The organism is Verrucomicrobiia bacterium (assembly GCA_026414565.1).
GTDB lineage: Bacteria > Verrucomicrobiota > Verrucomicrobiia > Limisphaerales > Fontisphaeraceae > Fontisphaera.
Window position 1 is genome coordinate 286,862 of the sequence record JAOAIT010000009.1, and the last position, 57,671, is coordinate 344,532.

Genomic DNA, 57,671 nt, shown 5'->3' on the forward strand with positions numbered 1-57,671 from the left:
TGGGGAATGCAATAGATTTCCACATCCTGGTGCAGGTGACGGCCAACAGCGACGGCATCACCAAGAATTTTTTGCTGGCGCGGGACGGACAGGAGAGCGGCCCCCAGACCAACAAGTTCTTTTTCGTCCCGTGGGATTACGACGGCACCTTTGGCCGCAATTGGAACGCCACGCCCTACCCGCACAATGTCTGGCTGAGTAATCCGTTGTTTGACCGCCTGATGCAAAAGGCCGAGTATCGGCAGCGTTTCATCGCGCGATGGAAGCAACTGCGCGCCGGGCCGCTGGCCGAGGCCACGCTCGTGGCGATGATGGACGCCAACGTAAAAACATTGGGCGAGGCGGTGCAGCGCAACCTGCAACGCTGGCCGACGGACCGCGGCGGCTACCCGGATCGCCTGACCTTTGAACAGGACATCGAGCAAATGAAGACGTGGCTGGCGCGGCGGTTGCAGTGGCTGGATCAGGAAATAGCCCGACGCGAGCGCCAATAGGCGCGGCCTAGTAGCGCTCGGAAAACAACGAAGACCAGAACTCCCGCAGGTGCGCGCACGGACCCCGGCGGCGGACTTCTTCCAGGGTGATCTCGCGAGATTGTTCCATGTCTTTGGCCAGCGCCCGCTCCAGTTCCTCCGCAAATTTGTAGTCGTAGATCATCACGTTGGCCTCGGCGTTTTTCTTGAAGGAGCGGGCGTTGAGATTGATGCTGCCAATGGTGGACCAAATGCTGTCCACCACCATGGCCTTGCTGTGCATCATGGTGGGTTGATATTCGTAAATCTTGATGCCGTGTTTGATGAGGTCCGCCTGATAGAAACGCGAGGCGTTGCGTAACATGGCAAAGTCGGTATTGGCGCCAGGGGTGATGATGCGCACATCCACCCCGCGATGCGCGGCATTTTTGAGGGCGGTGCGGATTTGGGCATCGGGCACGAAATAGGCATTGGCGATCCAGATCCGGCGGCGGGCGGCTTGGATGGCCATATAGACCATCAGCTTGCTTACGGAGGCCTGGTCGTGGCGGGTGCTGCTGATGGCCTGGGCCAGTTGTTCCCCCGCCAGCGGCAGGGCAGGGAAATGCGCATCGCCGTGCAACACCTCGCCGGTCGTGTGCAGCCAGTCCTCCAGGAAGATGCTCTGCATCTGGGCCACCACCGGGCCTTCCATGCGGACGGTCAGCTCCCGCCACTCCTTGGGGTTGCGGGCGTCCCCCAGCCAGCGGTCATCAAAACAAAAACCGCCGCAGTAGCCGATGCGCCCATCCACAATGACCAGTTTGCGATGCGTCCGGTCCTCGATGTGGTACAGCGCATAGAGCCGGATGGGCTTGTAAATGCGGTAGCGCACTCCCGCTGCCTGCAATTGGGCTTCCAACAAGGGCGCGCGCGCGCCCCAGGCGTCCACCAGCATGTGCACCGCCACGCCGGCCCGGGCGCGCTCGCAGAGGATCTCGGTCAATTCGCGCGAGAGTTTGCCGTCGCTGAAAATGTACGTCTCAATGTTGATGCTGTGGCGGGCAGCGCGCAGCGCGTCAAACATGTCCGCCCACAGCGCGTCTCCATTTTCCAGCAACCGGGCCTGGTTGCCGGGCCGAATGCCGGTGCGCAGGGCCTGCAACGAGCGCAGGAATTGGGGATCCTCCGCCCCGTAGTCCGGATTGTATGTGTAACGCGTGCGTTTGGCGGTGGGGCTGAGACAACCGCCTCCCACGCTTAGCAACAGCAGGAGCCAGGCGGCCGTGATGACCCAGCGCAGGCGCATGGTTAAAAAAATGGCGGCGGTCAGGTTGTAACCCCGGCCGCCGCCCGAAGAATCAACGGTTAATCCAGCCGCTTGACTCGGATGTTTCTGAAGCGCACCACGCTCTTGGGATCATGGGCCTGCAGGGCGAACGTTCCCTCGTCCAGCTTCCGCGTGAAATCCGTGCCGGGTTTCTTGTCCGGGGGCTCGGTGTAGTCCACCACCACCTTGTCGTTGATTTTCACAATGACCCGGTTGCCCTGCACGATAATGGTTTGCGTCCACCACTCGTTGTCCTTGGCGGCGGATTCCCGGACATTGACCACGTCATACAAACTGCCGGTGCGTTTCCAGTCGCTGTGGCTGTTGTTGACCTGGCATTCGAAACCATACTTGGGCCAGCCGGTGGGCTGGTAGCGGGTGTGAAAATAAATGCCGCCGTTGGCGCCTGGCTCGGTCATCACTTCCACGCGCAGCTCAAAGTTTTTGAACGGCTTGGGATCGCCCACATAGAACAAATGGCAACGATCCCCGCGCGTCACCAGCGCACCCTCCTCAATTTTCCAGGTGTTCGTGTTTTCGGTGGCCATGCGCCAGCCGTTGAAGGTCTTGCCATCGAACAACGAAACAAAGCCCGGTTCCACTCCCGCGGCGGAGGCGAGCACCGCCGAGGCCAAAAGACTCAACAAACAATTTTTCATGCCCCTGAGCCTGCAACAAACGCCTCCGCCTCGCAAGCCTGAAGAAAGCGGCCACCGGCGCGGCCCAAGGAAGCGGACGCCGGCGCGGCCCCCCCAACTTCAGCCCGCTGGCATGGCAAAGTCTGCCAAACAGTCCGGCGCGGCTGGTTTTCGGATTGAGGCCAAGCAGGGCCATGTGACAAGATGCGGAGGCCATGAATGATGCGATTGAACGGCATCGGGCCAGGGTGGCCCAGTTTCCCGACCACGAGCTGCCCCGGTTCAGTCTGGGCAAGGCCCTGTTTGACGCGGGGCAGTATGTAGAGGCCAAAGAACATTTCTTGGTGGCGTTGCAACTCAAGCCCGACTGGATGGTGGTGCAGATTCTATTGGCCCGCTGTGAACTGGCGTTGGGAAACCGTCAGGCGGCACGCCAGGCGCTGGAGCGCGCGCGGGTTTTAGCCGAGCAACAGAATCACGCCGGTCCCAAAGCCGAAGTGGAACAGCTCTTGGAGGATTTGGCGCGGCAGGAATGAGCCGCTTTGGCGCGGAGGCTGCCTGCCGCTGGCAGCAAGGGCGCAGGAGGGGAGAAGTTTGCTGTTCTAGGCCGGCTCCTCTTTTTCCAGGGTGGCGTGAAGGCTGTAGCTTTGCAACTGGTGGACGTAATGCTCGGCCTTTTCCAGGGTGTCCCGCACCAGGACGCTCTTTCCCTGGGTGTGCACCTGCAGCATGTGCTGCTCGGCTTTTTGCCGGGGCCAGCCAAAAACCCGCATAAATACATGCGTTACATAGCTCATGAGGTTGACCGGGTCATTCCAACAGACCACCAGATATCCAGGCTCCAGCGCATCTTTTGACTGGCTGTCAGTTTCCTCTCCCACTTCGGGGAGGGTCACAGGATCCAACGTTTCTGGCATAAGCAGTCCCTGACTATTAAATAATGCCTGCGGCGGGAAAATACAAGGGGAGAAGGCCGCGCCCCGGGCTGGTCCACTGCTTTGCCCGATAACCGGTAGGGGCCGAAGATACGAGGTAAAGATTGCTGAAATTTCTCAAAACGTTAAAATAGCCATGTAGCGCTCACCCGGCTATGAACCGTGAAGCTACCGCTGAGATGTTTCCGGCCACCCGGTGGTCACTGATCGCCTTGGTGCAACAAGGTAACGCTGCGGCGGCCAAGGAGGCTCTGGATCATTTGCTTACGGTTTATTACCCGGTCTTGCTGGAGTTTCTTCAGTCGAGGTTTCGCGTGGATAAAAGCCAGGCCGAGGAGTGGCTGCATAGTTTTGTGTGGAAAAAAGAGCTTCTCCGTGGGCTGATGCATAACGCCCGGCCGGCGCGGGGTAGATTCCGCGGTTTGCTCGCCGTCTCGCTGGTCAATTTTGTGCGGGATGAGCTGAAACGCAAGCGGCCCCAGGAAGTGGGACTGCACCTGGTTAAGGAGGAGGTTTGTTTGGCCGGGCAGGCCCATGAGGTGGATGGAGCGCTGGATTGGGCCTGGAGCTGCCGCGTCTTGGAAGAGACGGTGGAACGCATGCGGGATTATTGCCAGGCCAATGGCCGGCAACGGGTGTGGCTGGTATTCGAGCGGCGGTTGTTGGAACCAGTACTGCACGGGGGTGAACCGGTACCCTACCAGGAGCTTTATAAACAGGCGGGTTTTAATAATGCCGTGGAGGCCGGCAACGCCTTATTAACGGCCAAACGGATGTTTGCCCGCACCTTGCGGGAAGTGATTCGAGAATATGCTGGTGACGAGGCGGAAGTGGAGGTGGAAGTTCAAGAATTGTTGATGGCGCTGCGCAAAAGCAGCTAGAGCGAAAAAATCCACTTGTGACGCAAAAAACGTGGGGGAAAGTCGTATAATAGAGGAGAGAGTCATAGGAAGTGGCATTATGGAAAGTGACCACATCAAACTGAAGTGGGCGTTGCCGGAGCGTCTGTTTGAACTTATGAATCTGGGGGCCGACGCAGGTTATCCTTGGCGGGATGAAGAATTGGCGGCGATTTTGCAATATCAGCTTAATCGGGCGTTGGAAGAGGACCTGGGGCCCCTGCCCGAAAATGCGCGGGAGTCAATGCGGCAGGCCGAACCGGGCTTGGGCGGTGGGGGACAGACTTTTGGTTTTTGGTTGCACCATGCGCACCCGCCGGTGGAATTGCTGCGCTCAATCAAACAATTCGCGAAGGCTTCCCACGGCAATCCCTTATCCGGTCTCCCCCCCAAGGTATCGCTGGTTTTGTATTATCTCAGTCTGGCGGTGGCGTTGGTACGTTGTAAGACCCGCATTACTTCCTTGAGCAATGAGGAGTTGAAAGTGGGCTTTGACCAGTTGGCCAACGCCTCTTGGGTGGACCCGGCCAGCCGGGCGATATTTGAGCAAGCCTGGCTTTACTTGACAGGCAAAGGGGATATCGGACAGAATCCGTTATTGTGGCCCGAGAGTTACCGTCCCTAACCACGGCGCTGCAGTCCTCGCTGCCGGCAGGTATCCCAATTTCCCGTCTAACAGCCACTCTTACTCTGCTATCCCAACTGGAGGGGGTGGAGCAGGCCAACAAGGAGTTTATTGGGCACTTTGGGCCATTCCAAGTGCTGCGCGCTTTGGGGGAGGGCGGCATGGGAATCGTGCTGCTGGCCAAAGATACCCGCAATGATGTGGTGGTGGCGGTCAAAGTCCTGAAGCCCGGTTTGAGAGAGCATCCCCTTGCGGTGCAGCGGTTTCTAAACGAGGCCCACCACATGAGCCGATTGCGGCATCCCCGCATTTTGCCGGTGCTGGACAGTGGGCAATCCTCGTTGGGTCCTTATTACACCATGCCCTACTGCGAAAAAGGCAGTCTGGCCCATGAACTGGTCGAAGGGCGGCCTGTGCCCGCAGGGCGGATATTGGAGGTGCTCATTCCCATGGCCGAGGCCCTGGCCCATGCGCACAGCCGGGGGTTGATCCACCGGGACCTGAAGCCGGGAAACATTCTGCTTACCGAGCGAGGAGACATTTATCTTTCCGACTTCGGCCTGGCCCGCACCTTGTTCAACGAGCTTACGCTGGACGTGGAGGGCAGTCACTGCGAAGGCACAGCGCCTTATCTATCCCCGGCGGTGGCTGAAGGGCAGGCCGAAGATACGCGGTGTGATGTGTATTCTCTGGGGGCTATCCTCTACCAGATGCTCACGGGGCACCTGCCTTATCAAGGGAAAACGACGGAGGAGGTGATTACCAAAATCAAGGCGGAGTCACCGCCGCCCATCCTGGAGCTTAATCCCCAGGCTTCTCCGGAACTGGTGCTGGTGTGCGAGGCGGCTATGGCGCGGGATCAGCGCGATCGTTACGCCAACATGGCCGATTTATTGGAGGATTTGCGACGCATTCAACGAGGGGAAACCCCCTTGGGGGCCCATGCCAGCGCGGCGTGGGTGAACCGGGCTCGCGTGGTGTGGCGGCGACATTGGCCAAAACTGGTGGCCGGCACGGGTGCGGGTCTGGCCATGTTGGGGATTTGGCAGACTGGCTGGTTGCATCCGCCCGTGCTCAAGCCGGTGCACACCGTTTACCTGGGTGAAGCTTTTAATTATGACCAGGCCATCCTGTGCAATTGGGACCGGGACCGCATGATGGATTTCTTGGTCCCAAACACGCAGGAGCAGACGATCCAGGTGGTGGACGTTTTGAACCACCCCCTCCAGCACTTCGCTCGGAATAAATTGATCCAGGAGGGTGTCAGAAGTGAAGACTTCTATCTTCAGGCCGTGGATATTACCGGCGATGGCCTGGATGAAATTGTGGTCAAGTACAGTCACGAAGGGACCGCCTTCGCCCGGGTGTATAATGCCAGTTGTTTTTTGGTGGCTGAATTTAAATATGCCGGTGAATTTACGCCGGCCACCCGCGAACGCCGGGCCTCAGGCACGGGGTTCAACAGGGGGTGGTGGGACGACTTGGACCAGGATAACAAACGGGAATTATTATTCTCCTACGGCACGGCTTACGGCCAAAAACGCCCGCGGGGCCTGGCATTGTTTGATGGGGAGACGGGCGCGCTGCGGTGGGATTTTCCCACCGCGCCTTATGTCGAGGAGGCGATATCGGAAGACGTGGACGGTGACGGGCGCAAGGAGATCGTTGCCGGCACGTATGCCGCTGCTAATGGCAAGACCCTGGGGGACGGCAGCGATGATGAACACTCGCACTGGTTGGTTCTGGATGCCGCGGGGCGCTTGCGTTGGCGCCGGACCCTGGGGCATTACTACACGGCCGTGGTGCCATTTTCGCTGAAGGGCGGCCCGCCGGCGAAAGAACGACTATTTGCCTGGCTTCGCCCCGCTTACTTTGCCCGGCACAGCCTTGCGCCTGAGCAGCGGGGTGAGGGCATTGCCAGCCGGATATTTTGGGTATCGCCCCAAGGGGAAGGGTTGCGGGAGTACACGCCCCCCTGGGAGTTGGTGAGTGTTAATGCTGCGGATATCACGGGGGACGGGCGTGACGAGATTGTGATGACTGATACCAATGGATGGTTGCGGGTGCTCAACCAGGATTTGCAGGTCTTGCAGCAAACGCGGCTGGTGGCGCCGCGCCATCTGGCGGCAAATATTTCTGTCCTGGGCAATATCCGCGTCCCCCGCCTTGGCCGGGGCCCGCATCTGGCCCTGCTCTGCTCTGACCAGGATTCCACCTCGGTGGGCCTGGTGGGGCAAACGCAAAAAGAAGTTTTTTCAAATTTCTATCACCACCTCACCGTGGTGATTGTGAACGCCCAATTGCGGCCGGTCTGCCGGGCTTTGGTGCAGAGTACAACAAAAAAGCACGGCCTCAGTCCGCGGGGCGAAGTCAGGGATGTGGATAGTGACGGGGAGGACGAGGTGGTGGTGTATTCCGATCGCATCACCCTCTGCAGGGTGGTCAAAGAATAAGGCCGGGCCGGACGGAAGCCCCGTCCGGCACCTCAAGGTTTGCCTGCAGGGATGACGTGTGAGTGACCGGGTTTTGACCTCAGGCACCCGGGCGCAGACGGTACAATACAAGCAAAGCGAGAAACAGCCCCACGACCAAGGCGAGGCCACCCGTGGCGGTTTGCGGATCGGAGGCTTTGGCTTGCAGCCCAATCTTCAACGTGGCCCATTCGTCCACCACCAGGGCGCCGGTGAACTGGTAGGGACGCCCCTGCAAAGGCAGCGCGGCGCGTATGCTTTCCGGCTTGGTTACGCCGGCGATTTGCTGCCGCAACAGGCGCTCCGCCAGGCGTTGTAGCGCGGCATTTTCATCCGGGCTGTTGCGCTCCAGCACCTGTTGTGCCTGTTGCTGGGTATATTGCGGCGCCTGGCCCGGCTCGACGCGGCCTAGGATGTTGCGGGCGCGTCCTTCTTTGCGCTCGGCAATGTCGAGGGTGTTGAGCCGGCGCTCGTTCAAACCGAGCAGGGTTTGTTGGAGGCGCACATTATTCCATTGCACTCGTGCATCCTCGTTGAACGCGGCGTCTTGGGGCGAGATATTCCAGGCGGCCTGAAAGGCGCGCTGGGCTTGCTGCGGCGCGCCTTGCTGCAGCATCGTGTTGGCCAGATTGAAGAGCTGCTCGGCGGTTTTCACCTTTTCATCGCGGCGGGCCATTTCCGCTTTAAGGTAATCGTCCACATTGATGCCGGTGGGCCAGAGCGGCGCCCCGGCGCTGCGCAGTTGCAGAGCGGTCTGCCATTGTCGGATGTCCCAGGTGGCGGGGGCATAAACATTCCAGGTGATGTTTTCCAGCGGCAGGTCAAAGGAGGGCCCCAGCATTTCGCGCCGGGCCAGGTTGCCGTCCGCCCTGGTTGTGGCCGTGTAGAAAAACTCCACGGTGGTGGGCTGATTGGGTTCGCTGTGTTTCTCCAGCAGGAAAAGTATCTGCCCGCCCTCGCGCCAGGGCCAGACACTTTGCCCGTTGATGAAGGCGTACCAGAACCGGCTCTCCGGGGGCAGTTTCATGCGCAGGAGGCGTTTGTCACCGGGGCGGAGCACCAGCCGGCCCTCGGTCAGCATCTGGCCGGAAGGGGCAATGACCGACGTTAGGGTAAGACTTTCCACCTGAGCGGGCAGCACGTCCGCCACTTCATGGCGCGAGAGGGTGATCGGCAGTTCAAAACTGTTGTCCAGCACCATGAAGCAATCTTTGCTTTCCGTCATGCTCTGGCTGCGTCGCAGATTGGTGGGGATGGCCTGCCATTCCACCGGTTGCAGGCCGTTGGGCTGGGTGGGAAGGCGGAGCTGCAGACGGCCGCTGCCCTGGACGGCAAGGTACCCGCGCTCCAGGTTGGCGGAGCGCGCCCGGATACCAGACAAACGCACCACGCTGGCCTGGTTGGTGAAAGGCATCTGATAACTCAAACGCAGGGTGTAGTTACCAATGACTCGCCGTTGCAATTTGACCTCCCATTCCTGCCAGCGGGCATTGCCAGCGACGGGGAGGCGGACGGCATCGGAAAACAACTCGCCTTCAAAACGCACGCTGTCCGCCGGTTGGGGGACCAGTACGAGCAGGCTTTTCACGCCGGCGTTGTCAATGCGGTATTCGATGGCCCCCGTGACTTGCGCCAGGCCTTCACGCAAGGCGCAATGCTGCAGAATCGCCGCCTCCACCCAGGGCTCCACCGCCTCCACGTCGAACACCAGTCGCCACTGGCTTTGCAGCAGGGCGAAAGCCAGCACACCCTTCTGGGTGAGTCCGGCCCGGCGTGGGTCCACCGGGTTGACCCCGTCGCGTTCGCGGGCATGCAATCGCATGCCCTGCTCGGGCACGACTACCAACTGGCCCGCCTGCCGGGTGGCTTCCCGCACCAGCACGCGGGGGGCGCTCCATTCCTTGCGCCGTGCCAGGCCGGGGCCGCCCAAGGTGAGGTTGAAATTTTGCCGCCCTTCAGTTTTGCCGCGCAGGTGCAGGGTGATGATGCGTTCCCCGCCGGCGCGCAGTTCGGTCCAGTGGCTCAACACCGGGCTGGAGACGTTTTCGAGGTCAAAATCGGCCGGCAGGGCGAAGCTCAGGCGGAAGATGCCGGCACGGGTGATATCCACGCTCCATTGCAGGGCGAGCACGGCACGGTCCTCGCCGAGTGAATGGGTTTCTTGAGACGTGACCCGGATGTCCGGTTGCACGGGCGCAGCGGCGAGCGTGATCTGGGCGTCGCCGGCGGAGTAACGGTAGGCACGGCGGAGCGTCAATCCCGGAAGGAATTGCCCGGCTTCCTGCAGCAAGGCGGGAGGGAAGTCTTCCAGGTTGATAGGGGTCAGTCCCTGAACCTTGACGGTTTCCTGCAACTGCACTTCTTGTCCGCTGGCCACGCCCACCGTGCCCAACTGGCCGGCGGCATTTTGCAACACCGGCAGGCCGGCGGCGGCCTCGTAGGGCAGGGCGCCGGCGGGGATTTGCGAGAACATCCACATTGGGAATGCCTGGGTTTGCGGAATTTGAAACACCGCTCGCAGTTGGCGGCTGTCGGGATCGAAGCGCCAATGGGCCAGATTGGTGGCCCGGACGTCCGTGATCGTTTGATTGGTGGGCACCAGGAGGGTGACTTCGGTGATGATCCCTTGCGCGGGTTTAAGCTGGAGCAAATGGATTCCTTCCACCAGCCCCGGGGTGGGAAGGTATAGGTGATGCAATTCAGCATAGAGCACGGCTGTTTCCCGGCGTGGATCCCGTGAGCGTGGCGCCCAATGGATTTTCGCGTTGGCGCGCGGAGCCAGCACCAATTCCGCTCGCGTGAATTCCTTTCCCTCTTGTTTGATTACGGAAACCTCCACAGACACCGCCTCTGCGGAACTCACCTGCAAATCGGCGCGGTCCAAGTCCAGCGTCACCCGGTTGACCAGCGCCGGGAGGGTGGGGACGTCGCAGTGGCCCCCAGCCGCCTCGCGCCCGACCCGCAACTGGTATTCAAAGGTGACTTCAAACCTGCCGGCGGTCCTGGCCGTGAGCCGATACCCTCCTCCCGGCGTGCTCTGGCTTAGCACCAACCCTTCCGTGGGAAGTTGAATTTTCGTCAACACCGCCGGTGCGGCCAAAAAATCCAGACGCTCGCCGGCTTCCGTTTGCCAGACCAGGACGGCCCGGGCGCGGAGAAATTCCTCCTGAACTTGCATTTGCTGGAGGACACTTTGCACCACGCTTCGAGTCGGCTCGGCGGGGGCGCCGGCCGCGCTGTAAGTGAAGGCCAGCAGTGCGCTACCCAGCAGCAAGGCCGTCGCGGCGCCGGTGGCGCTGTCCGGGCTTGCGGGCGAAGGGGTGGGGGGCTCAGGTTTGGGAGCGGGCGGAAGCCGTTTGATGGCCTGCCAGGCCGGGTACCATAGCTGGGTGAGCGCAAACAGCGCCAACACTCCAAAAAACCACGGCGCGCCTCCCGGCAGCCGTAAGGCGCCCCATGCCAACAACGTCCAGCCGGCCATGCGCACGGCGCTGCCCTTCCAGTCCGTCCATTTTTTAACGGCGGCGAAAATCCAGAGCGCCAGGGCCAGGGCGGCGGGCCAGGCGTTGCGCAACCAGAACATCACATCACCCGCCGCCCATTGCTCCACTTGCAGGGCAAGAGTTTGACCGGGGTCCTGGATGGGCGCAATCAGCACCATTTCCTGCAGATTGCCGGGGGTGTGGTGAAGGGAAACGAAAACCAGCATTCCCAGCAGCACCAGCGTGCAGACCGCGCCCAGCAGACCGCCCAGCGTGGCGAGAACCTGGGCCGTGCTGCCGCGGGTCATGCCAGGACGCGCGGCCCGACGGAAAACCAGCACACTTCCCACCAATAACACGGGCAACAGCCCAAGGGCGAGCTTGCGAGGCTGCCCTAATCCCTCCCCGCTCAAAGCCTGAGTGAGCCAGTTCCAACCGGACGGTTCCTGCCACGCGCCGACCGGGACCACCCGTCCTGATTTGAAGCGCAACCGGGTTCCGGGATCAGCCTGCAATCGCCATTCGGTTTGCAGAATGGGCGCTTCCAGCGTGGGGGCCTCCAGCGGAAGACGGTGGCGGTCCGGCGCCTTGGCCGCCAGTTTGAGCTCCACGGTCAAGACGGCCAGCGGGTCCGTTTTGGCGGGCAGGGGGACGAGGGTCAAGGGGCCATCGGTGACCGGGGCGGTCATGTTTTGATTCACCCGGGCTTCCCACAATTTATAGCCGGCCGGGATTTTAACGCGCAGATGGTTGTGGCCCTGGTTTTTGATAAAGTAACGGGCGGTCGTGGCCAGTTCGCCTTCGCGGGTGATGCGGGTGTGCAGCAGCGCGCGGTCAGCCACCTGCCGCATGGTTTCCCCCGGCGGCAGCGCCAGCAATTCCATGCGCAAATTGAAGGGCCGCGCCGTGTATTGATACGCCGCGAGCAGGGGGGCATCAAAGAGCAGGCGGTGATCGGGCGGAATTTCCCGGGGATCCAGTTTCAGCAATTGCGGCGAGACCTCGACAGGCCGGGCCTCAAAGGCGTGCTCGCTGATAACCAGCACGCTGCCCTGTTCGGTTTGGGCATCCAGGGGGCGCGCGCCTTCAAAATCCACCTGATTATTGGTGCGGGTGTGGAACTGGCGATCGCAGGTGACCAGCAGCGTGTAGGCGCCAAAGGCCGGCGTGTTGAGATAAACCTCGTAACCGCCAGGCACGGGTTTCCAGTTGCGAACATCGCGGCCGGCGAATTCCACATTGCCATAATTGGTGGGGACGGCGACGCGGAATTGATTGATGGGGGCGCCTCCCACCCAGTAGTTGATGACGGAGCTGCAGTACGCCATGCCCTCCTTGAGGGTGAACAGATGCACGACATCGGCCAGCACGGTCTGCGCCAGGCGCTCCACCTGCACGATGGCCTGCCAGCTCTCATCCCGCAAGCGCCAGGCCAGTTGCAGGCCGGCAATCTTCCGCGGAAACAGGCCGGGCGGCAGCTCGGTCAAACCGGAGACTTCGCCTGCCGTCAGCCGGAAGCCGGTGTCAGCGGAGACCCCCACGTGGAGGCGGAGGGACTTGACGCCCACCGGCTGGACTTGGGGCAGCGTCCATGCCCCCGCCGCCGCATTGGTGTTTTTACTCAGGCGGAGCTGCACCACCTGGCGGCCCATCAGCGGTTGCGAGAACACCAGCCGCAGGCGCGCCAGCGGAGAGTTTGGCTCGGTAGTTAAAAAGTAGTCACTCAGATGCTGGGCGTTGAGGCGCGGATTGGTGTAATCGGCCGGCACGCGCACGGTGAACTCCCGCAACGGCGCATCGCGGATGTCCAATTCCAGCTCGGCGTCAATCAGGGTTTCGGTCTCGCCCAGATGGAAAGCCAGGAGCTGGGAAGCATTCACTTCGGGCTGCATTTGCTCGGCCTGCAAGCTCAGGGCGTAGTCCGGCCCGCTGAAGCGGTAGGCAAACGTCTGGGTGCCGCGTCCCAGGCCGGCCTGCACGAGGGCCTCGCGTTGCGGGGCCATTTCGGGGGAAATTTGGGACAACCCGCGCGTCTCAAAGGTTTCCAGGCGCACGGCCCCGTCGTTCATGGCCACCAGATAGCCGGAGTAACGAATGGCCTCGGCAGGGGCGAGGCGGGGCGGAGTGAAGTTGACAGGAAAGGCTCCCAGGGGCGTTTGCAGAAGCACCTGAGCGCTGTAGGTATCTTTGCGGGGTTGGTTGAGCTGCACCACCAGCCGGCGCAAACCATTGGAGGCCGGTTCCAACCGCCAAGCCAGAATATCTTCCCCCCGGACGTGGGTGACTTCGCCCTCGCCCTGGAGCAGCAGCACAAGCTGGTTCAGTTCGCCCTGCATGACCTTGTAGTTCAGCAGGCAGACTTGCCGCAGCAGGCCCGGCCCCACGCTCAATCCCACATGCCCTTCCACGGCATAAAAGAGCCGGCCGCGCTCTTCCTTGCGGGCGGTTCGCCAGAGCCATTGCACGGGGCCGCTGGAAGGCAGGAAGGTCAGGTAATCCTCTCCCTGGCGCTCCGGCCGGGCGGCGCTGCCCAGATTGAAAAGGGTTTCCGCAGGCAGCCCTTTGAGAACGACCGGCCGCAGGGCGCTGGGTGCCACCTCAAACGCCAGCGCATTCCATTCGTTTTGCGTGCTGATGCGGGCATCAAAAGTCAGCGTTAGCGGATAAGTCCCGGGACGTCGGAAACGCAGCCAGTAGCGGCCTTCGGCAAAATACGCCTCGGCATTGGTGGGGAAGCTGGTGAGCGCCGCATCCCCGGCGAGGATGGGGAGAGTACCGCCTTCGGCATGGCGGACGATGGCCTCGGCCTGCAGGGTGAAGGAGGCCCGCTGGTCCTTGAAGAGGCCGGTGAGCTGAAACTGGCTCAAGGTGATTTGGCGCCCTTCTGCGTCTTTCTCCGCGGCCCGGAGGCGCAGGGCGTACTCGCCCCCCGTCCAACGGAGCATCAAGGGTTGGGTGGTCGCCAGAGCCGGGGGAGTGCCGGCGCCCGCCGCAGCGGGTTTTTGCACCAGCAAAAGCCCGGACAAATTGGTCAAGGAAAGTTCCAGGGCGGGATCGGGCTGGATTTCGAGCGTGCCCTCGGCGAAGGCGGCCTCGTGCGGTTGCAGCAACAGAGGCGTGAACTCCACCGGGAGGGCGGCGAAAGCATGCCGGGCCGTGACGCTGGCGGTGATCTCCCGCGGTGAGGCGATGTTGGTCGGGGCATCGGCAGGACGGATGACGAGGTAAAGCTGGCCCTGGGCATCCCGCCGCAAGGCCCAATCCTTGATGCCGGCGCCGGTGACCTGTTCAATATTGCCCTCGCCGCGGCATCGCAGCACCCATTCCTTGAACTGTCCCTGCAGCACGCGGGCGCGCAGTTCAAAATGTTGGAGGATGTTGCTCCTTTCAAACTGCAGCGCGGCCTGCCAGGTGGCAGAGTAAATGAGGGGCGCCTCGTTTTCCGCAGGGCCTCCCCCCTTGAGTCGGCCGGTCAACACGAAACTGGCCTGGTTGGTATCCACCTCGCCGCTAAACTTGAGGCTTTCGACGGGGGTGGCGGTGAAGGCCATCCACGTGCTGCCGACAAGGGCAAGGATGGCGCCGAGGTTGAAGCCGCGAAGATTCCCTTTCATACAATTCAATATTTCAATTTATTCAAAGTCGGAGGCCATGGCGGGGGATGTGTTCATTGCATCCCTTCCAGTCGCAGGGCTTGCTGAAGCATGGTGAGAAGCTGTTGCGGGCGCGGGTCGGGTTCAAACGCCTTCACCGTGCTGCCGGCCAGGGCGGCCAGGCGCTTGAGCTGAATCTCGCCGGCGTAAGGGTTGCGCGACAGGTACTCACCGAACAACGCAGCGGCGGCGGCCAGGCGCATTGCCGGCGAGGCCTGCTCGAGGGACGGCGGTTGCGGTTGATAGGGCAGCACCCATTCCCGCTCTTCATATTCGCCGGTTTGCGGAACGCGATAGCGCACCCGCACCACCCCCAGCGGTCCGCTCCCCTGGGGATTGACCTGCACGACGTACATCGCGTTACCGGCCTCGGCCGCGGCCAGCTCGGCGGCGTCCACGGTGTTGTCACGGAACTGTTCTTTGGTCAGTTGATGCCGGGCGTAGCCGATCTGGCGGTAGGCCGTGACGCGGTAGGGATTGAACTCCACCTGCGTTTTGACATCGGCGGCGGCCACGTTCAAGGCACCGGCCAGTTTTTCCGCAAACTCGGTGGCCGCCTGATCCACCTCATTGAGGAGTGCGTAGCGCCCGTCGCCATTCCGCGAGAGCAATTCCAAAAGGTCATCGTCCAGCCCCTCCCAGCCCACGCCGAAGCAGTCCAGCGCCACACCTTTCTGGCGATGGCTGACCACCTTGCGTTTGAGCACTTCAGGATCCACATCGCCCAGGTTGGCAGCACCATCGGTGAGCAACAGCACTCGATTATTGGCCCGGGCATGAAAATGTTTGAGCGCAGTCTGATAAGCCAGATCCAGACCGGCGCCCAAATCCGTGCCCCCTTCCGGATTGAGTTGCAGCACGCGCTGGAGGGCTTCTCTGGCCTGATGGCCCGGCTGGCCGTCCACGCACAATTGGGGGCGGCGGGCGAAGGCCACGACACTAAGTTTGTCCTGCGGTTGCAATTTGTCCGCCAGCACCCGCAAAGCCTGGCCAACGATGGCCACGCGATCCGGGCGACCCATGGAGCCGGAATTGTCCAGCAGAACCACCAGGTGCAGCGGTTGGGCAGCCTGACGGCCCAGGGCTGCGGTTTGAATGGAAAAGCGCAGTAAATCGCGCTGGTGGGCAAAGGGATGGCGGGCCATTTCCCAGTTGAAAGCCAGCCGGGCCCCGGGGGCGGGCGCGGGGTCGCGGTAATGGAAGGCATTGATGAATTCCTCAACGCGGATGGAGTGGGGATCGGGCCATTGGCCGGCCTGCAAGCTGGCCGCAGCAGTCTTGAACGAAACATCACTGACGTTGAGTGAAAAGGTGCTGAAATTAACCCCGCTATTCGGGGCCGTCTGCACTTCCAACTGATGAATCAGGGGAGGCAGGGAGGCCCCGGGTTTGCCCTTGGCCAGGGTTTCTTCAGCGTCTGGTTTGCCGGGCGGGACCGCGGGGGAGGGAGGCGGGGCAAATATTCTTCCAAGCTGGGGAGTGTCTCCGGCAGTGGGCATCTTGGCGACCTCCAAACTTTCTTGGAGCAGCTCTTTTTTGCCCTCGGCGGCTTTTTCCTCGCGTTTGTCGGCGGCTTCCATGGGGGTGCGCTGGGGGGGCGGTCCAGCCAGACCGCCGGCAAGGGACTTTGCGACCGGCGTCTGAGCGGCCTCATCCGCTCGCCGGGCCAAACGTTCCAGTTCGCGAGTGCCATCTTGCTCGGCCAAACGCTTCCGCCTTGTTTCACCGGCGGAAGCTTCTTTCAGCAGCCCGTTCACCTGAAGTTGGCCGCCGGTCAGGTTTTGTGCGTCCTCCAGGCGATTGGCAGGCTCTGCTGCATTAACGGTGGAGACATTGAATTGGTCTCTCCAAAACGATTCGGCTGCCTCGGACCGGGATTTGACAGGATCAATGTTTTGCAAGGCCAGGTCCTGCTGCGGCAGAACCGCCGTTCCCCCCGCCGGCAGGGCGTAGGAGCGTTGCAAATTATCCAGGGATCTGACCGTGGCACCCGCCTCTGCCAGACCGTCGGCGCGCCCATTAATTACCGTACCCGCCGGCACTCCCAGAGCTGTGACCGATGAAGCTGGTTGCGCCGCCGGTGCTGGGGCAGGGGTGGCCGCCGGCGGTGCGATTGGCCGATTGGCCGGTGCGGCCGCCAAACCAGTGCGCACCTCCAACGAGGCGATGTCTTTGGCATCACGGGTGGATAGCCTTTGCTCCTGCGGGGCCTGCGCGCGGCCGCCTTCAGCGCGCCCGTAAAAGCCGCCTGCACCACCCCCCCCCGCCTCCCGAGACGCTCCCTGGGCGTCAAAATAGAAGTACAGGGTGTCTTGACGCTCGCGTGACTCAGCACGCCCCCCCCCCAGATCGCCATCCACATTAACCGGCCGATCCGAAAAATCCGCGACGGCCTGGTCGCCCAGGCTGGCTGTGGGCAGATAAACCTCGTTGGCAAATCGGGCGTTTGCCGTGTTTTGCTTGGCGGGCGTGGCAGGCTGCCCAGTTGCCACGCCGAAGCTGTTCCCGGCCGGCCCCTGGCCGGCAAAAGCCGTGGTGGGAGCAGGCGATTCTCCCGCGTGCCGGGCCTCGGCTTCTGCCAGGCTTCGCTCCAATTCGGTAACTTTTTGTCGGTTGAGTTCTGCGATCCGTGCAGCCTTTGCCTTTGCCGGGCTTAAGGCGGGCATAAGGAGCGAGGCGAGCATGGCCAACGCTACCACGGCCGCGGCTAGTTTCCAGACCCAACGCATGTCCGGCCCGATGGGTTGTTGTATTCGCCGCCAGACCCTCCTTCCCAAACTTGCTGGCACGGGCTTTGGGGGAACGCTGGCCACGGAACCTTGGGCAGCCGGTGGCGTTGCAGCCCCTGGCGAGGTTTCCAGGGCGGCCAGCAACGCCGCGCGGCGGGCCGGGGACAGCTTGGGAGCCGGGGCGGGGGCGGTTGATTCCTTAATGCCTTGAGCATGGGGTTGCGCCACCTCGCGCAGCAGCCCCACCGTTTTTTGCATGTCGCGGTAGAACGCTGCCAGTTCAGGATCCCGTCTGATCGCCTGTAGCAACTGCGCTTCTTCAAAGGGGCTGGCCTCGCCCAGCAGCAGGGCCACGATGCGGGCCTCCATGTCCTGGCGCGGGTCGGAGGGGGGAACAGGATTCATAAGACACCGGTGTGTTTGAGGGCGGCCGCCAGGTCTTTCAGGGCATGGTGGAGCAAATACCCCACATGCCCCACATTCAGATTCAAGCGGGCCCCGATTTCCTTGTAGGACAGTCCTTCCTCGAACTTCAGCCGCAGTACTTCGCGTTGCCGTGCGTCCAGGGCGGCCAGACAAAGCCGTGTCTGGCCAATGGCCTCCAGACGGACGAGTTGCTCATCCGGCATGGGGGCGTCATCGGCCACATCCCATTCTGGGTCGTCCTCTTCGATTGGCTGCAAGGGGGTCAGTTTCTGGGTGGCGCGCACGTGATTGACCGCCAGGTTGTGTACCGTCCGGTAGAGCCAGGGGACGGGCTGTTGCACCAGGGCATATTCGCGATGCAATCGCATAAAGGCTTCCTGGACGACGTCTTCGGCGGCGGCGGCATTGCCGGTGAGCCGTTGCGCATACAAGAGCAAGGCCGATTCCTTGGCCTCAAACAACGCCTGTAACTGCTTCCCCGCCCCGGCGGCCGGGCTGCCTGTGGTTCTGTCCTGCATGAGCTCGTTAACGCGTATGCCAGCTATGAGTATGACAAACGGGCGGCCACTTTATTAGCACAATTTTTCCACCCCAGCATTGGACGGGAACAAGAAGGGCCAAGCTCCAAGCCAAGTCGGGCCGAAACGTCAAACAACCGAAACTTGTAAATTGGAGGGGAGCAAGCATAGGCTGGGCTACGTGAAAATTCTCAGGTGGGCAGCGGCCACGTTGACCGCGGCGGGCATGGTGTGGGGTGCGGACACGCCAACCGATACATGGCCCACGTTGCATGGGAATCTGCAACGCCATGGTTTTTATGCGGAGTTTCCCACAAATAATCTGCGGCTGGCCTGGCGCAAGGAATTGTACCGTGAACTGACCGGGCCGCGGGCGGAGGTCATCGTGGAAGGTGGTCTGGCCTTCATGGGCACTTACGCGGGAAGTTTTTACGCCTGGGACGCCGCGACGGGTGCCGAACGCTGGAAATTCCAGGCCGGCGGCCCCATCGGCCACTCGCCCATGTTGGATCAGGGCCGGGTTTACGTGGCCTCCATGGATCGGCGGTTGTATGCGCTGGAGGCGGCCACCGGCCGGCAGCTTTGGGCGTTTGAAGCGGAGGAAGGTTTTTGGAGCGCCCCGCTGGCGCACGCGGGGAGGGTGTTTTGTGGCGCGCGCGACGGATGGTTCTACGCTGTGAACGCGGCCAATGGCACACTGGCTTGGAAACAGCGCACCGGCGCGCCCATTTTGAACAGCCCCAGCCTGACCGAGGACGGCCGGCGGGTGGTGGTGGTTTCTGAGGATATGCATGTTTATTGCTGGGAGGCGGCTGACGGCCGCCCAGTCTGGCGCTCGCGCAAGCTGGCCGGGCTGACCGCGCGGGACTATTTCCCTGTGGTGTTTCGCGGTTTGATCTTTGTGACCACCACCCCTGTGAAGGATTTTCACACCATCCTGGGCGAAAACGAGCAGATGCTGATTCGCCGCACCGGATTCACGGGTAAGGACCCGCGCTACATCCCCGGCACCCCCGAAGATGTGGCACGCGAGCAGGAATTCATCGTCGAGCATCTGCGAAAGCACCCCGAGGAGCAGGTTTTTTATGCCTTGCGCGTGGAGGACGGCCAGGAGCCATGGGTGGCGCCCATTCTCTATACCGGCGGGCTGCACAATCCCATGACCCCGCCGTGCGTAAATCCCCTCACGGGCGAGGTGTTCACACAATTACGTTCCGCGTACGGCACCTGGGATGGTGGCGGCGAGGTGCGTTCCTACACCTGCTTTGGCAAAATCAATTTGAACAATGGCCGGGTGGAGCTGCTGGGGCACGGTTATCCCGCCAAGGAGCCGGGGCGTCCCCCGGGTGCCAAAGACATGCCTTGGATGGGATTTAACTACATTGGCGATGAGACGCAAACCCTCTCCTGTGCGCCCGGCCGGTTGTTCAGCAATCATCAGGGCTTTCTAGGTGAACTGGATTTGCTTACCGGCAAAGTGCGCAGTCGCTTCGGCAGGCGGGACACCTACGGCGGGTTTTATGGAGCCGGCAATTTCGGGTGGGAAAAGCAAGGCGGCTACGAGAAGGCGCGGGCCGCAGGGCAGCCTTACGGCTTGGTCAATGAATGGCATGGGCCCGCGCGGGCCATTGCCGCGGTGGCCGGGGGGCGGGTGTACTACTCGGTGGGTTCACAAGTGCTCTGTTGGGAGGCGATACCATGAAATGGCAGGGTGCATGGCTGCTGGGCCTTGGTTGCGTGGCATGGTGGCTGGTGCTGCCGGGCGTGGCACAGAACATCGTCGAGGTCAACGGCCAAACTCTCACACTGCCGCGGCTGGAGCTGCAAGCAGCCGACTGGGAGCGCATGGTCCGCCAGCAACCTGAATGGCGCATGCCCGCCGCCCATGAAGCGGAGGCTCACCGCGTCAGGCACAAACTGGAGGCGCACGTGGTGGATTTCCTGGAGGGCTATCCGTGGCGGCCCATGCACCACACCGTGGGCATCAGCGGATTCGAGACGGTGTTTGGACATCCTGACGAGATGTATTATGCGTTGGCACTGGCTTTGCCCTACCTGAGTACCAATACGGCGACACGCGTGCGTGAATTTGGCCGTGCCCAGTTGGAGGCTGGCGTCCTGCCCTTTGCCCTGCGCGGGCCGGATTGGAGCCGGGGCCGGGAGCGGGAGGCCTATGCGGTACCTCCCCATTACCGGGCCGCCGGTCCGGCCACAGCCCGAAGTTTGTTGGGCATTTATAGTTTCTGGGCCTGGTGCCGGGCCAGCGGGGATACGGCCTGCGCGCGCCGCTATTGGCCCCAGGTGCAGGAGGCGGCAGTGCCCCTGTTGAAGGGCAATTATACCTTTGATCCATTAAAAAGCGATTATACCCAGGACGAAGCAGAGCAGCTTAACGGCCATCTGGCGGGTATGGTGGGGTACGCTCGTCTGGCGCGGATGATGGGGGATGAAGCAGCCGAACAGGCGGCGCGTTTCCGGGGATTACAACTGCTGCAGTGGCGGGTGGATTTGGAGCGCATGAATCCCAAAATCCTGGAAAAGTCCACCCGCTCGGCCAGCAAAAGCCTGCACTACAATAAATTGTCGCGTTACTGCGCGTTGGCGCCGGAAATTGGCGCCGCCCTCGCCCGTCATGCCCGGCCGGTGGCGGTGCAGCGGCTGGCCAGTTTTCGGGCGGAGCGCAACGCCTGGTGGCTGGCATTTGGGGATCGTTTGGTGGGCGGGGAGAACTACACCAACCCCATGAATTTCCCCCGTTCTTTGTTCGCGGCGGCGGCGGTAATCGAGCAGGTGCCCCCAACCTCCTTGCTGGCATGGGTGGACGTGCCCTGGTGCCACGGGGACTTCTATTTCATGGAGAAATGTGTCTTGGCGTTGTGGCAGGCGGGCGGCGGGGCGTGGGCGGAATGAGCTTGGATTGCCCATGATTCTGGCGCGGATCCCGAAGGCTGGACATTGCACTCTGGCGACATAACGGCACCGCTTGTAACAATAATGTCACCATTCTATCGTTTATTTTCCTGAAAAAATCCCTTATGAGCAGTCCGTAAAATGCGACTTTTTGAATCTGTTTATGTCTAAAAACTACATAAAATACTGGGTCGGTTTCGGGGTGCTAACAGCTTTCCTGAGTCTGGGGAACTGGGGCTACGGGCAATCGGCAGACGCCCTCATTGATAAACTCATTGAGAAAGGCATCCTGACCGCCCGTGAAGCGGAGCAATTGCGGGAAGATGCCGACAAGGATTTTCGCCGGGCATACTCGGTCAAGAGCGGTTTGCCGGAGTGGGTGACTTCATTGCACCTGAACGGCGATGCCCGGGTGCGGTATGAGGGCATTTACGTGCCGAATGATCAGATCCCAGGTTCCGCCACCACGGCGCTGGACCGGCATCGTTTCCGCTATCGTTTGCGTTTCGGAGCAGTGGCGGGTTTCTGGGACAACTTGCAGGCCGGGTTTCGTTTGACCTCAGGTGAGGCGGGAGCCACGGGGGGCGACCCCATCTCCGGCAATACCACCTTCAACAACAACGCCAGTAAAAAGTATATCTACCTTGATTTGGCGTATGGCAAATGGACGGCGGTCAACAACCGGCAGTGGACGCTGACCCTGACCGGCGGCAAGATGGAGAACCCCTTTGTGACCAGTGACATGGTATTTGACAAGGATTACACGCCGGAAGGCGCGGCACTGCAGTTGATTCACCGGCCCAACGACATTCACAGCCTGGCTCTGAATGCCGGCGGCTTTGTGCTGAACGAACTGGGCGGCTCCAGTCATGACAGCTACCTGGTGGGCGTGCAAACCCGCTGGGAGGCCATGTGGTCACTTCAATTTCAAACCTCCTTGGGCGCCTCCTGGTTTGGCGTCAGCGATGTGCAAAACCTGGCCAGCGGCCAGGTCTTCAACTCCAACCGGGGCAACACCCGCACGGCCGCCGGGGCGCTGGTACACCATTACAATCCCTTCTATCTAGATTTTGCGGCCACCTATACCCTCGAAAAGTTCTGGCGGTATCCCAACCCTTTCCCCATCCGGGTGGAGGCTGATTATTTGCACAATCCGGCTGTGCACGATGAAAATTATGGATGGAGCGCTGGTTTTACCTTGGGCAAGGCGGGCAAACGCGGGTTGTGGGAGCTGAGCTACCGTTACAAGCACCTGGGCGCAGATGCATTTTACGAGGAATTGGTGGACTCGGATTTTGGCGGGTTTTATGGCGTGGCGCCTGCGGGCGGTGCAGTAGGTTATGGTTCCGGCACCAACGTACGCGGCCACATCGTGCGCCTGCAGTATTCGCCGTTTGATTCCACCACCATCGCCATTACTTATTTTTTGTGCGACCTGATTAACGGTTACGCCGCGCCGGGAGCGCGGGCCAGCTCGGAAGCCGGTCGGTTGCAGGTGGATGTCTCCTGGAAATTCTAACCAGAATGTAACACAGATGCCATATTCATCGGTTAGACTGACATAGGATGAAAAACATGAAAAATCTGTGGATCTTCTTGGGATTGGCGGCGGGGCTGGTCATGCTCGCGCCGGAGGCCGTGGCGGGAAAAATTACCGTCAAAGGCTCTGACACCATGGTCATTCTTGCCCAGAAATGGGCGGAGGTGTACATGGCCAAGAATCCAGACACCAAAATCCAGGTCACTGGGGGTGGGTCGGGCATCGGCTTGGCGGCGCTGCAGAACCAAACCACCGACTTGGCCAACTCCTCGCGCAAGATTCGTGGCAAGGAAATCGAGGCCTGCCTGCGCAACTTCGGCCGGCGCCCCACCGAGTACAAGGTGGCGCTGGACGGCATCATGATCTTTGTGCACGAAAGCAACCCTATTAAAGAGCTGTCGCTGGAACAGTTGCAGCGCATCTTCACCGGCAGGGTGCGCAATTGGAAAGAACTGGGCGGACCGGACGCCCGCATCAATTTGTACAGCCGCGAAAACAGCTCAGGCACTTACGAGTTCTTTAAGGAGCACGTGCTGCTGGGCCGCGATTTTGCCTCCTCGGCCCAAACCATGCCGGGCACGGCCTCGGTGGTGGCGGCGGTGGCCAAGGACCGCAATGCCATCGGTTACGGTGGCGCGGGTTATGGGGCCGGGGTCAAACACCTGTCCATCAAGAAGGACGAGAACAGCCCCGCCATTGAACCCAACGAGGAGACGGTGGTCAACGGCACTTACCCCATCTGGCGTTACCTGTATATTTACGTCAACCCGGCCATTGACAAGGGCGAGGTGGCGGCCTACATCCGTTGGATTCGCAGCGATGAGGGGCAGAAAGTGGTGAAAGATATCGGATTCTTCCCGCTGCCCGAGAAGATGCGGGGCGAGTAATTGCGGCTCGCCAGGGGCCGCGGTACGCCGCGGCCTCCTCCTCCAATCTTATACTGCGGGATCTGCTGCATGCCGCACAAATACATGGGCACCAACCGGGCGGCGGGCTGGATGGGCCTGCACCGGGGCCACAAGGCCCGCCCGCTCGAATGGCTGGCGGAGAAGGTGATCCTGCTGGTGTCGCTCTCCGCCATTGTCATCATCTTCCTCATCTTTATCTTTGTCACCCGGGAGGCCCTGCCGATCATCCTGGGGCGCATGGACTCCTCGGCAATCCGCAATGTCCGCCCCCCGGAGGACCTGGATAAGATGTCCCCGCAGGAAATCCAGGCCTATCTGCACTTGAAGCCCGCGGAATACGCGCGTATGGACCGTGAGGCCCTGAAGGAAATGATGAAGGTGCGTCTGGAGGCCAAGGACGAAATCCCCGACGACAAGGACGCGCAAGTCAACACCACGGCTTGGCGGTACTTGATTTTACCCTACCAATGGAGCGACTATGATCGGCCTGAGTATATCTGGCAGCCGGTCTCGCAGGTACCCAAGTACAATCTCATTCCTTTGATTATTGGCAGCCTCAAGGCTTCGTTGGTGGCGCTGCTCTTCGCTGTGCCCTTGGCGCTGGGCGCGGCCATTTACGTCTCACAACTGGCCTCGCCGCGCCTCAAGGAATGGCTAAAGCCGGGCATTGAATTGCTGGCGGGTATTCCCTCGGTGGTGCTGGGCTTTTTTGCCTTAATTGTCATGGCCTCCGTATTGCAGGGGGTGTTTGGCTATCAATCCCGGCTCAACGCACTGTTGGCGGGCATTGCCTTGGGCCTGGCCATCATCCCGGTGGTGTTCAGCATCGCGGAGGATGCCCTGACAAGTGTGCCCCGCAGTTTCACCGAAGGGGCGCTGGCTCTGGGCTCCTCCAAGTGGCAGGCGGCTTGGCACATCGTCCTGCCGGCGGCTGTGCCGGGGGTGTTTGCCGCGGTGGTGTTGGGTTTCGGCCGCGCCATCGGGGAAACCATGATTGTTTTGATGGCCAGCGGCAACGCGAGCATCGTCTCGTGGAGTCTCCTTGACTCTACCCGTACCATGACGGCCACCATCGCGGCGGAAATGGCGGAGACGGTGGTGGGCGGGCATCATTACCGGATGCTCTTCCTCATCGGCGCCCTGCTGTTTCTCGTCACCTTCATCGGCAACATGGTGGCAGACTGGTTCATTCATCGGTTGAAAAAACGCCTGGAGGGCCACGCATGAGCACCCCGCAGAAGCCATTCAGCCGCAGCCGGCCCGATCCCTTTTCGGTGTTGTTCACCGGATTGACCGGATTGGCCACGCTGTTGATTCTGCTCATCCTGGCCGTCATTCTTGGTAACATCCTCTGGCACGGGGCCGAGGGCCTGAGCTGGCGGTTTGTTTTCAGCATGTCCGACAGGGAGATGTTTGACGTGCAACAAGCGGGCGTCCTGCCGATGATTGTGGGGACGGCGGCGCGGGTGATTTTAATGACCATCCTCGTGCTGCCCATTGGCGTAATCACCGCGATTTACCTGAATGAGTACGCCCATTCGACCAGCATTTTTACCCGGATTATTCGCGGGGCCGTCAACAATCTGGCCGGGGTGCCTTCGATTGTATTTGGCTTGTTTGGCATGGGCTTCTTCATAAGCTTCATTGGCGGGCGCCTCGATGCCGCGCTGTATCCCGGCGACGCCGAGCCGCATTGGGGCAAGCCGGCGTTGATTTGGGCCAGTGCCACGTTGGCGGTGATGACCCTGCCAGTTGTGATCGTGGCCACCGAGGAAGCCTTGCGCGCCATCCCCATGGGCCTGCGCGAGGCCAGCCTGGCGCTGGGGGCCACCAAGCTGCAGACGATCGTGCGCATCGTGTTCCCCAATGCCCTGCCGGGCATTCTGACGGGCGCCATTCTGGCCATCAGCCGCGCCGCAGGGGAGGTGGCCCCCATCCTGTTCACCGGGGCGGCCTATTACATGGCCGGGCTGCCCAAATCCTTGACGGACCAGTTCATGGACCTCGGTTACCATGTTTTCATTCTGTCCACCCAGTCGCCGAACATTGAGCGCACCCGCCCCATCCTTTACGCCACGGTGGTGGTGCTGCTGCTGCTGACCTTTGCCTTGAATCTGGTGGCCATTCTGGTGCGCGCCCGCATGCGTAAACAAATGCGGTTGTCCCATTAAATCCTTCTCCTTATGGCTGAACTGCTTGCCACGCAATTGAATCAAGACCCCCGCCGGGGGGCCGGGCTGGCGGAATCGTCCACCCTCATTTCGCTGCGCCATTTGTCCCTCTGGTATGGCCAGAACCAGGCGTTGACCGACATCACCATGGACATCAAGGCTAATGTGGTCACCGCCTTCATCGGACCGTCCGGTTGCGGCAAATCCACCCTGCTGCGCTGCTTCAACCGGATGAACGATTTGATTGACGGGGTGCGCATGGAGGGGGTGGTGGAAATTGCCGGGCAAAACATCTACCACCCGGATGTGGACGTGATCGAGCTGCGCAAGCGCGTGGGCATGGTGTTTCAACGCTCCAATCCTTTCCCCAAATCCATTTACGAGAACATCGCGTACGCCCTGCGTCTTCACGGTTTGCGGGATCGCAAGAAACTGGACGAGGTGGTGGAGCAGAGCCTGCGCTCGGCCGCGTTGTGGGATGAGGTCAAGGACCGGCTGCACAGCAGCGCCATGGGCCTGAGCGGCGGCCAGCAGCAGCGGCTGTGCATTGCCCGCGCCATCGCCATCAAGCCGGACATTATCCTCATGGATGAACCAGCCTCTGCGTTGGATCCCCTGGCCACCGCCCGCATTGAGGACCTCATTTTGGATTTGAAAAAGGACTACACCATTGTCATCGTCACCCACAACATGCAACAAGCCGCGCGCATCTCGGACATGACCGCCTTTTTCTACCTGGGCGAGCTGATCGAGTATGACACGACGGAAAAAATCTTCACCAATCCCGCGCGCAAGCAGACGGAGGATTACGTCACCGGCCGGTTCGGTTGAGCCGCGCCCCCAGGAGGCCTTGAATTATGTCCCAGCATTTTGAGCAGGAAGTGGATCACCTGAAACGGCAGCTTCTGACCATGGCCAGCCATGCCGAAAACGCCGTGCGCCGCGCCGTCAAGGCCCTCCTGGAGCAGAACCGCCAACTGGCGGTGGAGGTGGTGCAGGATGACGCCGTGCTGGACCGTTTCGAGGTGGAAATTGACGAGCTGGCCATTCAAGCCCTGGCCAAGGCGCCCCTGGCCAGCGATTTGCGCCTGGTCACCCGAGCCATGAAAATCTCCCACGAGCTGGAGCGCATCGGGGATGCCGCCACCACCATCGCCCGCCGGGCCCAGGCGCTGCCGGCCGGTTTGCCGCTGGATGAGTTTGCGGACATCCCGCGGCTGCAGCAACTGGTGCTGCAGATGCTCAAGGAGGCGCTGGACGCCTTTGTCCAGCGCGAGCCGGAGCGCGCCCGGGCCGTGATCCCGCAGGACAAGGAGGTGGACCAGCTCAACAAGGAGGCGCATCGCAACCTGGGCGATTACCTGCAACAGCAGCCTTCGGCCACCCCCTGGGCCTTGCACCTTATGGCCATCACCAAAAGCCTGGAGCGCATTGGTGATCACGCCAAAAACATTGCCGAGGATGTGGTTTATTTGTATGAAGGACGTGACATCCGCCACGGCGGCGACACGACGGCGGGCGCGGCCACCGGGCGGCAAGACAACCAACCCAAGCTTTGAGCGGTATGAAACCCAAAATCCTGGTCGTGGATGATGAACCCGATGCTGTCGAGCTGATCGAGTTTAATCTTAAAGGCGCCGGATTTGATGTCATTAGCGCCGATGACGGTGCCGAAGCCGTGCAAAAAGCCCGTTCGGCCCAGCCCAATTTGATCATTCTGGATGTCATGCTGCCGGAGATGGACGGCATGGAAGTGTGCAAAACCCTGCGCCGCGATCCTGCCACCGCCAAAATCCCCATCATCATGCTCACCGCCAAGGCGGCGGAAATTGACCGCGTGCTGGGGCTGGAGCTGGGCGCCGATGATTATGTCACCAAGCCTTTCAGCCCCCGCGAGCTGGTCTTGCGCGTGAAAAATATGCTCCGCCGCGGGCAGCCCGTGGAGGAAAAGCAGGAGCAAATTCGCGCCGGCGACCTGGTAATTGACATCCCCCGGCATCAAGTGTCGGTAAAAGGCAAAAAGGTCGAGCTGACGGCCACCGAGTTTCGCCTGCTGACGGTGTTGGCGCAGCGCCGCGGACGCGTGCAATCCCGCGACCAGCTTCTGCAAGATGTGTGGGAATACGACAACCTGATTGACACACGCACGGTGGACACGCACATGCGGCGCCTGCGTGAAAAGCTTGGGCCGGCGGCGCGGTATCTGGACACCATTCGCGGGGTGGGATATCGCTTTACCGACGAGTAGCCCGGCGCCGGGGGCGGTCAAGGCTTGTGACGTTTTTTGAGGAACAATGGGTGCTGTGGCTTTTTGCCGCCGGGGTGGCGCTGGTGGTGTTGCACACTTGGTGGATGGAGCGCCGCCACCGCCGCGAGCGCGAACGGGCCGAGCGCGAGTACACCCGCCAGGCCCTGCAAAAACAACAGCAGTTGCAGGCCCAGTTTCAGGCCCAGCAGGAGGCGCTGTTCAACAGCATGATTGAGGGGGTGCTGGTGCTCGACCAGCAGGGGCGCATCCAACTGTTCAATCAATCCCTCAAGGATTTGCTCCAGTTTTCCCGTGATCTGCGGGGGGCCACCCTCATCGAGGCCTTCCGCCTGCCCGAGCTGGAAAGCATGGCCCAGCGCCTGCTCAAGGAATGCACGGTGGCGGCGGTGGAAATTGAATTGCCAGGCGCCACCCCGCGCTATCTTCAGGTCAACGGCTCGGCGGTGTTGGACCGGCAGGGTCGGCAACAGGGGGCAATCATGGTGTTTCATGATCTGACCCGGCTCAAGCAACTGGAGAAAACCCGCCAGGAATTTGTGGCCAATGTCAGCCACGAATTGCGCACCCCGCTGGCCATGATCAAGGGCTTTGTGGAAACCCTGCTCAATGGCGCCAAAGACGACCCGGCCGTGGCCACCCGCTTCCTGCAAAACATCGAAAAACACACGGATCGCCTGACTTTCCTCATCGAGGATTTGCTCACCATCTCCCGGCTTGAGTCCGGCAAGGTGGTGTTCAATCTGCGCCCCACCAATTTGCGCGAGACGGTGCAGCATGTCATGGAGGACTTGCAGACCCGCGCCCATGACAAGCAGATCCGCTTCCTCAATCAGGTGCCCGAGGATCTGGAGGCCTGGGCCGACGGGGATCGCCTGCAACAGGTGCTGTTCAACCTCCTCGACAATGCCATCAAATACGGCCACGTGGGCGGCAAGGTGGAAGTCACCGGCCAGCGGCTGGATCATGGCATGGTGCGCCTCTCCGTATCCGATGACGGCCCCGGCGTGCCGCCGGAGTCCAGGGAGCGCATCTTCGAGCGCTTTTATCGCGTGGACAAGGCCCGCTCCCGTGAGGCGGGCGGCACCGGCCTGGGGCTGGCCATCGTCAAACACATCATCCAATGCCACGGCGGGCGGGCCTGGGTGGAGAGCGAGCTGGGCCGCGGGTCAACTTTTCATGTGACCTTGCCCGCCGATGAAGCGGCAGCCAGGGCCTCGGAAAACCGCCGGCTCAGTGCCTGAGCGGCCTTAACGGGCCACTTCAAAGGCAAAGCCCTTCAAGTACTCAGTCTCCGGAATGACCGGCAACACGGGATGATCCGGCGATTGTGTATAGATGGCCACCCGGCGCAAGACCCGACGGCAGTCCGCGGCCGCGGCCGTAATGACTTCCTGAAACAGCGTCGCCGGCACGTGGTGCGAGCAGCAAAAGGTGACCAGGGTGCCCCCCGGTTTCAGGAGCTTGAGCGCCCGCAAATGAATTTCCTTGTAACCGCGGAGGGCATCGGGGACGGAGGCCCGGGTGCGCGTGAAGGAGGGAGGATCCAAAATAATCACGTCATAGCGCGGAATGAGCTTCTCGTGCGGGCGCGTCGTCGTCTGCGCCTTCAGCCAGTCAAACACGTTGACCGACTCCACCGAGATGCGCTCGGCCAGTTGGTTGCGCTGGGCGTTGGTGTGCAGGGCGGCGGCGGCTTCCGGGCTTTGCTCCAGGCAGTGCACATGCGCCGCCCCCGCCCGCGCTGCATGCAGGGCAAATCCCCCGACAAAACTGAAACAGTCCAACACCCGGGCGCCAGCGGTCAGGCGGGCCACCAGTTCGTAGTTGATCTGCTGGTCCAGATAGAGGCCCGTTTTATGGCCGGCCTGCAAGTCGGCGGCTATTTCCAAGCCGTTCAACCGCGCCCAGACCATCGGCGCCGCCTCGCCCCACAACACTCCCTGCGCTTCCTCCAGTCCCTCAAATTTGCGGGCGGCCGTTTCGCTGCGCTCGAGGATGGCGCGTGGGGAGAACAGCCGCCGCAGTGCATTCACAATCATGTCCTTGCGGGCGTCCATGCCCAGCGCGGAGATCTGTAGCACGAGGTGATCCTCGTATTTGTCCACAATCAGCCCGGAAAGAAAGTCGCTTTCCGCATTGACGACCCGGAAGCTGGTGGCTTGCGGCAAATAACGCCGGCGCAACTCCCACGCGGCGCGAAGTCGCTGCTCAAACCAGGCTTCGTCCACCTGGCTGCGCTGGGTGTCCAGCAGGCGCACGTGAATTTTGGAGCGGGAATTGTAAAAACCGATCCCCAGCAGGCGATGGCGGGAATCTTTGACCTGGACGATTTCCCCGTCGCGCGGGGTGGGGGTGACACGCCAGACGGAGCCGGCGTAAATCCAGGGGTGTCCGGCGACCACGCGATCGGCCTCCCCCGGTTTCAGGGTGACAGTAGGCAAGCTCAACATAGGCTTTGTAAACAGTGTAGGGCCGGGCAGGGAGTAATTTCCCCGCCCCGGCCTTGGGGTGGCAATGTACTCTGCTTTCGGCGAAAGGGAAATTATTTTAACCTGAATTATTGGGCTTCGCCCGGCCGAGGGGGCGGGTTGGCGCGCCGAAGGTGGACAAGCCGGCGCCGGCTTGGTAGAAAGGCGTCATGCCAAAGTCTGACACGGGCCTCTGGAAACGCTTGAGCAGCCGGCGCGAGTTGTTCGTCATCGCCGGGCCCTGCGTGATTGAAAGCGAGGCGTTGTGTCTGGAAGTGGCGCACACCTTGCAGCCGCTCTGTCGCCGGTTGGGGTTGCCGCTGGTGTTCAAGGCGAGTTTTGACAAGGCCAATCGCACCTCCGCCAAGTCTTTTCGCGGCCCGGGCCTGGAGGCCGGCCTCGAGGTGTTGAAGGAAGTACGCGCGCGGACCGGCCTGCCCGTGCTTACCGATGTTCATACCGAAGAACAGGCCCAAATGGCGGGCGAGGTGGTGGACATTCTCCAAATCCCGGCTTTCCTGTGCCGGCAGACGGACCTCATTGAGGCGGCGGTTTCCACCGGCCGCATTGTGAATCTCAAAAAGGGCCAGTTTCTCAGCCCCGCTGAGATGTTGCAGGTGGTGCGCAAGGCGCGCGAGCTCGGCGGCCGCCAGTTGCTGGTGACTGAGCGCGGCACGACGTTTGGCTACCACAACCTGGTGGCGGACATGCGGGCGATTGCCTGGCTCAAACAGGCGGACTGCCCGGTAATCTTCGACGCCACCCATTCAGTGCAACTGCCGGGGGGGAGCGGGGACAAATCCGGCGGCCAGCGCGAGTTTGCGCCGGTGCTGGCTCGCGCCGCCGTGGCGGCGGGCGCGGACGGGGTTTTTATTGAGACGCACCCCCACCCGGAGGCGGCCTTGAGTGACGGCCCCAACATGATCCCGCTGGCCGAGATGCCTGCGGTGTTGAAGTCCTTAAAAAAGTTGTTCCACGCGCGAAGCTGAACCTTTCGCCAACCTGCACCCTGCCCATGTTGTCTCCTCAAGAACTGACCGCCCGCCTGCAAAAAGTCCGGCTCTTCTTATGTGATGTGGATGGCATCCTGACAGATGGCACCGTTTTGATGACCGGCGAGGAGGAGGTCAAGCAATTCCATGTTTTTGATGGTCTGGGCACGCGCCTGCTGCGGGAGCACGGCGGCATCAAGGTGGGTTGGATCTCCGCCCGCCCCTCACCCGCCACCACGCGGCGGGCCCAGGAACTCAAGGTGGATTATTTATATCAGGATCGCGCCCCCAAAGTGGCCGCCATCGAGAACATTCTCCAGGAGGCCGGCTGCACCTGGGAGGAGGTGTGTTACATGGGCGATGACATTGTGGACCTTGGGGCCTTGCGCCGCGCAGGCGTGGCGGTGTGCGTGCCGGACAGCCTGCCGGAGGCTTTGGCGTTGGCTCATTATGTCACGCGCAAACCAGGTGGGCGCGGGGCGGTGCGCGAAGTCATCGAGCTGCTGCTCAAGGCTCAGGGTAAATGGGACAGCCTGTTGCGGGAGTATTCCGCATGAAAAAGCGCCTCCTTCCGCAAGTTTCCTGGCGCTGGGCTGGCCTGGCCGTGCTGGGCCTGGGCCTGACGCTCCTCGCCCAGGACCGGCCCGTGGGGCGGGTGAAGAATTTTGCCGTGCCCGATTACGACGCGCAAAACCGGCGCAAAGCCGTGCTTTATGGCGAGGAAGCCATCAGCGGCACCAATGGCCTGTGGAATATTCAGCGTTTGCGCATTGAAAGTTATGCCGGCCAGACCAATCCGGCCTGGGTGGTGGAAGCGCCGGCCTGTCTGTACCATGACCCTTCGCGCCGCGCCTGGTCCGACGGCCCGCTGAGCGCAGTTTCGGCTGATGGGCAATTGAGTGTGACCGGCGAGGGCTTCGACTGGCAACAGATGGAGCAGCGCCTGGTCATCTCCAACCAGGTCCGCACGCTCCTGCGTCCGGGCAAGCCGCAGCCCGGCGCGCCGCCGGTGCCCGGCCTGGCCCGGCACGATCTGGAATTGACGGCCAACCGGCTGATTTACGAGGGCCAACGCTCCGCCGCCCGCTATTCGGGCCACGTGCGCGTGCGCGAGCTGTTGCCCAGGGGGGCCACCAATCCGCCGGTAACTCTGGATTGTGATGAGTTGACGATTTTCTTGAGCACCAATCGCGGCGGCGTGGAGGTGATTGAGGCCCGCCAGGGTGTTGTCTTCACGCAGGGGCCGGCGCGACTCCATGGGGAGCTGGCCCGTTACACGGCATCCAACGATGTAATCCACGTGGAAGGGGGCGCTCATTGGGAGACGGAGCAGATGGCGGGACAGGCTGATCGGCTTGTTTTTGACCGCGGCCGGGATGAAGTGCGCGCCTTTGGCAACGCCCGCACCCGCCTGCGCGAGGCGGCCCCGGCCAATCAGGGGAAAGACCGCCCGCCGCCGGTGCTTGAGCTGGCCGCGTCGGCGGTGGTGGTGACGCTGCCCGCATCCAATCGGCCTTTAACCAGTCTCGTGGTGACCGGGGGCGTGACTCTCACCCGCGAAGATTTGCAGGCGGGGGGTGAGTCCCTTCACTTTTCCGGCACGGCTACCAGTGGGGTGGCCCGCATATCAGGCCAGCCCTGGTGGCGCTCTGACACCGCGCAAGGCCGGGCGGCGGAGTTGATGGTGCAGCGGCCCGGCAATGTTTTCTCCGGGCGGGGGAGAGGAGAGGTGACCTTGCGAAGGGGGACTGCGGCTGAACCGGGCACGAACGTTTTGACCATCCAGTCCGAAGAATATGATCTGGCGGAGGAGCAGGCCGTTTTTCGTGGCCGTGTGGTGGCGGAGGATGCCCAATGGCGGATGGAAGGCGAAACTTTAAAGTTGCGCCAGGACCCGCAAACCCGCCAGGTACGCGCCATTGCTTGGGAAGGCGGGGTCACGGCGGAACAGCGGGTGGCGGCGGATTCAGCGGCGGTGCCCTGGCGTCTGCAATGTCAACATCTGATGGTGGAAATGGCCGCGGCTGATGCGCGGCCAACACGCCTCTTGGCCGCGGGCAACATTCAGCTTGAGCCGGCGCGTCTCCCGCCCGACACCAATCGGCTGGCCTGGAAATTGCAATGCGAACATTTGACGGCGGGCCTGGACGAACACCAACAATTAAGCGGCGCGGTGGCTGAGCAACGGGTCTATCTGGAGAGCCTTCCCCAAGACAAAGCGACACCCGCCTGGGCCATGACGGGTGAGCGGTTGGTCCTGACCATGGCCGCCGGACGCACCAATCAGGTGGAACGGCTCAGTGTGGAGCAGCAGGTAACGTTGCGTCAAATTGCCGGCCAGGACACCCGTAACGGGGTGTGGCATCTGGCCAGCCAGCGCGCCGAGGTGCGCTTCAACCCCGCCACCGGCGAGGCCGCCGAAGCCCAGGCCGACGGCGGCGTGCATGCAGTGCAACTCCACTCCAACCTGACGCGGGTGGCCTGGACTTTGACCGCGGACACCGCCCGTCTCGCTTTCGGCCCCAGCAACCGGCTGGAGCGGCTGCAGGCCCGCCGCGGGGTGCGCCTGGAGCAGGGCTATACCACCAACCTGCCGCCCTGGCAGATGCAATGCGGGCAGGTGGACCTCGCGTTCAGCCCCACCAACACCCTGCAGCAACTGGAGGCCCGGGAAGCCGTGGTGATTACCCAGGGCGCCAGCCGCGCCACCGGCGCAGTAGGTTATTACCGGGGCGACACCGAGGATTTTGAACTGCGCGGCCAGCCCAGTTTGTTGTTGGTGGAGGAACGGGCTGTGCGCACCAATGGCCCGCCGCGTCAGTTGGAAATCGAGGGGGCGGAGGTCCTGGTGTGGAATCGTGAAGCGCAAACCTTCCGGGGGCGGGGTCCTTTTCGCATTCGTCCCGGCGGCCCGCTGCGCCTGCCGGGCCAGCCCTGAGGGGCATTGATTGGCATGGCACTTTTAAGCACAGAACAGTTGGTGAAGGCCTATCGCGGCCGTCGCGTGGTGGACGGGGTGTCTCTGGAGGTTAATCCGGGGGAAATTGTGGGGCTGATGGGACCCAATGGCGCGGGCAAGACCACCACCTTCAACATGGTGGTGGGTGTGATTCGCCCGGATGCAGGCCAGATTTTTTTTGAGGACCGGGAGATCAGTCATTTGGCGGTGCACCAGCGCGCCCGCCTGGGCATGGGCTACCTGACTCAGGAGCCTTCCGTTTTCCGTAAATTGACCGTGGAGGAAAACATTTTAGCCATTCTTGAAGTCTGCCGCCTGGACCCCGTGGAGCGCCAGACCCGGCTGAAGTATTTATTGGAGGAGCTGGATTTGACCCCCCTGGCCAAAAACCCGGCCTATACCCTGAGCGGGGGGGAAAAGCGCCGGCTGGAAATCACACGCGCCCTGGTGACCAGCCCCAAGCTGCTGTTGTTGGATGAACCCTTTGTTGGCATTGACCCCATCGCGGTTTACGAAGTACAAAAGATCATCCGCCGCCTCAAAGAGCGCGGTTTGGGCATTTTAATCACCGATCATAACGTGCGCGAGCTGCTGAAACTGATTGACCGCGGCTATATCATTCACAAGGGGCGGGTGTTGTGCCATGGCAATGCCGACTTCCTGACAAATGATCCCCAGGCGCGGGAAATTTACCTCGGCCCGGAATTCAACCTCTAGCCATGCGACGCGAAACCATCACGGTTAAACGTTTTTTTGATGAATACCACGAGGAGCTGGGGTTGAAGATCATCACCGGCAACCGCGGCCTCTCGCGCATCATCCCCGAACCCACCATCAACCGGCCGGGTCTGGTGCTGGCGGGTTTCACCGAGTATTTTTCCTACAAACGGGTGCAGGTCATTGGCAACGCCGAGACTTATTACCTGCGCTCCTGTACCGAACAACAGCGCCAGGCCAGTTACGAGCGGCTGTTTTCCTTCCGCATCCCGTGTGTCGTCTTCTCGCGTAATTTGCATCCCGATAACCGTTTCCTGGCCATGGCCCAGGAGCGGCAGATCCCCATTTTCCGCACCCACCTGGCCACCGTCACCTTCATCAATAAAGCTACCATCGGCCTCGAATATCTCTTTGCCCCGCGCGGCACGGAAATGGGCAGCATGGTGGATATCTTGGGCGTGGGCGTCATCATCCGGGGTGAGAGCGGCATTGGCAAAAGCGAGTGTGTGCTGGCCCTGATCGAGCGCGGTTACAGCCTGGTGGCCGATGACATTACGCGGGTCACCTTGGTGGAGGGCCATGAAATCCTCGGTTCTTCAGACGAAAAAACCCGCAATTTCATGGAAGTGCGCGGCATTGGCATCATCAACGTGGCGCAGATGTTTGGCGTGCGCAGCATCCGCCACGAGAAACGGGTGGATTTGGTGGTGACCCTGATGCCCTGGGAAAAAGTCCCGGACGTGGAGCGCGTGGGCATGGATGACGATTATACCACGATCTTGGGGGTGCAAATCCCTCACATGGTCATCCCCGTGCGACCGGGCCGGGATTTGGCGCGCCTGATTGAAGTGGCAGCCTTTCATACCAAACTCAAGGCCGCCGGTTACAACCCGGCCGAGGACCTGAACAAACACTTGCTGGAGGTCATGTCCAAACAAGGACCTGCCGCCGGCCAGAAAAAACAGTTGACAAGACTGCGGGGACGCGGCAATTAGAACCGGCTTGGCGCGGCCATGGAGGCAAGCCAGACCTGCCGGGCCGCCAGTTTTACCGCAAACATGAGCAAAACCAAAAAGACCGGTGCGGGCGAGATCACCAAGGAAATGGTGGTCACCAATAAACTGGGCATTCATGCCCGGCCGGCCGCCATGTTTGTCAAGAAGGCCAGCCAATTCCGCTCGGAAATCCTCGTGGAAAAAGACGGGGAAACCGTCAATGGCAAGAGCATCATGGGCATGATGATGCTGGCGGCCGGCTACGGCAGCCGCCTGCATGTTCATGCCTGCGGCGAGGACGCCGCCGAGGCCATTCAGACCTTGGAAGAGCTGCTCAAGCGCAAATTTGACGAGGAATAGGCCGGTCCTCTCCTTTGCGGCAGACGCCGCCCCGCCGCCCTGCTTCACTTTTTAGGCGTTGTCGTCGCCTCTGGTTTCGGCCCCAGGCGCAGGGAAACCGCATACCTCCGGCCTTCCTTGTCCGTGAACGTGCCGGCAGCTTCCTCGCCCACGCGGGCATCTTTTAAGGTGGCTGGCTGGCCGTTTTTGGTGATGCGTGTTTCACTGGTGACGTAAAAAACCCGCCCGCCCTCTTTGCCATTGAGTGTCACAGTCCCGGCTTGCACGTCCACTTTCTGGACAACCCCCACGAAGGGAGGATTGCGTTTGGCTGTTGTGGCCGCGCCGGCCGGTGGAGTGGTTTTGGCGGGCGAATCTGCGGCGGTGACTTCGCACGGCCCCAGAAGACAGCCCAGAAACACTGCGGCCAGGCCCAGCGTGATTCCGGCCCATGAATGGAAAGATCTTTGCGGCATGGTTGTTTAGTGCTATGTGTTGGAGGAACTCAGCGTAAACCAAGGCGGGCCGGCGGGAAAGTATTTTGTATGGCAGCGGCACTGCGCCTTTGGCAGGCGGTATGCTGGCTGGGGTGGGGAAAGTGCGTTAAAACCTTGCAATTTGGCACTTGCATTAGAACAGACAATAGTGTTAAGGAAATACACATGGCTTTGCCATTTCTCAAAAGTTCGGCCAAACAACGCGATCACATTGTGGCGGTGGACTTGGGGGTGAGAACTACCAAAGCCGTTTATTTGCAACGCCGCGGAGGGGCTTACGCCCTGGCGGGTTACACCCTGCAAGACGCCCCCATTTATGAGAAGTCTCTGTCCAGTGAAATCCTGGCTGAGCACCTGAAACAGGTCATTCCCGCGCTGGGAGCGCGCACCAAGCAACTGATTGTGGCCTTGGGGGTCACAGATGCCATTGTGCGCCAGGCCGAACTGCCCATGCAGGGCCTGCCGGAAATGCGGCAGATGCTGAAGTTTAATTCCAAAGGCTACCTGCAGCAGGATTATCCCGGCCATGTTTGGGACTGCTACATTCTGCCTCCCAAGGGCGAACTCGGCGGGGAAAAAAAGGGGGTGCCCAAAGTCAAGGTGTTGGCCGGCGGGGCCAAACAAACCCTGTTGAACGATGTGGTGACCGCAGTAAAGACCGCCGGCTTCGTACCCGACATGGTGGTGCCGGGGTTGATTGGCCCCATCAATGCGTTTGAGGTGGCGATGCCTGAGGTTTTTGCCAAGGAAGTCGTGGCCCTGGTGGACATTGGCTTCAAAAACACTTCCATTTCCATCCTTTCCATGGGGGAGATGGTGCTCAGCCGTGTGGTGGGGCTGGGCGGTGACAAAATCACGGCCGGTCTGGCGGAGTCCAAGGGCATCACCTACGCCGAGGCGGAGGGCATCAAAATTGGCATACCGGAGGAAGTCAGCGCGGAGTTGGAGCCTTTGATCATTCCGCTGGGGCGGGAATTGCGCGCCTCTATTGACTTTTTCGAGCATCAGGAGGATAAAACCGTGAGCCAGGTTTTTGTATCGGGGGCGTCGGCCAGCTCGGACTTTTTGGTGCAATGCCTCCAAAATGAATTAATGGTGCCATGCAAACGGTGGAATCCCATCAGCGGTTTTCAGTTGGCCCTGACCGGCGAGGCGCTGGCCATGGCGGAAAGTGCGGCCCCCAAACTGGCGGTGGCGGTGGGCGCGGCTGCCAGCGGCATGAATTAATGCAACCGCAACGCAGGATTTAAGGGATATGCCAATTCGCATCAACTTGCTGGCTGAGGCGCAGGCGGAGGAAGAGTTGCGCCGCAAAGACCCCGTCAAGCGGATTATTCTGGGCGCCGTGGGGCTGGTGTTGGTGGTGGTGGTGTGGACGGGCACGCTGGTGATGCAGGCGATGGCCAAACAAAGCGAGCTGGCCACCACCCGGCAGAAGTTGGAGCAGCTCAAGCCCCGGCATGAGCAGATTAAGCGCAATGACCTGGTGGCCGTGGACGCCCGGCAGAAAATCGAGCGGCTCCATTATTACGCCACCAATCGCTTCCTCTGGGCCCCCGTATTGAATGCCCTGGCCCAGGTCTGCACCAACAATTTTGCCACCAACATCACCTTCAACCGCCTGCAGACGGAGCAGATTTTTGTGGAGTTGCCCGCCGTCAAGGCTGTCACCAATGCCGCCGGCCAGATCCTCACGCCCGCGCGGCCCGAAGGCATTGTGGAACGCAACCGCATGGTGGTGGACGCCCGCGATTACGGCCAGGAGGTGGACAATAACTACAACAAATTCCAGACTGCCATGACCGAGTCGCCCTTTTTCAAAAGCCTCCTCGACCCGCGGAACCCCGCCACTCTCAACCAGTTGACCTTGGGAGCGGCGGACCCGTTGCAGCCTGGTTCGCGTCCTTTCCGCACCTTTGTCATGCAGTTTCAGTTTGCGGAGAAATTCCGGGAAAAAAGCCGTTAACCATGAAGCTTTCCAAAGAGAAACAACAGCAGGTCATTGCCGTGTTGATCGGCGCGGTGCTGGTCATCGTGGCACTCTACTTGCTCGTGATTACCGGACAACAGGCCAAGATCGCCAAGCTGGATAAAGAGCTGGGCGATGTGCAGAACGTGCTGGCCCGCGCTGAGCGGGACATCAAAGACGAAAAAATTAAACTGCAGATGCTCGCGGAAGCCACGAATCAACTGGCGGAGCTGGAGAAAGATTTGATGCCCAGTAATCAGGTCTATTCGACTTTTATCACGCTCTTTCAGCAGTTCCGCTCGCAACATGGCACCCGCATTGATATTGTGGAAATCGGCCGGGACCGGCCCGCGCCGCTGGGTATGTTGGGCAAATTTCCCTATGGCACCGCGGTCTTCACCGTGCGCGGCTTTGCCCACTATCATGATTTTGGGCGGTTTCTGGCTGATTTTGAGACACAATTCCCCTTCATGCGGGTGCGTCAATTCACGTTGTCGGCGGGCGCGCTGGAGACGGCTGCTTCCGAAAAGTTAAGTTTTGAGATGGAGATTGTGGCCTTGGTCAAACCCAACTTATGAAAACTTGCTCTCCCTCCCGTGCCGGTTGGCTATCGGCCCTCCTGGCCATCACGGCGCTGGCCGCCGCCGCGCTGGTTCTGCAGGCCGCCACCACGGCACCCGCCAAGCCCGCCACGAATCAGACGGCTTCCGCGACCACCGCGGCCGCCGCGCCGGTGCCGTTTGAACCGCCCAAGTCCGTTTTCATCTGGGACCCCGCGGACCCGGCTTTCGGCCGGGACCCCTTCTTCCCGCACTCCTCGCGCAACGGACGCTGGGCGCCTCCGCCTCCGCGCAAAGAGGTGAAGCAGGTGGAGACCGCCACGACGACCACCACCACCCCTCCCAAACCTGTGGAGACGCCAGCCCCGCCAGCCTCGCGCAAAGAATACAAGATGGACCTCAACGGCATCGGCGGGCGCCGTACGGCGGTGATCAACAATATTTCATTTTTGAAGGGTGAAACCGGCCGGGTGAACACACCCGATGGCCCCGTCAAAATCCGGCTGGATGAAATCCTGGGCGATGGTGTCCGGATTACCATCTGGCTGGAGGACGGCAAAACCGAGACGCGGGAAATCCCGCTGAGCGGACGTTAAACCGAGACAAACCGGGTAAAACATGGCCGGCAAGGGATGCCTGGCCGCCGGGAAGGGCCGGCGGGCGGGCGGGGAGTATGTATGGATGTCAGGAAAGCCAAACAACCAACAACACGCGCGATGAAAACGAACATCAAAGTCCTGCTTGTCGTGGGGGTGGCCTTGTGGAGTGCCGCCTGCATGGCTCAACAAAACTCCGTGCTGCTCACCGGGGCAAACAATGAGGAGGTGGCTGAAAAAGTGGAATATCAGGACATCCCCATTGACGTGGTGTTGAATGACCTGGCCACCCAGGCCGGGTTGAACATCCACATTGACGCCAAAATCTTGGAGACTATCTACGGTCCGGATCGCAAGCCGTTGCGCGTCGTCAATATCAAGTGGCGCAACCTCACCGCCCGTCAGGCCTTGGTGGCGGTGCTGGACAACTACGGGTACGTGGCCATCCCCGATCCCAACACCAAGGTGGTGCGCATCACCGTCAAGGATGCGGCGGTCCAGGAGCCGCTGGTGCTCAAGCTCGTCAAGCTCGAGTACACCAACCCCACCAACATGGTCAACCTCATCAAGCCCACCTTGGGCAGCCGCAGCCAGGTCCAGGCGGATCTCCGCGGCAACAAACTCATTATGCTGGTGACCGAGACGGAGTTTGCCCAGGTGTCCAATATCATCGCGCGTGTGGACACCGCAGTGCCGCAAATTCTCATCGAGGCCCAGTTCATTGAGACTGCCAAGAATCCCAAGTCCATCAAAGGCATTGACTGGACCGGCACGCTGGAGGCGCAAAACTTCACGTTTGGCAATGGTTTCACCAAGGGCAACACCACCACCACCGTGCCCGGCGTGCCCTCGGCCGGTTCCGGCCCCAGCCTGCCCAGTGGGGCGCCGGGTGCAGGCACGGCTGCCACTCCGGCCTACTCGGCTTCCACCGTCATGGGAACCGTCTTCGGGCGCGAAAGCCCCCTGGACACCCTCACGGGTGGGCTGAGCGTGGATACGGTGCGGGGCTTCTATCCACATGCCGCTTTCCTGAGCGCAGACGGGGTCAAAGCCGTCCTTTCCTTCTTGAACACGGAAAACGACACAAAATTCATCGCGCAGCCCCGTGCTGTGGCGATGGACGGCACGCCGGTGGAATTGTCCAGCATCCGCAACGTGCCGGTGTTTGAGGAGGAGCAGGGCAATGTCCAGGGCGGCATCCAACAGGCCAGCACCGTCAAGCCCCGTTATGAATTGACGCTGCGCGACGCCGCCACTCAACGCGAAACCATCCTCAACGAGGTGGGCATCAAACTGGTGGTCACCCCGCGGCAGGTGGGCAAATCCGACATTCACATGGATTTACGCCCCGAAGTCAGCGCCGTGGAAGGGGTGGAGCGCAAACTCTTGGGCGGCAGAGTAAACGAGGCGCCCATCTTCCGCCGGCAGAAGCTCAACACCGTGGCCACCGTGCCCAGCGGCAACACGCTAGTGCTGGGCGGTTTGGTCACCGACGAAATCAGCAAAGCCTACAACAAGGTGCCCGTGCTGGGTGATGTGCCCGGTCTGGGGTTGTTGTTCCGCAAGGATTCCAAATCCCGCAGCCGCCGTAACATGCTCATTTTCGTGACGCCCAGCCTGGTCACCGACGGCGACTTCCAGCCCACCCCGAGCGACTTCCTGAAGACCAAGCCGCAATTCCCGCCCGATTTGGACGAACCGGCATGGGATACGGGCGCGCCGGCCAGCAAGTATCGGCCCTTGTTCTAAGGGGGACGTGGCACTGGACCAGACTTTGGCCAAAAACCACCGCAAACACACAACGCTTATGAAAACTGCTGTTTCCGCTCTTGCCGGGTGCGTCCCCCGACGCCGGCCGGCTGGCTGGGTGCGGCAGGCGGTGTGGCTGGCAGCCTTGGTCTGCCTGGCCTCCGGCCTGCCTGCGCAAGTCACCGTCCGCACCCTTGGCGGTGGCCACGCGGACGCCTACGGTGTGCCTTATGGCTATGTGGACGGGCGCACGCTTGAGGATGCCATGTTCCACACGCCCCTGAGTCCGGTCATCGGCCCGGATGGCAACTTGTGGATTGCCGACCGCGGCAATGGCGCCATTCGCAAACTGCTGCTGGCCACCGGCCAGACCCGCACCGTCCTCACCAACCTGAATCAACCGGTGGGCTTGGTGACAGGACGCGACAACACGTTCTATGTGTTGACGGCGGGCGACGGCGCCATCCGGCGTTACGACACCAACCTTAATCTGTTGGCCACCCTCACCACGGCGTTGATCAGCCCCAATGCCATGACCATGGACAGCGCCACCAATTTCTACGTGGCGCAGGCCAATGGCACGATTGTGAAGGTGACGCCTGGCAACCCAGTGCCGGCGCTCGTTGGAACGGGTTTGAACAATCCCAAAGGCATTGCGGTGACGCGCTTCGGACTGCTGGCCGTGAGCGACACAGGCAATCATGTCATCAAGTTGTTTGATCCGGCCGCGGCTCCCTCGGCGGGCACCCTCTATTCCGGGACCGGCGTGGCGGGCTTCAACAATGGCCCGGCGGGCCTGGCCCGCTTCAACGCGCCGGAGGGAATTGCGGAGGCACCCAACGGCGTTTTGGTGGTGGCGGACCGGTTGAATCATCGGGTCCGGTTGGTGGAGACCAACGGCTATGTTTCGACCTTTTACGGTGTGCCCCCGGCCAACTGGCTCCGCTGCGACAATGGCTGCGGCTGGAATGGCCTGAATGTCTGGGAAGGCTGGGCGGACGGCCCTTACGATCCCACGGATTCGTGGGCGATTTATCCGGCGTCACGTGAACCGGTGGGCATCGTGGTGGTGGGTGGCACCAAGGCCTACGCCACCGAACTGGGATATCATATCATTCGTGAAATCACCGGTTTCAATTTGACGGGCACCGGTGGCGGGGGCGGCGGCGTGCCCACGGAGCCGGTGGACGTCGAGGAGCCGGTCATCTCGCCAGCCTCTGGTTATTTCCCCAATGGGCAGATCATTTTGGTGGGCAGCCCAAATCCTGATGTGTTTTTCACGGTGGACGGCACCGATCCCACCACCAACAGCACCCGCGTGCCCATGACTGGCAACCGGGGGGCCATTTGGTGGAACAACCCCACCTCGGACCTCACCAAATTAAAGGTGCGCGCCTTCATCGGCACCAATGCCAGCGATATCGTAACCGGCCTGCCGGCCTCAGTGAACACCATTGGCGTCACGCCGAGTGTTACTTCCAATTATTTGGCTTCGCCCGGTTCAACCATCTACCTGCCGGTGGTGGTGAATCTCATCCCCGGCGCCCAGATGCGCTCGGTGTTTTACCGGGTGGAAGTCCAGGCAGCGCCCGGGGTGCCGGGTGTTTCTGAACAATTTCGCCTGCTTCAACTGGGCACCAATGATTTCCTGGTGCTGGCGGGGCTGACCAACAGCACAATGTCCGCGATGGGTTACGGCGATCCGGCCAATACCTTGGGCGGACGCCGCGGTCTGCTTGTCTCCGCCGTGGGCACCAACTTGGGCGGCGTGGTGAGCAGTTATGGCGTGCTTAATCTGTTGGCCGTGCCCATCCCTGCCGGCGCTCCGGCTGGAGCGGAGTACACCGTCAGAATCCTCAATCCCTCGGCCACCTCCGATGGCGGTCAGGCCACCCTGCCGATTAGCCCGGGCGGGGCGGTGAAGATCGTGGTGGGCGCCGCGGCGGGCCGCATCGGCGTGGCGACCAATATCAACGGCGGCGTGGGCAATGTAACCTTGCCCGCAGGCGCCGTGGGTTACCTGGTGGGCGACAGTTCGCCCAGCGGCTGGTTCAATGCTGGCGAGTTTGGGGATGGCAACCTGGACAATGCCGACGTGAATAATGCCTTCTACGCCTCTCTTGGCTTGCGGGTGCCGCCCAGCACCTCGGACGCCTTTGATGCCATGGACAGTTTCCCGCTGGACACCCCGGCTGGGTGGGGAGGTGATGGCGAAATCCGCTTCCTGGACTGGCAGGTCACGTTGTGGCGCGCCAGCCGGGTGCTGGCGGACAACTTTGTGCGCGTGCGCCTGCCCAATGGGCTTAAGACCGTAATCGGCCCCTTCAACCTTACCGGCACGCCCGACGGCGAACCGGTGCGCACGGAGGCGCTGCCCGGCAGTGTATGGGTCAAGAATGCCCGCTTTGTCGCGGGTCTGGTGGGCAATGCCCAGCCCGGCGCGGTGGTGGATGTGCCGGTGACCGTCTGGCTGCGTGAAGGTCAGACACTTTCCGGCCTGTCCTTTAGCGCCGTGGTGCGCCCTGCCACGCCCAGCGCCCCCTTGGTCCGCCAGGTCACCTTCATCCCGCGCAACGGCGCGCCCGCCCCCTCCCGCTGGAGCGATGGCGACGCCAACGTGCCTTCAGACACCGTTTACCGCGTATGGGAATTCATCCCCACCGGCATCGGCGCAGGCGAAACGCTGCTGGGTTATATTCGTTTCACCGTACCTGCTGGCGCTCCGGTGGGCGCGCTGTACCGGGTGCGTTTCCTGGCGGGCAGCGGGGGCGACACCCGCACCATGCCCTTCCGCGAGCCGCAGTTTGAAAGTCTCCCCGGCGCGGTGTTTGTGGGCGTGCCGGCGGCTGCGGAGTCGGTGCGGATTTCAGATGATTGGAAACGCCGGTTCTTCGGGGATCCGGACAACCCGGATGCCGCCAATGACGCCGATCCTGATCGCGATGGCGTCCCCAACTGGCAGGAATACCTGGCAGGCACCAATCCTGCCAATGCCCAGTCCCGTCTGCGCCTGCAGACCCGCGTGGCCCGGCCGCAGGAGGTGGTGCTCAGCCTGCTGACGGCGCCGGACAAGACCTACCAGTTGGAGTACACAGAAAACCTCACTTCCGGCGTGTGGACGGCGGTGCGAACGATTGCTGGTGATGGGCAGTACCAGGAAATCACCGCGCCGGTGGACCCGCGCAAACCCAGATTCTACCGGGTGCGTTTGTTGCCTTGAAGCCCGAACCTACATCACCATTGAAAAACGGAGTTCGACCATGAAGACCAAAGCAATTCTGGCGATCCTGACCGCGGGGGTTCTGGCCGCAGGCCACGTTGGCGCCCAACAGGTGGATACCGTGTTTTCCACCAATTCCTTGCGCGAACCCATGGGGGTGGGCGCCCGGGGGGACTACATTTACGTCACGGCCAGCGTCAACAACCAGGTGGTGCGCTTCCATCCGGGCACTGGCGTGCTGACTGTGTTGGCGGGAAGTCTGACCGGCGTTTCCGGCTTGGTGGATGCCACCGGCACGGCGGCACGCTTCAACAGCCCGCAGGGATTGGTGGTGGACGAAGCCCGCGGCGGCCTGGTCATTTCGGATTCAGGCAACAATGCCCTTCGTCTGGTCACGTGGGGCGGCGCTGTCTCCACGCTGGCCACCAACTTGAGCTATCCCGTGGGATTGGCCCGCGATGCCAGCGGTAATATCTACATTGCCGATTCGGGTAGCGGCTCCATCAAAATCCTGTTCACCAACAACACGGTGGCCACGCTGGTGGCCGGCTTCAATGGTCCGGCGGCGGTGGCCGTGGGTGACAATGGCGAAGTATGGGTGGCTGACACCCGCAGTCACGTCATCCAGCGCCTGCAAACCATCGGCACCGGGCTGGGCGTGACGATGGTGGGCACGCCCATCATCGTGGCGGGTTTGACGAACACGACCGGGGCTGTGGATGCCGAGCAGGGGCCGGATGCCCGGTTCAATAACCCCCGGGGCCTCTTATGGGTGGGCGGCAACACGGGCCTGCTCATTAGCGACACCGCCAACCACTCTTTGCGGCGACTCTACACCAACACGGTTTATGGCGGCTACACCATTGTCACGGTGGCCGGCGGACTGGGCGAAAATGCCAGTGGTTTTGTTAATGGCGCTCCGTTGAGTGCCCGGTTCAACTCGCCGGTGGGCTTATGCCGGGACACCACTTCCGAGGGTATTCTGGTGGTGGACCGCGGCAATTCGGCCATCCGCCGCGTGCAAACCATGCCGCCGCAGCCGCGCATTCAAAATCCGCGCATCGGTTACATTCGGTTGCAGGATACGCCCGCCGGCCGCGTGGCCGTGTTGACGCCGGTGACCTCGATTACCTTCAACAACGATGAAATCATCGGCATTGAGGGCGAGGTGGGGGTGCAAACCTTTTTCACCACCGGCGCCACGCCGTCGGATCCGCTGGACATCAATAATGTGATACCTGATCCCGCCCCTGGCGTGGGCAGTACGCCGCCGGCCTTCCAAACTGGCCAGCTTACCCTGCCGCCCTCGGTGGTTGAGCCGGCGCCCAATTTCATCATTAAAGCGCGCAGCTCCGCCCAGGGGCGCCAGGCCAGTGATGTGGTCATGGCCCAATTCATCTTCAAAGTGGCCACACCCGTCCTGAATGGTGACAATGCGGCTTATCTACCGGTGGGCAACATCACTTTCGGCGCCCGCATGTTTTACACCACCAACGGGGTGGATCCGGTGGACGGCGCCGGACCGCAGAACTTTGGGCCCGTGTTTGAAGGCGACGTCATCTCTCTGCCGCGTTCGGACACCAACATTGTGCTCAAGGTCAAAGGTTTCCGCGATCGTTATCAACCCAGCGAGACGGTGACCAAGGTTCTTTCCGCCCAAAACTTCGCGGCCAACAAACTGACCTTGGGCTTTGAAGGCGGGGAGGGTTTCAGCCGGTTTTTGGGAGCGCCGGGGCAACAATTCGTGGCGCCGGTGACCCTCGAAGTGCTGGAGGGACAAAAGATGTACTCCCTGCAGTTCAATGCCGCGGTCACCAATCTTGGCCTGGCGCCGGCGATCAATTACGCAACCTTGGGCTATGAATCCATGCTCATGCGGCGGGTGGAAACACCGGCGGGCGTGGTCTATATTCCCATCCCGCCGGCCTTTCTGGCGACTTCCGGTTTTACCAATCTCTATGTCACTAACAACACGCTTGGCTTGTTGATGCTGGGGTATATGGAGCGTCATTCGGCGACCAACCTTTACGACACCCTCAAGCAGCACTTGATTCAATACTCCATCGCCCACAACACCCTCTTTGAAAGCAGCGGGCGCAAGGTCATTGTTGGTGGTTTCCGCTTCACGGTGCCGCTCACCGCCGCCCCTGACAGCCGTTACCTGGTCAGCCTCGGTCGGCCGTCGGCAACGTCGGACGGCATCCAAACTGACGTCTATATTGAAACGCCCACCAACCGCAGTGTGCGTGAATTAAGCATGGCCTCCTTCCCCTACATCGTCGGCGACTGCATGCCGTTTGGGTGGTTTAATGCGGGTGACTTCGGCGATTCCAACATCCTGAGCGCCGACTTGATGCAGGTATTTCAAACTGCGACGTATGGGTTGAATAGACCGCCGCCTACATCGGACTTTTTCAATGCCATGGATTCCTGCTGTATTGACACCAATGGCGTCAACCAGGCAGCGAATCCCGGCTTCTATGCCGACAGTGGCATTGATACCCTGATTGATCGGATCGCCTGGGGGGACGGTGTCTTGAACGTGAACGACATCTTTGTCTCCTTCCGCCGCGCCCTGGATCCTTCCCGCGTGTGGTATGCCCGCTACTGGCCCACGAATCCTCCCACCGGCGCAAGGCGCTATGAGATTGTGCCCAACCGTTTCCGCGGTAATCTCGCCGCGCAAAGCGAACCAGTGACGTATCGCAACAACAGCGACGTCACGCCCCCGCTGGTGCGCCTTACCGCTGCGGACGTCATCCCTTCGGCGCCGGGCCAGGAAATTGCCGTGCCCATCCAGGCGGAAATCCAGGGGGGCGCGCCCCTGCGGGTGTTCATGTTGCGGCTGGTCGTGGAGGCGCTCGATGGCTCGCCCGCCATCACCGCACCCATCCGCTTCGTGCCCAATGCGGCTTTTGGCCAGCCGGGCCTTAACACCAGCCGCGGGGTCAATGACTTTGCCGCCGCCTGGCTGGACAACACCCGCGGCATGGCCGCCTCCGGCGAGCTGGGGCGCCTGTTTGTGACCATTCCGCCCTCCGCCAGCAGCGCCGCGGCCTACCGTGTGCGTATTGCCACCTTCTCCGCGTCTCCCAATGGACTGGGAATCTTCCCGACTGTCACCAGCGATGGTTTGATCACTCTGGCCAATCGGAACACCTCCAGCGCCAATGATGGCATCCCGGATGCCTGGAAGCTGCGTTACTTTGATTCCCTTGACAACCTGCTGACTCATGCCTTGGCCGATGCCGATGGGGACGGCGTGCCCAACTGGCAGGAGTTCAAGGCGGGAACGCACCCCAACGACCCGCAATCCCGCTTGGCAGTGGTGGCAAATCGCGCCGCCCAGGCCGGCGAGATGGTCCTCAAATGGCCTACGGTGGCGGGCAAGCGGTACGTCCTTGAAGTCTGCACTGAACTGGGCTCCGGGCAATGGACCCCGGTGGCCAGTGGCATCGCGGGTGACGGCTTGATTAAGGAATTCCGTGACGCTGCGGCGTCTGGCAACGGTGTGCGCTTCTACCGCGTGCGCGTCCAGGAATAACTTGTATTGGCCGCAAAACCCGCAGGGCATCCCGGCGCTTCCGGGCGGGGATGCCATCCTTGGCGTATCGCGCTTGCATTACCCCCTCCGTTGGCTGAAATTCAAGCCATGAAGCATGTTTTGGTAATGGCCGCCTTGCTGGCTCTGGCCGCGGCGGGCGCTGGCTGCTCCCGCTACGAGGTCACCCTGACCAATGGCAACGTCATGACGGCCAAAAGCAAGCCCAAGCTTGACCCCGCCACGGATCATTATCGCTTCAAAGACGCCACCGGCAAAGAAGTCTGGGTGCCCTCCATGCGCATCCGCTCCATCGAGGCCAAATAGTCCCGCCTCCTTCTGGGCGCGTTTTACCCGGTGTGGATTTGCGCTATATTTACACCGGTTATGAAAGTGATACGTCCTGCCTGTCGGATTCAACTGACCGCTGAGGACATGGCCTTCATCACCCAGGTGTTGGCTCAGCGGGTCAGTGATGTCAATGCCCTGACCCGGTTGCTGGCGGATGAAGCCAGCCGGGACACGTTGCTGGACGACGATCGGTTGTTGCGTGCCATCCTGGAGTCCCGCGGTTGTCTGCGCATTTCCACCCCCTTTTACTTTTATATCCTCGTCCGCCATGCCTTCCTGCGCGCCGGCATGGCGGAACGGGCGGTGGCCGATTATGTGGCCGCCGTGCTGGCGGAGTACGCCGACGTGGAGGCTACCCGTCTGCGCTGGCGGCAGAACGCGCCGCCGCTGGAGTATTTTGTGGACATGCTGGCCGCTCTCCAAAGTTGCGATGACATCGCCCGGTTTTATCTCCGTGCGTTTATGGGCAACACAGCCCTGTTTTTATCCGGCCTCTTTCCCGATCGCATCCGCCGCCGCGCCGAGCGCCGTGGGGCGCCCAGTTTGAGTTATTACACCGGCCTGGGCCAGGCCAGTTATCGCGAAGCCGGGGAGCATCGCCTGGCCCGCCAGTACGCGCTGGACGGCATCTTTGACCAGTTGGCCGAGCGCTTTGAGGAAACCCGTTGCGCCCTGAATGATTTGCGCGAGCGCCTGATCAGCCTCGATGACCACGATCCCGGGGTGGAGGCCATGCTGGCGGCCTCCACGCGCTGGTGGTCCTAAACAAGGTTTGCACTTTCAGCATTGTCCCCCGGCGGCCGTTTTGTTAAACCCGGCCCATGGGAACTCCCAGACGTTTCTTCGCCAGCGACAATTACGCCGGCATCTGCCCTGAGGCCTGGGCGGCCTTGCAGGCCGCCAATGTGGACCACGCGCCCGCTTACGGTGAGGATGACTTCACCGCCCGCGTGGCGGACCAACTGCGGGAATTGTTTGAGACGCATTGCGAGGTGTTTTTCGTCTTTAACGGGACCGCGGCGAATTCCCTGGCGCTGGCCACCCTCTGCCAGAGTTATCACTCCATCATCTGCCACGAGCTGGCCCACGTGGAGACGGATGAATGCGGCGCGCCCGAGTTTTTTTCGCACGGCACCAAGGTGCTCACCGCGCCCGGTGCCAACGGCAAATTGGAGCCGCAGGCCATCGAGCGGCTGGTGCGCAGGCGCAGCGACATTCATTATCCCAAACCGCGCGCCGTTTCCCTCACGCAGGCCACGGAGGTGGGCACGGTGTACACCGTGGAGGAAGTCCGCGCCATTTGGGCCCGGGCGCGCAGCCTGGGCCTGCGGATTCACATGGACGGCGCCCGCTTCGCCAACGCCGTGGCCTCGTTGGGCGTGGCGCCCAAGGAAATCACCTGGCAGGCGGGGGTGGACGTGCTGTGCTTTGGTGGCACCAAGAACGGCCTGCCGGTGGGCGAGGCCGTGATCTTTTTTGACCGCGAGCTGGCGGCCGAGTTTGCCTATCGCTGCAAGCAGGCCGGCCAGTTGGCCTCCAAAATGCGTTTCATTGCCGCCCCGTGGCTCGGCATGTTGGAAAACAACACCTGGCTGCGTCACGCCGCTCATGCCAATGCCATGGCCGCCCGGATGGAAACAGCCCTGCGTGAGCTGGGAGTCAACCTCCTTTTTCCCCGCGAGGCCAATGCCGTCTTTGCCGAATTTTCCCCGGCCGTGCAACAGGGCTTGCGGGCGCGCGGCTGGCGCTTCTACACCTTCATTGGCCAGGGGGGATGCCGCCTCATGTGCGCGTGGGACACCCGGCCCGAGGATGTGGATGCCTTCGTGGCGGATGTGCGGGAGTTGCTGCAAGCCCCCTGAACCAGGGCCGTTGTCTGCCGCCATAAAAATGGGACGGCCCCCAAGGGCCGTCCCCGTGACACACGCAGATGAAACCAGACCCTTAACGGGCGGCGATCTGCGAAACCCGGGCCACTTCAGGTTTTGCGGCCAGTGCGGGATCGGTCTTTCCCGTAACCGGCAGCGGTTTGCCGTGTGACAAGGCGCAGAAGAGCTTCAGTTGATCCACAGGCAGGGCCGGATGATCCGTCACCGGCCGCCGGCCCGGCCATGAGGAGGCCGGCACGCTGACGATGTCGCCATCCTGCAGCGGGAGGTCATTTTTGAACCCATCGGCCATGATGTGTTCCACGTCCACCGTAAACTGTTCGGTGGCGCCATTCGCCAGCGTGCGGCTCACGCGCACCTTCTGCAAATTAGCAAAGCGGGACGGCCCCAGGAAATAAATGGCCTGGGCCAGATGCGTATTGAGTTGCCGCTCCAGATAAACCACCCCTTGCGCCTCCCCGCAAAAGGTCACCGTCCCTTTGGCTGCGGCAGGGGGGACGGCCACCGCCGAAAATTGCACCTGCATTTCCGGTGCGTATTGGGCGGCCAGCGCCTGCGCCGCCGCCGTCAGCTCCTCGGGCGTGCGCCCGGCGGCCGGCAGGGACAGGGTGTCGGCATACGGCGTGGCCACCGGCAAATCCACTTGTCCCAGATGATTGAGTTTGAGCTCCACCTGGGAGGGTGACTGACCTTTTTGTCCCAAGCTAAGGATGACTTTATCGCCCGGTTTGAGCCGCGGCGAAGGTTGAGATTGCGGTTCAGCCGCCAGCGCGAGAGCCGCGCTGAGCGCCAAGATCATCAGGCTGTGTGTCACGTTTTTCATACGGGGCCAACCTACGCCCCGCCGCAGACACGCGAAATCGGCGCAAACCGCTTTCTCCGGTCGGAAGGCCTGCGAAAATCATGTCAGAATATTCTTACGCGGCGGGAACTTGCAGCAGAGTTGCATTTGACAGAGCACAAGGCGCAGGCCATGTTCACAGCCATGAAATCACGTTGGCTCGGTCTTGCCCTTGCCTTTGTTTTTACCTGCTCCGGCTGGTTGCCCCTGCGGGCCCAAACCACCCCGGCGGTCTCCAATTCACCCGCCATCCTGTTGGGCAATGCCCTAGCCAAAGTGGCCGCCTTGCTCGAGCCTTCCCCCAACACCCCTGCGGAAACATGGTCGGCCCAAATCAAACTGGTGCGTGCCCAAGGTATCCCGAAAGAACTGGCCGAGGCCAAGCTCAACCTGGCGATACAATCCCCCAATCGGGCACGAGTGGAAGTGCAGGCCAACGGCCACACGTATGCTTTGGGCAGGCAGGGCCAGGAGCTGTGGATTTATGCCGGCGCCAAACAGTTTGGCATTGTCGGTCAGCCGGGCCTGCCGCGTTTTTCCACGGCGCCGGAAAAAATCGATCGCACGCAATTGGGGCGTCTGAAATTGCCCGTCCCCCCGGAGCAGTTGGCGCTGCTGCCTTTGTTATTCTCCTATGAAATCCTGCCGGAAAAAGTCATTGACGGCGAGGCCTGTCACGTCTTCCAGGCGCGGCCGTTGCCGCAGGCCATGCAGGCCCTGGGCCTCCCGGCCGGCACGCTCACGCTGGCTTTGCGTCGCAAGGACGCCTTGCCCGCCCGCATCGGTTGGAGCGATGGCCGCAAGTTGGATGTGCTGGTGGAACTGGGCAACCTTCAGGCCGAGCCTGCCTGGCCGGCGGAGCGATGGAACATCCCGGCCAGAGCCGGCGATACCGTCGAAAAGGTGGCGCTGGGGCATGTGACCCGCTTCCTGGAGGTGGCCCTTAAATCGTTGAACCAAAAGATTCCCACCCTGCCCGAAACGGTCACCGGGCAGCACCGGTTGGTGGCCACTGAAGGCGAGGGCCGGCTGGAAACCGTGGACGGCACACTGGTGCTCTTTGTCAAAGGCACACCGGAAGAGATGGGCCGACAGCATGGCGTATTGTTGCGCAAGCAGGTGCGCTCGCTGGTGGATCAAATCCTCTACGGGGTGGGCGTGGGCAGCAGCTTTGAAAAAGGCCGGTGGTTCTTTGGCGAGATTGAGCAGGCGCAGGCGCGATTGAAAGTGGACGAACGCTATTTGCGCGAAATGGATGCCCTGGCTCAGGCTGCCGGACTGGAGCGCGAAGAGGTGCGCCTGGCCAATTTCTTTCCCGAGCTGTTTCATTGCAGTGGTTTTGCCCTGTTCGGCAAGGCCACGCAGGGAGGGCGTATGTATCACGGGCGCATCCTCGATTATTTGAAGGGCGTGGGCTTGGAGCAAAATGCCGTGGTCATGGTGATGCAACCTGCCGATGCCTACGCGTGGGTCAACGTGGGCTACGCCGGCTTTGTGGGCACGGTGACCGCCATGAATGAAAAACAGGTGGCCATCGGCGAAATGGGCGGGCGCGGCGAAGGCTTGTGGGATGGCAAACCCATGGCGCAGTTGATGCGCGAAGTTATGGAGCGTGCCGCCACGCTGGATGAAGCGGTGTCCATCATGCGCCGCGGGCCGCGCACGTGCGAGTATTATTACGTAATTTCCGATGCTAAAAGCAGGAAGGCTGTCGGTATTGCCGCCACGCCGGACACCTTTGAAACCATCTGGCCGGGGCAATCCCACCCCCGCCTGCCGCATGCCTTTGCCGACGTCGTGCTCATGTCGGCGGGCGATCGCTATGAAACCCTGGCGGCCCGCGTGCGGGAAAACTACGGCAAATTCGATGCCACTTCCGCACGCGCGCTCATGAATCGCCCCGTCTGCATGGGCTCCAACATTCAGTCCGTGTTATTTGAGCCGGATACGCTGGACTTCTGGGTCGCCAACGCGGACAGCCAGAATGTGGCCAGTCACACCCGCTACACCCGCTACAATCTCAAGCGCCTTTTGGAAGCTCCGCCCGCCGGGAAGTGAGGCCCGCGGTGCCAGTGAAGGTGGCGCCGGTCCATTCGCTCTTGTCGCGGCGCCGGGTAAGCTTAAAACCAAGGTCCCGGTACGTTTTTAGCACCGCCGGAAAGCGTTCTGTCAAAATGCCGGCCAGAACCAGCCGGCCTTCCGGCGCCACGCACTGTGCGATGCGCGCCGCCTGTTGCACCAACAGCTCATCGGTCAGGTTGGCGGCGACGACCTCAAACTTCCGGTTGCCGGGTGGGGCGTCCGTGGCGATGTCGGCCGTTAGAAAACGAATGCCCCGGCCCACCCCGTTGGCGCGGGCATTGGCCCGGGCTACGCGGATGGCTTCGGGATCGTGATCCAGGGCCATAATCCGGGCGTAGCCGAGTTTCGCCGCCGCAATGGCCAGCAGCCCGGAGCCGGTGCCCACATCAAGAAAACTGGCCCCCACCGGGCGGGAAAGCCGCACCACTTCCTGCAGACAATAATGCGTGGTGGGATGGTGTCCTGTGCCAAAACTCAGACCAGGATCCAGGACAATTAAATGTTGCCCGGCTTGGGGCGGGGTTTTGTCCCACGTGGGACGAATCAGCAACACCTTCCCGATGCGGATGGGGCGGATGTGGCGCTGCCAGGCTTTGACCCAGTCCCTTGCCGTCAATCGCTGCACTTGGATTGTCGGAGTGGACGGGCGGGGCAGGGGAACTGCCCTTGGCAGCGTCTGCAGGCCCCGGCCCAATTCCTCCAGCATTGCCGTGCCGGGCTGGTGCGGCAGATAAACCGAGACACTGGCTTCACTTGAATCCTCGGCCGTGTACGCACAAGCGGGCGTCTGAAACAAGTCTTCGCATAGTGCCTGCACGGCCTCCTCGTGGCCCTTGCACACCGGAATGGTCACCTGCCAGAGCGTGGGCGTTTTCATGTGCCCGGTGTCTTCCAGGGAGTGTAGTTGGCCAACTGAATCTCCGGGTGCCTTCCTCCGCCGGCGTCCACCGCCGCCACAGACGCATAATCCACGTCAAACAACGCCATCCGCGACAGGGGCATCTCCAACAGGGAGGCGAGCAGTTGGCGGATGACGCCGCCGTGGGCGAACACCGCCACGGTTTGGCCCTGGTGGCGCACGAGCTTGTCGTGCAGCCACGGTTCCAGCCGGGCCCGAATTTGAGCGCCGGTCTCCCCGTCAGGAATGCGCCCCTGTTCAATCCAGTCCAGCCAGTCCCAAGGATCCGCCTTGAACTTTTCCCGTACTTCGCGAAAGTGCAGGCCGGTCCACCGCCCAAAATCAAATTCGCGGAGCGCCTCCTCAAATTGTGGCGCGCCGGGCAGATGACCGTTGCACGGCTCGAGCGTCTGACGGACGCGCAGCATGGGGCTGGCATATACCGCCTCCAATGGCAGCCGCTGCACGTACTCGGCCAGCCGTCGCGCCTGATCGCGCCCCACGGCCGATAGGCCCATGTCAATACGCCCGCCGAAGACGTGGTGATAACGTTCCTCCACCTCGGCATGCCGGATGAAATAAAAACGGGTGCGTTTCATGCGCATTGCAGGGCGGCTTGTTGCAGGGCAAACAACTGTTGCAGCCCGGCCCGGCCCAGGCCCAACAACTGATGGAGCTGCTCCTCCGTGAAGGTGGCCTCTTCGCCGGTGCCCTGGATCTCGATGTAATCGCCGGCATCATTCATCACCAGATTCATATCCACCGCCGCCGCCACATCCTCGGTGTAACAAAGGTCCAACAAAGGCGTGCCGCCCACCAGGCCCACGCTGACGGCCGCCACGGCCCGCTGCAACGGATTGGCCTGCAAGAGGCCGGCGCTCAGCCATTGTTTGATGGCCAGCGCCAGTGCCACGTAGGCCCCCGTGATGGAAGCAGTGCGGGTGCCACCGTCCGCCTGCAGCACATCGCAATCCACCCACACGGTGCGCTCGCCCAGTTTTTCCAGGTCCACACAAGCGCGCAAGGAGCGTCCAATCAGCCGCTGAATTTCCTGCGTGCGCCCCTCAATCTTCCCGCGGCTGGCCTCCCGGGCCTTGCGGGTGGCGGTGGAGTAGGGGAGCATTGAATATTCGGCGGTGAGCCAGCCCCCGGACACCTGTTGCTCTTTCATCCACCGGGGCACTTCGGCTTCGACGGTGACGGCACAAATGACCCGGGTGTTGCCCCATTCAATCAGGACTGAGCCGGCGGCTGCAGGCGCAATGCCGGGCTGGAAACGCACGGGGCGGAGCTGATCGGGGCGGCGCCCATCCGCCCGGGCGGCTGGGGGCGGGTTGTGCTTGGCGGTGACCGCTTCATTCATACCGGCGGGATGCTATGCCGTGGCCTGAGAGGCGGCAATGGAAAATCCGGCCCCCTTCTCAAAGCGAAGTGGACTTCTGCCGCTCGGTACGCCCGGAAATCAGGTTTTCGTAAAGCTCTTCGTACAGACCCCACGACTGCGGCGAGGAGACTGTCCCCGGTTTCTTCCCGTCCGTGGCCAGACCGGGCAGATGAATGCGAAAACGCGTACCGCCGAGGGGGGAATGATCCACCTCCAGGTGTCCGCCCTCGTGATAGACCAGAAAGAAGGAGGCCATCAGATTGAAGCCCAGTTCTTGAGGATGGTTGGAGCGGCTGTAAAAGGGATCAAAAAGGAAGCGCATGTCCTCAGCGCTCAGTCCCGGGCCGTTGTCCTCCAAAATAATTTCGATACCCTGGTTTGCAGCATCGGCCTGCACCGTCCAGACAATTCTGCCGCCGGCCGGCAGCACCAGCAGCTCATCGCGCAGCAACAAATAAAGCAGTCGCTGAATGTTTCTGGTATGGCCCCGGAGGAGGGGCAACGGCGCAGCGCAGTGTACCTCGACGACAATCTGGCGGGATTGACATTCCTCCTGCGCTGCCGCCACCGCTTCGCGCAACAGGGCGGCCACGTCCACCTCCTCCAGATCGCCCGGATCAAAACGGTTCGCCGCCAGCCCCAGGCTGTCCAGCATCTCGGTGATGCGGTGAATCTGCCCCTGCGCCATGGCATGAAACTCGCGCCAGTACTGCGGGTCCCGCAGTTGCTGCGGACTGATTTTTTCCTCGGCCATTTTCACCGGAGCCAGATCGAGAAAGGTTTGAATGGCCACCAGCGAATTGCGCAGGTGATGATTCAGCCCGGCCGAGAAGATGCCCATGCTCAGCAGGCGGTCGGTGAACATGAGGCGGTGCAGGGTGGAGATTTTCTCGCGCAACAATTGGTCGCGCTCGTGTTGCACTATGAAAAATTGAAGCGCCTGCCGGAGCGCCATTTCCAGCTCCACCGGATCCCACGGTTTGGTGATGTACTTGTAGATGGCGCCGGCATTCACCGCGGCAATGGCGGCATCCAGTTCCGCATAGGCCGTGGTCAGGATGCGCACGATCCGCGGGTACTGGCTGCGGGCTTTTTCCAGCAATTGCACCCCTTTTTCGCCGGGCATCCGCTGGTCGGTCATCAGCACGCCCACCTCGGCGTGGTGGCTTTCCAACAGGCGGTGTCCCTCGGCGGCGCTCGGCGCGGTGAAAATGCGAAACTGCTCGCCGAAAGCTGCCTGGAACATACGCAGCGACGCCTCTTCGTCGTCCACGTAAAGAATGGCAAAGCGGCGATAATCGAATTCAGGCGTGGTCAGGGGTGAGGTCATGCGTTGGCGAAGGCGGGGAATGATTCAAGCGCGGGTCACGTGCCGGCAGCTCCAGGATAAACTCGCAATACTGGCCCGGTTCACTCTGCAGCCGGATGCGCCCGCCATGTTGATGCATGATTTGATGGCAGATGTGCAGGCCCAATCCCAGGCCGGCACCAATTTCCTTGGTGGAAAAAAACGGCTCGAAAACCCGGTTTTGCAGCTCGGGCGGGATGCCGGGACCGTTGTCCCGCACGCTCAGAAACACCCGGCCGCCCTCCTGCCAGCCGCGCACCTGAATGTGTGGCGCCTGCGGCGGCGGGGTTTGCGAGCGCAAGGCGTCCAGGGAGTTTTGC

46 protein-coding genes (2 of these 46 running past the window's edge) are annotated in these 57,671 nt (G+C 61.6%); 32 read left to right on the forward strand and 14 right to left on the reverse strand.

The annotated features are described in order from the left end of the window. A protein-coding gene (locus N3J91_02440; GenBank protein MCX8155307.1) for a CotH kinase family protein crosses the window boundary here: on the forward strand, positions 1 to 494 show its 3' end. Its footprint begins 769 nt before the window's first position; 494 of the gene's 1,263 nt are visible here — the last part of the coding sequence; its start codon lies off the left edge, out of view; it ends in the stop codon at positions 492 to 494. A gap of 7 nt (positions 495 to 501) precedes the next feature. Here N3J91_02440 and N3J91_02445 read toward each other — a convergent pair whose 3' ends face one another. Both N3J91_02445 and N3J91_02450 read right to left on the reverse strand, forming a co-directional pair. Then, positions 502 to 1,761 carry a phospholipase D-like domain-containing protein gene (locus N3J91_02445; GenBank protein ID MCX8155308.1) on the reverse strand — a complete coding sequence of 420 codons (1,260 nt, stop codon included), beginning with the start codon at positions 1,759 to 1,761 and terminating at the stop codon, positions 502 to 504. A gap of 59 nt (positions 1,762 to 1,820) precedes the next feature. Then, positions 1,821 to 2,441 (reverse strand): DUF1080 domain-containing protein, encoded by a 621-nt coding sequence (locus N3J91_02450; GenBank protein MCX8155309.1) that lies wholly within the window; start codon positions 2,439 to 2,441, stop codon positions 1,821 to 1,823. 194 nt (positions 2,442 to 2,635) lie between these two features. On the opposite strand from N3J91_02450, the gene N3J91_02455 reads away from it, so the two are divergent. Continuing rightward, on the forward strand, positions 2,636 to 2,956 hold the full coding sequence (locus N3J91_02455; protein ID MCX8155310.1) for a tetratricopeptide repeat protein: 321 nt from the start codon (positions 2,636 to 2,638) through the stop codon (positions 2,954 to 2,956). Between the two features lie 66 nt (positions 2,957 to 3,022). On the opposite strand, the gene clpS is transcribed toward N3J91_02455, so the two are convergent. Beyond that, on the reverse strand, positions 3,023 to 3,337 hold the full coding sequence (gene clpS / locus N3J91_02460) for an ATP-dependent Clp protease adapter ClpS (GenBank protein MCX8155311.1): 315 nt from the start codon (positions 3,335 to 3,337) through the stop codon (positions 3,023 to 3,025). 173 nt (positions 3,338 to 3,510) lie between these two features. Here clpS and N3J91_02465 point away from each other — a divergent pair, with 173 nt between their 5' ends. The 3 genes from N3J91_02465 (at position 3,511) to N3J91_02475 (ending at position 7,332) form a co-directional block, all read left to right on the forward strand. After that, complete coding sequence (locus tag N3J91_02465) at positions 3,511 to 4,236, forward strand: hypothetical protein (protein MCX8155312.1); 726 nt, start codon at positions 3,511 to 3,513, stop codon at positions 4,234 to 4,236. Between the two features lie 79 nt (positions 4,237 to 4,315). Further along, positions 4,316 to 4,879 (forward strand): hypothetical protein, encoded by a 564-nt coding sequence (locus N3J91_02470; GenBank protein ID MCX8155313.1) that lies wholly within the window; start codon positions 4,316 to 4,318, stop codon positions 4,877 to 4,879. Further along, positions 4,855 to 7,332 (forward strand): serine/threonine protein kinase, encoded by a 2,478-nt coding sequence (locus tag N3J91_02475; GenBank protein ID MCX8155314.1) that lies wholly within the window; start codon positions 4,855 to 4,857, stop codon positions 7,330 to 7,332. The genes N3J91_02470 and N3J91_02475 overlap by 25 nt, the downstream gene beginning before the upstream one ends. Positions 7,333 to 7,411: 79 nt before the next feature. On the opposite strand, the gene N3J91_02480 is transcribed toward N3J91_02475, so the two are convergent. Genes N3J91_02480 through N3J91_02490 form a run of 3 tightly spaced genes read right to left on the reverse strand, consistent with a single transcriptional unit; the run spans position 7,412 to position 18,158 of the window. Next, the gene (locus N3J91_02480; protein ID MCX8155315.1) at positions 7,412 to 14,446 is read right to left on the reverse strand and encodes a hypothetical protein; all 7,035 of its coding nucleotides are present in this window, start codon (positions 14,444 to 14,446) and stop codon (positions 7,412 to 7,414) included. Positions 14,447 to 14,499: 53 nt separating this feature from the next. Next, positions 14,500 to 17,619: a von Willebrand factor type A domain-containing protein gene (locus tag N3J91_02485; GenBank protein MCX8155316.1), complete on the reverse strand. Its 3,120-nt coding sequence runs from the start codon at positions 17,617 to 17,619 to the stop codon at positions 14,500 to 14,502. Continuing rightward, positions 17,616 to 18,158 (reverse strand): RNA polymerase sigma factor, encoded by a 543-nt coding sequence (locus tag N3J91_02490; GenBank protein ID MCX8155317.1) that lies wholly within the window; start codon positions 18,156 to 18,158, stop codon positions 17,616 to 17,618. Before N3J91_02490 ends, N3J91_02485 begins: the two co-directional genes overlap by 4 nt. A gap of 181 nt (positions 18,159 to 18,339) precedes the next feature. Here N3J91_02490 and N3J91_02495 point away from each other — a divergent pair, with 181 nt between their 5' ends. The 10 genes from N3J91_02495 (at position 18,340) to N3J91_02540 (ending at position 29,197) form a co-directional block, all read left to right on the forward strand. Next, the gene (locus N3J91_02495) at positions 18,340 to 19,860 is read left to right on the forward strand and encodes a PQQ-like beta-propeller repeat protein (GenBank protein ID MCX8155318.1); all 1,521 of its coding nucleotides are present in this window, start codon (positions 18,340 to 18,342) and stop codon (positions 19,858 to 19,860) included. After that, positions 19,857 to 21,068: a hypothetical protein gene (locus tag N3J91_02500; GenBank protein MCX8155319.1), complete on the forward strand. Its 1,212-nt coding sequence runs from the start codon at positions 19,857 to 19,859 to the stop codon at positions 21,066 to 21,068. The genes N3J91_02495 and N3J91_02500 overlap by 4 nt, the downstream gene beginning before the upstream one ends. Positions 21,069 to 21,231: 163 nt before the next feature. Further along, positions 21,232 to 22,587: a putative porin gene (locus tag N3J91_02505; protein MCX8155320.1), complete on the forward strand. Its 1,356-nt coding sequence runs from the start codon at positions 21,232 to 21,234 to the stop codon at positions 22,585 to 22,587. A 56-nt stretch (positions 22,588 to 22,643) separates the two neighbouring features. Then, positions 22,644 to 23,495 carry a phosphate ABC transporter substrate-binding protein gene (locus tag N3J91_02510; protein ID MCX8155321.1) on the forward strand — a complete coding sequence of 284 codons (852 nt, stop codon included), beginning with the start codon at positions 22,644 to 22,646 and terminating at the stop codon, positions 23,493 to 23,495. A gap of 69 nt (positions 23,496 to 23,564) precedes the next feature. Next, positions 23,565 to 24,743 (forward strand): phosphate ABC transporter permease subunit PstC, encoded by a 1,179-nt coding sequence (pstC, locus tag N3J91_02515; GenBank protein MCX8155322.1) that lies wholly within the window; start codon positions 23,565 to 23,567, stop codon positions 24,741 to 24,743. After that, positions 24,740 to 25,687 carry a phosphate ABC transporter permease PstA gene (gene pstA / locus N3J91_02520; GenBank protein ID MCX8155323.1) on the forward strand — a complete coding sequence of 316 codons (948 nt, stop codon included), beginning with the start codon at positions 24,740 to 24,742 and terminating at the stop codon, positions 25,685 to 25,687. The genes pstC and pstA overlap by 4 nt, the downstream gene beginning before the upstream one ends. Before the next feature lie 12 nt (positions 25,688 to 25,699). Beyond that, positions 25,700 to 26,518 (forward strand): phosphate ABC transporter ATP-binding protein PstB, encoded by an 819-nt coding sequence (gene pstB, locus N3J91_02525; GenBank protein MCX8155324.1) that lies wholly within the window; start codon positions 25,700 to 25,702, stop codon positions 26,516 to 26,518. Positions 26,519 to 26,544: 26 nt separating this feature from the next. Then, on the forward strand, positions 26,545 to 27,246 hold the full coding sequence (gene phoU, locus N3J91_02530; protein ID MCX8155325.1) for a phosphate signaling complex protein PhoU: 702 nt from the start codon (positions 26,545 to 26,547) through the stop codon (positions 27,244 to 27,246). A gap of 5 nt (positions 27,247 to 27,251) precedes the next feature. Then, on the forward strand, positions 27,252 to 27,935 hold the full coding sequence (locus N3J91_02535) for a response regulator transcription factor (GenBank protein MCX8155326.1): 684 nt from the start codon (positions 27,252 to 27,254) through the stop codon (positions 27,933 to 27,935). Positions 27,936 to 27,961: 26 nt separating this feature from the next. Then, positions 27,962 to 29,197 (forward strand): ATP-binding protein, encoded by a 1,236-nt coding sequence (locus N3J91_02540; protein ID MCX8155327.1) that lies wholly within the window; start codon positions 27,962 to 27,964, stop codon positions 29,195 to 29,197. Positions 29,198 to 29,203: 6 nt separating this feature from the next. On the opposite strand, the gene N3J91_02545 is transcribed toward N3J91_02540, so the two are convergent. Further along, on the reverse strand, positions 29,204 to 30,406 hold the full coding sequence (locus N3J91_02545) for a class I SAM-dependent rRNA methyltransferase (GenBank protein ID MCX8155328.1): 1,203 nt from the start codon (positions 30,404 to 30,406) through the stop codon (positions 29,204 to 29,206). Between the two features lie 188 nt (positions 30,407 to 30,594). Here N3J91_02545 and kdsA point away from each other — a divergent pair, with 188 nt between their 5' ends. From kdsA to N3J91_02575, 6 genes are all read left to right on the forward strand, one after another. Beyond that, entirely contained in the window at positions 30,595 to 31,413 is an 819-nt protein-coding gene (kdsA, locus tag N3J91_02550) for a 3-deoxy-8-phosphooctulonate synthase (GenBank protein ID MCX8155329.1), read from the forward strand. A gap of 26 nt (positions 31,414 to 31,439) precedes the next feature. Further along, on the forward strand, positions 31,440 to 31,973 hold the full coding sequence (locus N3J91_02555) for an HAD hydrolase family protein (GenBank protein ID MCX8155330.1): 534 nt from the start codon (positions 31,440 to 31,442) through the stop codon (positions 31,971 to 31,973). Continuing rightward, a complete protein-coding gene (locus N3J91_02560) occupies positions 31,970 to 34,354 on the forward strand; it encodes an LptA/OstA family protein (protein MCX8155331.1) in 2,385 nt (794 codons plus the stop codon). Before N3J91_02555 ends, N3J91_02560 begins: the two co-directional genes overlap by 4 nt. Positions 34,355 to 34,369: 15 nt before the next feature. Further along, positions 34,370 to 35,092: an LPS export ABC transporter ATP-binding protein gene (gene lptB / locus N3J91_02565; GenBank protein ID MCX8155332.1), complete on the forward strand. Its 723-nt coding sequence runs from the start codon at positions 34,370 to 34,372 to the stop codon at positions 35,090 to 35,092. Positions 35,093 to 35,094: 2 nt separating this feature from the next. Next, on the forward strand, positions 35,095 to 36,087 hold the full coding sequence (gene hprK, locus N3J91_02570; GenBank protein ID MCX8155333.1) for an HPr(Ser) kinase/phosphatase: 993 nt from the start codon (positions 35,095 to 35,097) through the stop codon (positions 36,085 to 36,087). A 63-nt stretch (positions 36,088 to 36,150) separates the two neighbouring features. Further along, entirely contained in the window at positions 36,151 to 36,447 is a 297-nt protein-coding gene (locus N3J91_02575) for an HPr family phosphocarrier protein (GenBank protein ID MCX8155334.1), read from the forward strand. A gap of 44 nt (positions 36,448 to 36,491) precedes the next feature. Here N3J91_02575 and N3J91_02580 read toward each other — a convergent pair whose 3' ends face one another. Then, positions 36,492 to 36,902 (reverse strand): hypothetical protein, encoded by a 411-nt coding sequence (locus N3J91_02580; GenBank protein ID MCX8155335.1) that lies wholly within the window; start codon positions 36,900 to 36,902, stop codon positions 36,492 to 36,494. A 186-nt stretch (positions 36,903 to 37,088) separates the two neighbouring features. On the opposite strand from N3J91_02580, the gene pilM reads away from it, so the two are divergent. The 10 genes from pilM (at position 37,089) to N3J91_02630 (ending at position 50,771) form a co-directional block, all read left to right on the forward strand. Beyond that, positions 37,089 to 38,150 (forward strand): pilus assembly protein PilM, encoded by a 1,062-nt coding sequence (pilM, locus tag N3J91_02585; protein ID MCX8155336.1) that lies wholly within the window; start codon positions 37,089 to 37,091, stop codon positions 38,148 to 38,150. Positions 38,151 to 38,178: 28 nt separating this feature from the next. Then, positions 38,179 to 38,889, forward strand: coding sequence for a hypothetical protein (locus N3J91_02590; protein ID MCX8155337.1), 711 nt, complete (start codon positions 38,179 to 38,181; stop codon positions 38,887 to 38,889). Positions 38,890 to 38,891: 2 nt separating this feature from the next. Next, complete coding sequence (locus N3J91_02595; GenBank protein ID MCX8155338.1) at positions 38,892 to 39,470, forward strand: hypothetical protein; 579 nt, start codon at positions 38,892 to 38,894, stop codon at positions 39,468 to 39,470. Then, positions 39,467 to 40,048 (forward strand): hypothetical protein, encoded by a 582-nt coding sequence (locus N3J91_02600; GenBank protein MCX8155339.1) that lies wholly within the window; start codon positions 39,467 to 39,469, stop codon positions 40,046 to 40,048. The genes N3J91_02595 and N3J91_02600 overlap by 4 nt, the downstream gene beginning before the upstream one ends. 120 nt (positions 40,049 to 40,168) lie before the next feature. After that, positions 40,169 to 41,797, forward strand: a complete 1,629-nt coding sequence (locus N3J91_02605; GenBank protein MCX8155340.1) for a hypothetical protein — start codon at positions 40,169 to 40,171, stop codon at positions 41,795 to 41,797. Between the two features lie 58 nt (positions 41,798 to 41,855). Next, positions 41,856 to 45,017 (forward strand): hypothetical protein, encoded by a 3,162-nt coding sequence (locus tag N3J91_02610; protein MCX8155341.1) that lies wholly within the window; start codon positions 41,856 to 41,858, stop codon positions 45,015 to 45,017. A gap of 40 nt (positions 45,018 to 45,057) precedes the next feature. Continuing rightward, complete coding sequence (locus N3J91_02615; protein ID MCX8155342.1) at positions 45,058 to 48,561, forward strand: hypothetical protein; 3,504 nt, start codon at positions 45,058 to 45,060, stop codon at positions 48,559 to 48,561. Between the two features lie 108 nt (positions 48,562 to 48,669). Then, positions 48,670 to 48,885, forward strand: coding sequence for a YgdI/YgdR family lipoprotein (locus tag N3J91_02620; GenBank protein ID MCX8155343.1), 216 nt, complete (start codon positions 48,670 to 48,672; stop codon positions 48,883 to 48,885). 60 nt (positions 48,886 to 48,945) lie between these two features. Next, complete coding sequence (locus N3J91_02625) at positions 48,946 to 49,674, forward strand: hypothetical protein (GenBank protein ID MCX8155344.1); 729 nt, start codon at positions 48,946 to 48,948, stop codon at positions 49,672 to 49,674. A 56-nt stretch (positions 49,675 to 49,730) separates the two neighbouring features. After that, positions 49,731 to 50,771, forward strand: coding sequence for a low specificity L-threonine aldolase (locus N3J91_02630; GenBank protein MCX8155345.1), 1,041 nt, complete (start codon positions 49,731 to 49,733; stop codon positions 50,769 to 50,771). An 82-nt stretch (positions 50,772 to 50,853) separates the two neighbouring features. Here the strand turns inward: N3J91_02630 and N3J91_02635 are convergent, their stop codons facing one another. Then, complete coding sequence (locus N3J91_02635; GenBank protein MCX8155346.1) at positions 50,854 to 51,621, reverse strand: hypothetical protein; 768 nt, start codon at positions 51,619 to 51,621, stop codon at positions 50,854 to 50,856. Between the two features lie 162 nt (positions 51,622 to 51,783). Here N3J91_02635 and N3J91_02640 point away from each other — a divergent pair, with 162 nt between their 5' ends. Continuing rightward, the gene (locus N3J91_02640) at positions 51,784 to 53,697 is read left to right on the forward strand and encodes a C45 family autoproteolytic acyltransferase/hydrolase (protein ID MCX8155347.1); all 1,914 of its coding nucleotides are present in this window, start codon (positions 51,784 to 51,786) and stop codon (positions 53,695 to 53,697) included. Here N3J91_02640 and N3J91_02645 read toward each other — a convergent pair. The 5 genes in view from N3J91_02645 to N3J91_02665 are tightly spaced (at most 58 nt apart) and all read right to left on the reverse strand, a layout consistent with a single transcriptional unit that may run on beyond the window. Next, positions 53,660 to 54,598, reverse strand: coding sequence for a 50S ribosomal protein L11 methyltransferase (locus N3J91_02645; protein MCX8155348.1), 939 nt, complete (start codon positions 54,596 to 54,598; stop codon positions 53,660 to 53,662). The genes N3J91_02640 and N3J91_02645 overlap by 38 nt on opposite strands. Continuing rightward, positions 54,595 to 55,218 carry a histidine phosphatase family protein gene (locus N3J91_02650; GenBank protein ID MCX8155349.1) on the reverse strand — a complete coding sequence of 208 codons (624 nt, stop codon included), beginning with the start codon at positions 55,216 to 55,218 and terminating at the stop codon, positions 54,595 to 54,597. Before N3J91_02650 ends, N3J91_02645 begins: the two co-directional genes overlap by 4 nt. Beyond that, complete coding sequence (rph, locus tag N3J91_02655) at positions 55,215 to 55,982, reverse strand: ribonuclease PH (GenBank protein MCX8155350.1); 768 nt, start codon at positions 55,980 to 55,982, stop codon at positions 55,215 to 55,217. Before rph ends, N3J91_02650 begins: the two co-directional genes overlap by 4 nt. A gap of 58 nt (positions 55,983 to 56,040) precedes the next feature. Then, positions 56,041 to 57,333, reverse strand: a complete 1,293-nt coding sequence (locus N3J91_02660) for a hybrid sensor histidine kinase/response regulator (protein MCX8155351.1) — start codon at positions 57,331 to 57,333, stop codon at positions 56,041 to 56,043. Then, positions 57,308 to 57,671, reverse strand: the 3' end of a protein-coding gene (locus N3J91_02665; protein MCX8155352.1) for an ATP-binding protein. It continues 2,321 nt past the right edge of the window; the window shows 364 of its 2,685 coding nt (coding positions 2,322-2,685); the start codon falls outside the window, past its right edge; its stop codon occupies positions 57,308 to 57,310. Before N3J91_02665 ends, N3J91_02660 begins: the two co-directional genes overlap by 26 nt.

Bases quoted from the DNA above. Each gene is read 5' to 3' on its own strand.
- lptB (MCX8155332.1), top strand. From the start codon at position 34,370: ATGGCACTTTTAAGCACAGAACAGTTGGTGAAGGCCTATCGCGGCCGT.
- pilM (MCX8155336.1), top strand. From the start codon at position 37,089: ATGGCTTTGCCATTTCTCAAAAGTTCGGCCAAACAACGCGATCACATT.
- N3J91_02545 (MCX8155328.1), bottom strand. From the start codon at position 30,406: ATGTTGAGCTTGCCTACTGTCACCCTGAAACCGGGGGAGGCCGATCGC.
- clpS (MCX8155311.1), bottom strand. From the start codon at position 3,337: ATGCCAGAAACGTTGGATCCTGTGACCCTCCCCGAAGTGGGAGAGGAA.
- N3J91_02645 (MCX8155348.1), bottom strand. From the start codon at position 54,598: ATGAAAACGCCCACGCTCTGGCAGGTGACCATTCCGGTGTGCAAGGGC.
- N3J91_02510 (MCX8155321.1), top strand. From the start codon at position 22,644: ATGAAAAATCTGTGGATCTTCTTGGGATTGGCGGCGGGGCTGGTCATG.
- N3J91_02500 (MCX8155319.1), top strand. From the start codon at position 19,857: ATGAAATGGCAGGGTGCATGGCTGCTGGGCCTTGGTTGCGTGGCATGG.
- N3J91_02640 (MCX8155347.1), top strand. From the start codon at position 51,784: ATGAAATCACGTTGGCTCGGTCTTGCCCTTGCCTTTGTTTTTACCTGC.
- kdsA (MCX8155329.1), top strand. From the start codon at position 30,595: ATGCCAAAGTCTGACACGGGCCTCTGGAAACGCTTGAGCAGCCGGCGC.
- N3J91_02635 (MCX8155346.1), bottom strand. From the start codon at position 51,621: ATGAAAAACGTGACACACAGCCTGATGATCTTGGCGCTCAGCGCGGCT.
- N3J91_02445 (MCX8155308.1), bottom strand. From the start codon at position 1,761: ATGCGCCTGCGCTGGGTCATCACGGCCGCCTGGCTCCTGCTGTTGCTA.
- N3J91_02630 (MCX8155345.1), top strand. From the start codon at position 49,731: ATGGGAACTCCCAGACGTTTCTTCGCCAGCGACAATTACGCCGGCATC.
- N3J91_02605 (MCX8155340.1), top strand. From the start codon at position 40,169: ATGAAAACGAACATCAAAGTCCTGCTTGTCGTGGGGGTGGCCTTGTGG.
- pstA (MCX8155323.1), top strand. From the start codon at position 24,740: ATGAGCACCCCGCAGAAGCCATTCAGCCGCAGCCGGCCCGATCCCTTT.
- hprK (MCX8155333.1), top strand. From the start codon at position 35,095: ATGCGACGCGAAACCATCACGGTTAAACGTTTTTTTGATGAATACCAC.
- N3J91_02600 (MCX8155339.1), top strand. From the start codon at position 39,467: ATGAAAACTTGCTCTCCCTCCCGTGCCGGTTGGCTATCGGCCCTCCTG.
- rph (MCX8155350.1), bottom strand. From the start codon at position 55,982: ATGAATGAAGCGGTCACCGCCAAGCACAACCCGCCCCCAGCCGCCCGG.
- N3J91_02590 (MCX8155337.1), top strand. From the start codon at position 38,179: ATGCCAATTCGCATCAACTTGCTGGCTGAGGCGCAGGCGGAGGAAGAG.
- N3J91_02505 (MCX8155320.1), top strand. From the start codon at position 21,232: ATGTCTAAAAACTACATAAAATACTGGGTCGGTTTCGGGGTGCTAACA.
- N3J91_02485 (MCX8155316.1), bottom strand. From the start codon at position 17,619: ATGAATCCTGTTCCCCCCTCCGACCCGCGCCAGGACATGGAGGCCCGC.
- N3J91_02535 (MCX8155326.1), top strand. From the start codon at position 27,252: ATGAAACCCAAAATCCTGGTCGTGGATGATGAACCCGATGCTGTCGAG.
- N3J91_02575 (MCX8155334.1), top strand. From the start codon at position 36,151: ATGAGCAAAACCAAAAAGACCGGTGCGGGCGAGATCACCAAGGAAATG.
- N3J91_02450 (MCX8155309.1), bottom strand. From the start codon at position 2,441: ATGAAAAATTGTTTGTTGAGTCTTTTGGCCTCGGCGGTGCTCGCCTCC.
- N3J91_02455 (MCX8155310.1), top strand. From the start codon at position 2,636: ATGAATGATGCGATTGAACGGCATCGGGCCAGGGTGGCCCAGTTTCCC.
- N3J91_02620 (MCX8155343.1), top strand. From the start codon at position 48,670: ATGAAGCATGTTTTGGTAATGGCCGCCTTGCTGGCTCTGGCCGCGGCG.
- N3J91_02555 (MCX8155330.1), top strand. From the start codon at position 31,440: ATGTTGTCTCCTCAAGAACTGACCGCCCGCCTGCAAAAAGTCCGGCTC.
- N3J91_02650 (MCX8155349.1), bottom strand. From the start codon at position 55,218: ATGAAACGCACCCGTTTTTATTTCATCCGGCATGCCGAGGTGGAGGAA.
- N3J91_02580 (MCX8155335.1), bottom strand. From the start codon at position 36,902: ATGCCGCAAAGATCTTTCCATTCATGGGCCGGAATCACGCTGGGCCTG.
- N3J91_02480 (MCX8155315.1), bottom strand. From the start codon at position 14,446: ATGAAAGGGAATCTTCGCGGCTTCAACCTCGGCGCCATCCTTGCCCTT.
- N3J91_02660 (MCX8155351.1), bottom strand. From the start codon at position 57,333: ATGACCTCACCCCTGACCACGCCTGAATTCGATTATCGCCGCTTTGCC.
- N3J91_02465 (MCX8155312.1), top strand. From the start codon at position 3,511: ATGAACCGTGAAGCTACCGCTGAGATGTTTCCGGCCACCCGGTGGTCA.
- N3J91_02470 (MCX8155313.1), top strand. From the start codon at position 4,316: ATGGAAAGTGACCACATCAAACTGAAGTGGGCGTTGCCGGAGCGTCTG.
- pstC (MCX8155322.1), top strand. From the start codon at position 23,565: ATGCCGCACAAATACATGGGCACCAACCGGGCGGCGGGCTGGATGGGC.
- N3J91_02615 (MCX8155342.1), top strand. From the start codon at position 45,058: ATGAAGACCAAAGCAATTCTGGCGATCCTGACCGCGGGGGTTCTGGCC.
- N3J91_02490 (MCX8155317.1), bottom strand. From the start codon at position 18,158: ATGCAGGACAGAACCACAGGCAGCCCGGCCGCCGGGGCGGGGAAGCAG.
- N3J91_02560 (MCX8155331.1), top strand. From the start codon at position 31,970: ATGAAAAAGCGCCTCCTTCCGCAAGTTTCCTGGCGCTGGGCTGGCCTG.
- N3J91_02595 (MCX8155338.1), top strand. From the start codon at position 38,892: ATGAAGCTTTCCAAAGAGAAACAACAGCAGGTCATTGCCGTGTTGATC.
- N3J91_02625 (MCX8155344.1), top strand. From the start codon at position 48,946: ATGAAAGTGATACGTCCTGCCTGTCGGATTCAACTGACCGCTGAGGAC.
- phoU (MCX8155325.1), top strand. From the start codon at position 26,545: ATGTCCCAGCATTTTGAGCAGGAAGTGGATCACCTGAAACGGCAGCTT.
- N3J91_02610 (MCX8155341.1), top strand. From the start codon at position 41,856: ATGAAAACTGCTGTTTCCGCTCTTGCCGGGTGCGTCCCCCGACGCCGG.
- pstB (MCX8155324.1), top strand. From the start codon at position 25,700: ATGGCTGAACTGCTTGCCACGCAATTGAATCAAGACCCCCGCCGGGGG.